This window comes from Rathayibacter agropyri (assembly GCF_013249015.1).
Taxonomy (GTDB): domain Bacteria; phylum Actinomycetota; class Actinomycetes; order Actinomycetales; family Microbacteriaceae; genus Rathayibacter; species Rathayibacter agropyri.
Map to the genome: position 1 here is coordinate 169,411 of NZ_JABRPL010000001.1, position 57,671 is coordinate 227,081.

Sequence of the window (57,671 nt, forward strand, 5' to 3'; positions counted from 1 at the left end):
CGCGCAGGAGTCGACTGGTGAAGCCGCGGCGCTCGTATTCGGCGACGAGACTTCCGGCCGCACCAGGTGTGTCATGGACAAAGCGGAAGGAAAAGCCAGGCTTATCAAGGGTGTCCCATGACAGGGCGCGAGGTGCTTGAATTGTTCCGAAAGGGTTGAACGGAGTCGCCGGGTCCGCGATCAGATTGCTCCAGATCGTCGCAGGGAGTTCTAGCTTCTGGGTCGTATCGACGATGACGTCTAACACCCAAGCGTCAACGGTTCGGTAAAGGTCGTTCAGCCCGAGAGCGATCTGCTCGAGGCAGAGTCTGTACTGATCGTTGTCGAGAGAGACCCGGGCGGATCGAGCGCGCGGTCCGGGGATTACGTGCTGTGTGGCGGCGAGGACGAGCTCAAGGTCCCGGGCGATCTGTTGCTGTTGTTCTGCATTCAGGCGCATAATTTCTCTCTGGTGAGTTGACGGGTTTGCGTGGTGGCTAGCTACTGTCGCATCGACGTCGCGCTTTTGATCGGCGGTCGTGTCGTAGTGAGTGCCGGTCCTTATTGGGGTAGATAAGCCGGAGGTCGACGATCCTTCTCGCTGTTGGTGCCCATTGCATTGAGGCTTATGCAAAATCCCCTCGCACGCCCAGCGAACAAGCCTCTGACCAGGGCTTTTGTGAAGCCCTACCCGGATTTTGCATAAACCTCATTCTCGCTGTTGGTGCCCATTGCACCGTTTTCGGAGAACCGATACGCCGTCGTAATCTGGGGTAGCCCTTTCCGCGCGATTCTCAGACGAATTCTAGACGGGTCCAACTCGACGACGAGTATCACTTCGGAAGGATCGGTCCGAGATCGTTCGCAAATACTCCTATGGGCTGCCCGGCGCGGGACGGTTCGCGTCCACCCATTCACAGCAAACGAGTATTCGAGTCGGTTGACGTCGATGGCGATCTTGCCTTGACGGTCATATACATTCGCATGCGCGGACTGGTCTCCTTTGACAAGGCGCTTACACCTCGTGGTCCGGAATCGGTAACTGAATGAGGTCTATTTGCTGCTCTGCCCATTGACGTATTACCTCGCCATACTGTTCGACGGGAGAGAAAAGGGTAACGATGAACGGTTTGGCGTCTCTGTCCCATTCTTGTGCTTCATTTATCGGAGTTGACCATATCCGGCCCGCGCGGCGTAAGCTGTCGGCCAAGAATTCGAAGACGTCGGGTGGCGATTCGCTGAGTAGCAGGTGCGCGTCCGTGAGCGTCATGCAGACTCCTTTTCCGACTTCCTGATCGCCGAGATCACTGATGCACTCGTCAAAGGCATTTCGATTGTACCCAAAGTAGTACGGAAACTGCATTCCAGCGGCGAATTCATCGTAAAGGGCGTTTTCGGACAGCATCTTATTTCCTCGAAGTCTTTTTGAAAAGTAGCCTTCTTTCTTATGGTGGTCGGTCAACTTTTGACCGAAGTCTGCGCCGGCGTTGATGAAATAGGTCTGGAACTGGGGGTCAGGTCCTAAAGACCATGGTGTTGGACAATTCATTGGGGCCCTCTCATGATGAAGAATTTATGGTAATGATCTCTGGTGTAGTAAGCGCTGCCGTCATCACCCGTTACTAAGCGGGGACTTGGTCGTTTTTGTCCTGGTATCTTTGGCTCTAATTCATATTCCTTATATGCTATTGGTCTGCCGTCGGCTGTCGATGTTGGAAGACGCTCGCGCCCTGGTTCCGGACGGTTGTGCCACGGTTGACCACCCTTAATGTTAGGGAATTTCTCACCAGTTGTGTCGAGCCGCTCCAAGAGTTGCACTGGTTTCTCGGGTATCGGACCCTGGAGAAATTCAGACCGAGCGGGCGCAGGGCGCGGATCGAGTTCGCCGAGTGCCTCTCGGGCGTGTGACACATCTGACTCAAGGGCTCCTGCGGCGCGAGCTCCGGCTCCGGCGAGGCCGTGTCCGAGGAGTGGTCCGCCGGCTCCCATGGCGGCGCCGGAGAGTGCGCCGCCGCCGGTGGCTTGGAGGAAGCCGTCGAGGGTGTGGGGTCCGGGTCCGGTGGCGTAGGCGTACGCGTCGCCGGAAGCGCCGGACGCGGCGCCGGAGGCGGCTTCGGTGGCGACTGCGGCTTTGAGGCCGTTGATCCCGGCGGCGCCGAGGCGGGCTGCCATGAGGCCGCTGCCGAGGCCGCCGGTGACCGCCATGAGCGCGGTTTGTCCCCAGTTGACGGAGCCTGTGGTGGCTTTTTGGACGATGACGTCGATTCCGGCGCCGACGAGGGCGGCACCGAGGGGGCCGCCGACTCCGGTGAACATCAGGGCGCCGCCGGCGAGAGCCATGGCGCCGCCGGCGATGTACTCCCAGTTGTCCGCCAGGAAGTCCCCGGCGGCGGCGAAGGCCCCGTTGTGGCCGTCGCGGTAGGCCTGGAGTTGCGCGTCGCTGACGGGGCTGAGACCTGCGGGGTCGAGCGCGTGTACCGGATCGTTGCCCGCGAAGGAGTAGGGGTTCCCGGACCAGGCCGCATCTTAGGTTTGCGGAGGGGAGCGGCCGAGGGGAAGCCGTGGGGAGCGGCGTCCTGGGCTTGGTGGTTCGGCAATTCCAGGCCGGCGGGCGGTGGTCACAAGCTGTCTCTGAAGAGCGGATCAATGATCCACAGGTCTGCAACGACATCGCCTTGGAATCCAAGTGCAGCGCCGTCGCAGAATCGAACAGCGGTTTTTGATGGTTTGACTCCCTTGCGCGCTAAACGAAGCAGATTCTTATTTGCATCGTATTCGGGAAAAAATTTCCCGGCTCCTGCCGCGAATTCTTCCATTGGGTATGCAGCACCGGTCATGGGTATAATGTCCGAGTATAAACTCCGATCGAGTAGATCCGGCATCAAAAGAGATCGTGGTCGCCAACCCCCCATTGATAGGTATCCCTCCGGGTATTGCAGCCTCCCGTCTTCACTGTCTATTTCTATCACAAGAGTGGAAAGCACCAGCATCGATCCGGAATCGAGATCGGTCTGTCGATTCTCAAAAGCGAATGAATGATCCTCCCCGATGTAGACGATCGAGCCACTTATTGGCTTGCTCTCTGGTCCAATGGCGATCATTTTTTTGACCCGCTTGTGTATAGGTAGTGGACGATTAACTTGTTCTTCTTGTCTACTACCAATTCCCAGTTGCCCGAGCTTCCATTGAAGCCCCCGGGTGCAACAAATTTGGTCATCCTAGGGTTTATGTCCGGCACTTTAGTACCGCCTTCCACAATTTGTTGCATTACGAGGCGTTGTTCATTGTATGGCCGATCAAAGTCGCCGTTGTTTTTCAACTTTGTTGAATATTTGAGTATGGATTTGCTCAGCGTGTATTCGAAGAGATCGGGCTTGGGAGTAAGGCGGGATATTGCGCGGGAGAGTCCCCCACCGAGTGCTCCGCCTGCGGCGCCGAGTGCTCCGCCGGCGAAGGCTCCGTCGGCGGTGGCTGCGACGAATTCGCCTGCGGTGTGGGGTCCTGGGCTGGTGGCGTAGGCGTAGGCGCTTCCGGCCCCGCCGCCGGAGGCGCCTGCTGCCGCGTTGACGGCGAGGGTTGCTTGTGCTCCCTTGATGCCGAGGGCGCCGAGGCGTGCGGCTGCGAGTCCGCCGCCGACTCCGCCTGCTACGGCGGTGAGGGCGGTTTGTGTCCAGTCGACGGAGCCTGTGGTGGCTTTTTGGATGATGGCGTCGGCTCCGGCGCCGATGAGGCCGAGGCCGATGGGTCCGCCGATTCCGGTGTACATCAGGAAGCCGCCGGCGATGATCAGCCCGGCGCCAGCAAAGTACTCCGCGTTTTGTGCGAACCAGTCCCCGGCGGCGGCGAAGGCTCCGTTGTGGCCGTCGCGGTAGGCCTGGAGTTGCGCGTCGCTGACCGGGCTCAAACCCGCAGGGTCGAGCGCGTGCACGGGGTCGTTGCCCGCGAAGGAGTAGGGGTTCCCGGACCAGGCCGCGCCCCACACGGGCGCCACAGGGTCGGTGGAGAGGAACCCCCGCGTCGAGGGGTCGTAGGCGCGTCGCCCCATCCATTCCAGTCCGGCGAAGGTGAGGGCGCCGCCGGGGGTGAGTCCGACGCCGTCCGCGACGGTGGTCGCGGCCGACGGGTTCCACGGGTCTCGTGTGCTGGTCGAGCGTTCGCTGCGCCAGCCCGGGTCGGTCCACTGGTCGCCGATGCCGGTGACTCCACCGGGCGTGCGCAGGACGGGGGAGTCGCCAATAGCGAGGAGGTCGGGGGCTCCGCTCGCGTCGTCCCACCACACGTCGGCGCCCTGCACGGAGGCAAGTTCGCCGAGCACGTCCACCCATAGCGACGTCGTGCTCGGCGCGGAACCCGGGTGCGACTGAGAGACCGACGCCAGGTTGCCAGTCGCAGACCAGGCGTACGTCCGCTCCGAACCATCGGAGGACACTTCGCGGATGCGGCGACCGAGCCCGTCGTGCACATACTCGACCCGCGAGCCGTCGCTGGATGCCGTCGCGACCAGTTGACCGCCAGCGTCGTAGTGCCTCGTGCGGGTGATCCCGCCTTCGCGCTCGTGCACGAGTCGTCCGGCCGCGTCGAAGGTCCACTCGATGGGGTCGCCGGAGTCCGGGATCGCGGCCACGAGTTGGTGCGCTTCGTCGTAGCGGTAGGCGACGGACCCGTCCGGACCGCTCACCCCCACGAGACGTCCCTCCGTGTCGCGCTGGAGTCTGGTGGCGGTGGTGCGCCCGCCGCCGCTTCGCCGGTGCTCGACGAGTGCGCCGTCGCGGAAGAGCCACTCCTGGGCCTGCCCGCCCGCGGAGGACCGGACGAGGCGGCCCGAGCTGTCGTGGGTGAACGTGGCGCGACCGAGGCGCGGATGCGTGATGGCGGTGACGAGTCCGCGGACGTCACGCTCGTACTCGGTGCGCTGTCCGTTGGGGTGGACGACGGCGGTACGGGAACCGTCGGCGTCGTACTCCCACGAGACGCCGCTGCCGCCGCGGCGACGCTCAATGAGCTGACCGCGGCGATTCCAGCGCAGCTCGTGCTCGACCGGTCCGCCCGGCGCGGTGTGGTCGGTGACGCGGAGAGCACGGCCGCGAATATCGCGGTCGGTCTCGGAGACGACGCGACCGTCGATCAGGAAGCTCTTCTCGCGGCCGTCGGAGTCGTACTGCCGTTCCCAGCGTGATCCGTCCCGATCCCGCTGCCAGATTTGGCGGCCTGCGGCGTCGTAGCCGCCGGTCGTTGTGCGCCCGAGCGGATCGGTGGTCTCGACGGCACGGTCGGAGGCGTCGAAGCGCCGGCGGGTGACGCCTCCCATCGGGTCGATGATGACCGTATTGCGACCGCGCTCGTCGTACTCGAAGCGGGTGACGCCTCCGACCCCGTCGACGGCCTCGACCAACTGGCCCGCGGCGTCGTAGCGGAACCGGCGCCGGCCTGTCCACGGGTCGCTCGAACGGACGACCCGCCCGAGAGCGTCGTAGGCGAATCGGGCTGTGCCCAGGCCGGGGATCGAGCGCACCAGCACGCGGCCGACGGCGTCGTACTCGATGCGCTCGACCTCGCCGGTGGGGAGGATGGTCCGCACGCGGCGCGAGTCGCGGTCGTACTCGATCGCGGTCCGTGCACCGAGTGGATCGATGACGGCGGCCGGTCGACCGCAGCGGTCGTACTCGAAGGTGGTCACGGCTCCGGTGGGGGCGACGCGCTCGATGATCCGTCCGGCAGCGTCGCGGCGCAGGACCGTGACCGAACCCTCGCCATCGACCAGCTCGACGGGTCGACCGCAGAGGTCGTAGGAGGCGAGAGCCACGGTCTCGCCCTGCTCCTCGACGCGGATCAGGCGGCCCAGGGAATCGAAGCGGGTCAACTCCTGCGCGCCGCCATCGTCGATCCGGAGGGACTGCGGTTCGTGGTGGAGGCCGCGTCGGACGCCGGTGGGATCGATGGTGGCCGTGAGGGCGCCCGTCGCGCTGTGCTCGCGGCGCCACACGCCTCCGCTGGGGTCGACCGTCTCGGTCAGCCGGGAGAGTGCGTCGTGACCGAACCGCCAGGACGAACCGTCCGGCAGGATCGTCTCGCTGACGAGGCCGACGTCGTCGAGGACGCGGGTCACGGCACGGCCGAGTGGGTCGACTGTTCGGACCGGGGCACCGTGCTCGCCGTGTTCGATGGTGGTGCGCCCGCCGAGCGGATCGACGACGGCGACCCTGCGCCCGACGGCGTCGTACTCGTAGCGCCAGGTCGCCCCAAGGGCATCGCGCGTCGAGACGAGTCGCCCGGCCGCGTCGTAGCGGAACTGGGAGACCGCTCCCGACGGGGTGATCGCGGCGATGACCCGGCCTGCCTCGTCGCGCTCCAGCCGGGCGCTGGCTCCGTCGGCGTCGGTCGTGGCGATGAGGTCGCCGTACTGGTCGTAGGAGAAGCGCAGGCGGACGCCGACCGGATCGACGATCTCGGTGAGCAGGCCGTCGAACCAGGTGAGGATCGTGTGCCCGCCCTCGGGGTCGACGACGAGGCTCGGGTTCCGGTCGGACTCTCGTGCGTACTCGTAGGTGGTCACCGCGCCGGACTCGGCGACCACTGCGGTGACGCGGTCGTGCTGGTCCCAGCCCACGGTCACGTCGGCGCGGGAGGGGGTGACCGTGCGGATGCGGCGCCCGCGGTCGTCATACGCGTGCGCTGTCGTCGCTCCGTCGCGCTCGATGGCGGAGAGGATGTTGCCGTGCCTGTCGAGGGTCATCGACTGGCGGCGGCCCGTGGGGTCGAGCACCCCGACCAGCCGGCCGCGGGTGTCCGAGATCCAGCTGTTGCTGCGGGAGCCGTCCTCGTCGGAGGCGACGGTGATCCGGCCGGGGAGATACGCGAAGCGGGTTGTGCGACCGAAGTGAGAGGTCTGCGCGATGACGCGGCGCCGCGAGTCGTAGCGGTTCTGAACCTCGGCGACGCCCGCCACATCGCTGACGGTCGTGAGGAGCCCCGCATCGCTCCAGCCGTAGCGGCGGGTTCCCGCGAGGCCGGTCGCCGCGATCAGGGCATCGCCCTCGTACTCGAAGACGACGCGCCGTCCGTCCGAGGCTTCCAGGGCGATGATCCGCTCGCCCTCCCAGATCACGTCGATACGGCGGCCCCGCTCGTGCTGGAGGGCGCTGAGGCGGCCCTCGGCGTCGCGCTCCCCGCCCACCCGTGTGCCTGGGCCGTTACTCGACGCACGCCAGAGCCCGGTCGCCGAGAACTCCCAGCGGCCGCCGGCGTTGTCGGAGACGAGGAGGGCGTCGCTGATCCGCTCAAGCCAGAGGTTCTCGCCGTCGGCTCGGTCCCAGCCGTCCCCCAGCCGCGGGAACACGGTCTCGCGACCATCGGCGAGCACCAGCGTCGCGCCGTCGTCCTCCAGGCGAAGACGCACCTCGGCGTCGGAGGACCAGCCGCGCCCGAAGGCGCCGACCCGTTCATCCAGCGAGTTGTACGTGCGGGCGAAGCGCAGCGAAGCATTTCCGCCGCTGAAACCCAGGTCGACCTCGGTCTCGAGGAAGTTGCCGGTGGCGGTGTTGACGGGATCGTCGGCATAGCCGGTGGTCGGGGGAGCACCGAACGCCTGCGGAGGAGCGATGACGATGTCCTGGCGGACCAGGGAGACGCCGGCCGAGTTCAGGGCAGTGGCGAGCGCCGCGTCGGGGAGAGTCGTCACCGACCCCGCACCTCCGGCCGCAGCGAAGGCGTCGGCAATTGTGCCGGCCCAGGCAACGTCCTGGTCATTGGCGGACAACCACTGCTGGAAGCCAGCGACCACAGTGTCGGCCGAAAGTCCGCCCCACTGGCAGGACGCGGCGAACTCTTCCAGCCAACCCCGCACCGACGCGAGCTTCCCGCGCAACTCCTCGTTTGCCGTCCCCGACGACGCGGCGAAAGAGCGCAGGTCTTCCGGGCGGGCCGAAGTCGTACCACCGCCCGTGCCGCCGCTGCCGGGGAACGGATTCTGCCGAGCGCCACTCGTCGACGGCTCCACACTGAGAGACAACGGCGTGGCAGGCGGACCCACGGGCGGCTCCTCCTCGCCGAAGAGGCCATCGTGCATCTGCTCGAGGACGTTGCGCGCATCCTGCTTGCGCTTCCACTCCCGAGCGATCAAGCGCCGCTTCTGCTCGGCGAGCGCCTCGCGCGCCAACTGCTGCACGGCGTCCGCGACCTCGCGGAGGCGGACCACGAGCTCGTCCGAGTCGGACTTCGCGACCCGTGCGTTCTCGGCGAACACCTGGGCGAACAGCCCGCGGAACTCGGCGCTTGCCGCCGAGACGAGGGCAGCGCGCGAGGCTGCCTGCGCCTCGATCGCGGCGGCGGCCGAGATGGCCGAGCCGGTCAGTTGCTCGGCGGTCGCATGACTGAAGCGGACGTTGTCCTCGATCGCACCCAGATCTGCCACAGTGACTCCTCCTGCACCCGGCGCTGAGACCGGTGCTCGAAGCACGAGCGGGAGCCGGCGCCCTGCTCCCGCTGTGCCCAGGGGCAGAGGCGGGTCGGATCGGCCGAGGAGCGCACCGAGGAAGGCTCGCCAACGCTAACCAGGCGAGCGTGCAGGAGGCGGAGATTGGCGCTTCGCTGGCGCGGATCGTCGGGGGCCGCGTGGTCGGGGGAGGCAGCGGCCAGAACCCTCTGCCGCAGCGGGCTCTTCGACTACACTCGACGGGTCAGCCGGACCGGCCGATATCGCCGCGCCCGCGTACCGGGCTGGCGGGCGCAGACTTCCACCGAAACGGATTTTCCTTCGCATGGCCTCTACCACCGACATCAAGAACGGCACCGTCCTCAACATCGACGGCCAGCTCTGGAACGTCATCGACTTCCAGCACGTCAAGCCGGGCAAGGGTGGCGCCTTCGTCCGCACCAAGATGAAGAATGTGCTGACCGGCAAGGTCGTCGATAAGACGTTCAACGCGGGCGCGAAGATCGACACGGCGAACGTCGACCGCCGCGAGTTCCAGTACCTCTACCGCGACGGCGCGGACTTCGTGTTCATGGACACCTCCGACTACGACCAGATCACCGTCCCCGAGGCGGTCGTCGGCGACGCGGCGAACTTCATGCTCGAAAACCAGAATGTGACGCTTGCGCTGCACGACGGCGACCCGCTGTACATCGACCTCCCCGCCTCCGTCGTGCTCGAGATCACCTACACCGAGCCCGGTCTGCAGGGCGATCGCTCGACCGGTGGCACCAAGCCGGCGACCGTCGAGACCGGCTACCAGATCCAGGTCCCGCTCTTCCTCGAGCAGGGCACGAAGGTCAAGGTCGACACCCGCACGGGTGACTACCTCGGCCGCGTCAGCTGAGCCGGGCTGTCCGTGAGTGCTCGCACGAAGGCGCGCAAGCGTGCCCTCGACATCCTCTACAACGCCGACGTCCGGCAGATCCCCTTCTCGGAGTCCCTGCGGGCTGAAGCGGAGCGCGCGGTGAACGAGCCGGCGCGCGAAGCCTCCTGGCTGTACGCCCGCGAGATCGTCGATGGCGTCATCGACCACGCCGATGAGATCGACGGGCTGATCGCGCAGCTCTCGAAGGGGTGGACCCTCGCGCGCATGCCGCTCGTTGACCGGGCGATCCTGCGGATCGGTGTCTGGGAGATTCTGCACAACGACGAGGTCCCAGACGGCGTCGCCATTTCGGAAGCGGTGGAGGCGGCGACGGCGCTGTCGACCGACGACTCCGCAGGCTTCATCAACGGCCTGCTCGCCTCCGTCGCAGAGACCCGCGCTACGGCCTGACCTGCGGCCGGGTCGCGCCGGGCGGCTCCGGTGCGGCCCTATACTCGGGACGGCTTTTCCTTTAACAGCCGTCCAGTGAGGCGGGGAAGGAGGTCGGTGTGACGGCACGTCTTGTGCTGAACGGCGCTGACATCACGCGTGCGCTCACGCGCATCGCTCACGAGATCCTCGAATCGAACCGGGGCGCCGCGTCGCTGGTCATCCTCGGGATCCCTACCCGCGGTGTTGCCCTCGCGCAGCGCATCGCCGAGGCAATCGCGCGGATCGAGCCCGACGCGGATCGGGTCTTCGCTGGGTCCCTCGACGTGACGATGTACCGCGACGACCTCGCCCGGAATCCCGTCCGCACCCCCGCGCGCACCGCCGTCCCGGCGAGCATCGACGGCCGCACCGTGGTCCTCGTCGATGATGTCCTCTTCTCGGGTCGGACCATCCGCGCCGCCCTCGACGCACTGAGTGACATTGGCCGTCCGCGGGCCGTCCGGTTGGCGGCGCTGGTCGACCGCGGTCACCGCGAGCTGCCGATCCGCGCCGACTTCGTGGGCAAGAACCTGCCGAGCAGCCTGAGCGAGCGGATCAACGTGCGCCTGGTCGAGACGGACGGCGAGGACCTGGTCGCGATCGAGTCAGGCGACGAGGAGGCCACCCGGTGAAGCACCTACTCTCGACCCGCGACCTCGATCGCGCAAGCGCGATCGCCCTCCTCGACATCGCAGAGGACATGGCCGACGTGCAGAACCGCGAGGTCAAAAAGCTGCCGACTCTGCGCGGGAAGACGGTCGTCAACCTCTTCTTCGAGGACTCCACGCGCACCCGCATCTCGTTCGAGGCCGCGGCAAAGCGGCTGTCGGCCGACGTGATCAATTTCAGCGCGAAGGGCTCGAGCGTCTCGAAGGGCGAGAGCCTGAAGGATACGGCGCAGACGCTCGCGGCGATGGGCGCAGACGGGGTCGTCATTCGCCACAGCGCCTCCGGAGCCCCCGCGGTGCTGGCGGCGAGCGGCTGGATCGAGGCGTCAATCCTGAACGCGGGCGACGGCACGCACGAGCACCCCACGCAGGCGCTCCTGGATGCGTTCACCATTCGCCGCCGCCTGCACGGCGCCGCAGCCTCGCGCGGGAAGAGCCTGGATGGAGTCGCGGTCACGATCGTCGGTGACATCCTGCACTCGCGGGTGGCGCGCTCGAACGTGTGGCTGCTGACGGCCCTCGGCGCCGAGGTGACTCTGGTCGCGCCGCCGACCCTGGTGCCGGTGGACACCCGCGCCTGGCCGGCGACCATCCGCTTCGACCTCGACGAGGCTATCGACGCGGGCCTGCCCGACGTCGTGATGCTGTTGCGCATTCAGTTGGAGCGGATGTCGAGCGGCTTTTTCCCCACGGGGCGCGAGTACGCGCGCATCTGGGGGCTTGACGACGAGCGGCTGGCCCGCCTGGGTCCGGATACCATCGTCATGCACCCGGGGCCCATGAACAGGGGCGTCGAGATCTCGTCGGCCGCCGCCGATTCGAGCCGCTCGACGGTGCTGGAACAGGTCAGCAACGGAGTGTCCGTCCGGATGGCCGCGCTCTACCTGCTGCTGTCCGGCGAACGGGAGGTTTACCGATGAGCACTGCGCCGACACCGAGCACTGCGCCCACACAGAGCACTGCGTCGACACAGCGGTACCTGATCTCGGGGGCGACGCTCGCCGACGAGTCGACCGCTGACCTGCTGATCGACCGGGGCGTGATCGTGGAGATCGGTGCGGACCTCGATTCGAGCGGCGCCAGCGTGATCGACGCCGACGGCCTGCTCGCGCTCCCCGGCCTGGTCGACCTGCACACCCATCTGCGCGAGCCTGGCTTCGAGCAGAGCGAGACGATTCTCACCGGCACTCGTGCGGCCGCGGCCGGCGGGTTCACCGCCGTGTTCGCGATGGCCAACACCTCGCCGGTGCAGGACACGGCCGGTGTGGTGGAGCAGGTGCAGAGCCTGGGCGAGGACGCCGGCTACGCGACCGTTCGCCCGATCGGCGCGGTCACCGTGGGCCTGGCGGGGGAGTCGCTCGCCGAGCTCGGCGCGATGGCCCGCAGCCGCGCGGCGGTGCGGGTCTTTTCAGACGACGGGAAGTGCGTCTCGGACGCCCTGCTGATGCGTCGCGCGCTCGAGTACGTGAAGGCGTTCGACGGAGTCGTCGCCCAGCACGCGCAGGAGCCGCGGCTGAGTGTCGGCGCGCAGATGAACGAGGGCGCCGTCTCGAGCGCCCTCGGACTCCAGGGGTGGCCGGCCGTTGCGGAGGAGGCGATCATCGCCCGCGACGTGCTGCTCGCCGAGCACGTGGGCTCGCGTCTGCACATCTGCCACGTCTCCACCGCCGGCTCGGTCGACGTCCTCCGCTGGGCGAAGGGGCGCGGGATCGACGTGACCGCCGAGGTCACTCCGCACCACCTGCTGCTCACCGAGCAGGCGGTCGCAGGCCAGGAGGGGCCGAGCTACGACGCCCGGTTCAAGGTCAACCCGCCGCTGCGCCGCGACGAGGACGTGCTCGCCCTGCGGGAAGCGCTCGCGGACGGGACGATCGACATCGTCGCGACCGATCATGCCCCGCACCCGGTCGAGGCGAAAGAGTGCGAGTGGGACGCCGCCGCGTTCGGCATGGTCGGCCTCGAGAGCGCGCTGAGAGTCGTGCACGCCGCCGTCATCGAGGACGGCCGGATGAGCTGGGCCGACGTCGCGCGCGTCCTCTCCTCGGCTCCCGCTCGCATCGGCCGGCTCGACGGCTACGACCGCGGTGTGGCCGTCGGCGCCGCAGCGAACGTCGTGCTCTACGACCCGGAGGCGCGCCGACAGTTCTCGGCCGGTGACCTGCGCGGGCGCAGCGTCAACTCCCCGTATCTCGGGCGCGAGTTGCCCGGCCGCGTCGTCGCGACGCTGCACCGGGGCTACCCGACCGTGCTCGACGGCGAGCTTGTCGACGCCGCTGTCGTCGCCGCGTCCGCGAAGGCCTCCCGTGGATAGGGCCACGATCACGATCGTCATCGCCGCGGTCGTCGTCCTTGTCTTCGTCGGCATGCTGCTGTCGTGGCGCGCCCGGCGCCGCCGCTCCGCCGCTCTCGCGCCGGAGCCGGTGCCCGCCTCCGCTCTCGGCGCCGAGCTCGAGACCGTGGAACTGCCCTACGTCGCCACGACCCGATTCGAGCAGCCGCTCGAGCGGGTTGTGCTCCCTGGCCTCGGCTTTCGCGGCCGGGCGACGCTGCGCCTGCACGAGCGCGGAGTCGTGATCGCCCCCGTCGGCGAGCGCGAGACCGTGATCCCCGCGGCGCTCCTGCGCGGAGCCGGGCAGGGCAGCTACGTCATCGACCGCGTGGTCGAGGAGGGCGGTCTGCTCGTGATCTCGTGGTCGCCGCGTGGCGACGAGATTGTCGACAGCTATCTCCGCGTGGCCGAGCCGGCCCTCCGCGCGCACATGGTCGCCGAGCTGCAACGCCTCGCCGACTCCGATTCCTCCCCCTCCCGCCCCGGGCCCGCCGATGGCGGCCCCGACACGACCCAGAAGGGCTCCTAGTCCGTGCCAACGACACGCCTCAGCACCGAACCCACCGCTGTCCTCGTCCTCGAGGACGGGCGCCGATTCAGGGGTCAGACCTACGGCGCCCGAGGCCGCACCCTGGGTGAGATCGTCTTCGCGACCGGCATGACCGGCTACCAGGAGACGCTGACCGACCCGAGTTACGCCGGCCAGATCGTCGTGCAGACGGCGCCGCACATCGGCAACACGGGCACCAACGACGAGGACAGGGAGTCGCGCCGCATCTGGGTCGCCGGCTACGTCGTGCGTGATCCCTCCCGGGTCGTGTCGAACTTCCGCGCCGAGCGCTCGCTCGATGACGACCTCGAGTCCGACGGCATCGTCGGGATCTCGGGTGTCGACACTCGGGCGATCACCCGACACATCCGCTCGGCGGGGTCGATGCGCGCCGGCGTGTTCTCGGGCGAGGACCTGGCTCTCCCCGAGCAGGAGCAGCTCGCCCTGGTTCTCGGCGGTCGGCAGATGCAGGGGCTGAACCTGTCCTCCGCGGTGTCGACCGACGAGCAGTACACGGTCCCCGCGCGGGGCGAGCGCGTCGGCTCGGTCGCGGTGATCGACCTCGGTGTGAAGACCTCGACGGTGAACTACCTGTCGGAGCGCGGCTTCGACGTGCACGTCCTGCCCGAGTCGGTCACGGCGGAGCAGGTGCTCGCGCTCGACCCGTCCGCGCTGTTCTTCTCGAACGGCCCCGGCGACCCCGAAGCCTCGGACCGCCACGTCGAACTCTTGCGGACCACGCTGCGCGCCGACCTGCCCTTCTTCGGTATCTGCTTCGGCAACCAGCTTCTGGGGCGCGCGCTCGGCTTCGGCACCTACAAGCTGCCGTTCGGCCACCGTGGGATCAACCAGCCCGTGCTCGACAAGCTCACCGGCCGCGTCGAGATCACCTCGCAGAATCACGGCTTCGCTGTCGATGCGCCGATCGAGGGCGAACTCGACTCGCCCGAGGGTTTTGGCCGCGTCGAGGTCAGCCACTACTCCCTCAACGACTCGGTCGTGGAGGGGCTGCGCTGCCTCGACATCCCCGCCTTCTCGGTGCAGTACCACCCGGAGGCGGCGGCCGGCCCGCACGACTCCAACTACCTCTTCGACCGCTTCCGGGCGATGGTCGTGCAGCGCACGGCCGAGCAGGGCGGCGCGACCCCCACGACGACCACCACCACGGGAGACCAGAACTGATGCCGCGCAGGGAAGACATCCAGAGCGTCCTGGTCATCGGCTCCGGCCCGATTGTTATCGGGCAGGCCGTTGAGTTCGACTACTCCGGCACCCAGGCGTGCCGCGTGCTGCGTGCCGAGGGGGTGCGCGTGATCCTCGTCAATTCGAACCCGGCGACGATTATGACCGACCCCGACTTCGCCGACGCCACGTATGTGGAGCCCATCACTCCGAAGGCGATCGAAGCGATTATCGCCAAGGAGAGACCGGACGCGATTCTGCCGACCCTGGGCGGCCAGACCGCGCTGAACGCGGCCATCCAGTTACACGACCTCGGGATCCTCGAGAAGTACGACGTCGAGCTGATCGGCGCGAGTTTCGAGGCGATCAACCGCGGCGAGGACCGTCAGATCTTCAAGCAGCTTGTCCTCGATGCCGGTGCCGACGTCGCCAGGTCACACATCGCGCACACAGTGGAGGAAGCGATCGAGTACGCCGAGGACCTCGGCTATCCACTCGTCATTCGCCCGTCCTTCACGATGGGCGGCCTGGGCTCGGGCTTTGCATACACCCGGGAGGAACTCGTGCGGATGGTCGGCGACGGCCTGCACCAGAGCCCGACCACCGAGGTCCTCCTCGAGGAGTCGATCCTCGGCTGGAAGGAGTACGAACTCGAACTGATGCGCGACACGGCCGACAATACGGTTGTCGTCTGCTCGATCGAGAATGTCGACCCGGTCGGCGTGCATACCGGCGACTCGATCACGGTTGCCCCGGCGCTCACCCTCACCGACCGCGAGTATCAGAAGCTGCGCGACATCGGCATCCGCATCATCCGCGACGTGGGTGTCGACACCGGCGGCTGCAACATCCAGTTCGCGATCGACCCCGCCGACGGCCGGATCATCGTGATCGAGATGAACCCGCGCGTCTCCCGCTCCTCCGCCCTCGCGTCGAAGGCGACCGGCTTCCCGATCGCCAAGATCGCTGCCAAGCTCGCGATCGGCTACCGCCTCGACGAGATCCCGAACGACATCACCAAGGTGACCCCGGCGAGCTTCGAGCCGACGCTCGACTACGTGGTCGTCAAGGTGCCGCGGTTCGCGTTCGAGAAGTTCCCGGCCGCCGATAAGACGCTCACGACGACCATGAAGTCGGTCGGCGAGGCAATGGCGATCGGCCGCAACTACGCGCAGGCGCTACAGAAGGCGCTTCGCTCGCTGGAGAAGCGCGGCTCGTCGTTCCACTGGGGCACCGAGGCGCGCTCGGTCGAGGAGCTGTTGGAGATCGCGCGAACGCCCACCGACGGCCGCATCGTCACCGTGCAGCAGGCGCTGCGCCTGGGCGCGAGCGTCGAGCAGGCGTTCGAGGCGACGAAGATCGACCCGTGGTTCCTCGACCAGATCGTGCTGATCAACGAGATCGCCGAGCTGGTGCGCGAGCGCGACGGGCTGGACGCGGGGCTGCTCCGGCTGGCCAAGGACCACGGCTTCTCGGACGCGCAAATCGCCGAACTCCGCGGTCTGGACGAGGCGGAGGTGCGCAGCGTGCGCCACGCGCTCGATGTCCGCCCGGTCTATAAGACGGTCGACACCTGCGCGGGGGAGTTCCCCGCGCTCACGCCGTACCACTACTCCTCCTATGACGAGGAGACGGAGGTCGTCGCCGCCGACCGCCGCAAGGTCGTCATCCTCGGCTCCGGCCCCAACCGCATCGGACAGGGCGTCGAGTTCGACTACTCCTGCGTGCACGCCTCGTTCGCGCTCTCGGCCGCGGGCTTTGAGACGATCATGATCAACTGCAACCCCGAGACCGTCTCCACCGACTACGACACGTCCGACCGCCTCTACTTCGAACCGTTGACGCTCGAGGACGTGCTCGAGGTCATCCACGCGGAGTCGCAGTCGGGCGAGCTCGTCGGCGTGGTCGTCCAGCTGGGCGGCCAGACCGCGCTGGGCCTCGCGTCCGGGCTCGAGGCGGCCGGCGTGCCCATCCTCGGTACCACTCCCGCGAACATCGATCTCGCGGAGGAGCGTGGCGCCTTCTCGCGCATCCTCGACGAGGCGGGCCTGCTCGCTCCGCGCAACGGCACCGCCACCGACCTCGACGGCGCCCGTGCCGTGGCGGTCGAGATCGGTTACCCCGTGCTGGTCCGCCCGTCGTTCGTGCTCGGCGGCCGTGGCATGGAGATCGTCTATGGCACTCCGCAGCTCGAGGACTACTTTGAGCGGATGGCCGGCGAGGGCATCATCGACCACACGCACCCGCTCCTGGTCGACCGTTTCCTTGACGACGCGATCGAGATCGACGTCGATGCGCTCTACGACGGTGAGCAGCTCTATATCGGCGGAGTGATGGAGCACATCGAGGAGGCCGGCATCCACTCCGGCGACTCGGCCTGCACCCTGCCGCCGGTGACGCTCGGCCGCCGCCAAATCGACCAGGTTCGGGAGGCGACCCTCGCCATCGCGCAGGGCGTCGGCGTCCGTGGCCTGCTCAACGTGCAGTTCGCGATCGGCCAGGGTGTGCTCTACGTGCTGGAGGCGAACCCGCGCGCGTCCCGCACGGTGCCCTTCGTCTCGAAGGCGCTCGGTATCCCGCTCGCGAAGGCCGCCTCCCGCTTGATGGTCGGCGAGACGATCGCGGCGTTGAAGGCCGAGGGGCTCCTCCCGGAGCGCGATGGTTCCGACGTGCCGATGGACTCGCCCATCGCTGTCAAGGAGGCGGTCCTGCCGTTCAAGCGCTTCCGCACCAAGGAGGGCCAGATCGTCGACTCGCTGCTCGGACCCGAGATGCGCTCCACCGGCGAGGTGATGGGGATCGACCGTGACTTCCCGCGCGCCTTCGCGAAGAGTCAAGAGGCGGCGTACGGCGGGATGCCTGCGAGCGGCACCGTGTTCATCTCGGTCGCCGACCGCGACAAGCGCGCGATCGTGCTGCCGGCGCTGCGCCTGCGCCAGCTTGGCTTCGAGATCCTTGCGACCGAGGGCACCGCGGAGGTGCTCAACCGCAACGGCATCCAGGCCCGCGTGGTGCGCAAGTACAGCGAGACGGCCGACGACGACGCGCCCTCGATTGTCGAGTTGGTCAGCCGTGACGAGGTGGACGTCGTGATCAACACGCCGAGCGGAGGAGCGACCCGCGCCGACGGCTACGAGATCCGCGCCGCCGCGGTCGCCGCCGATAAGCCGCTGTTCACGACGATCGCGCAGCTCGCGGCGGCCGTGGCGTCGCTCGACGCGGCGAACGAGCCGTTCGACGTCACCAGCCTCCAGGACTACGCGCTGCGCCGCGCGGAGCGGACGGAGTGAGCACCGACGCGGCGGGCACCGCCTCCTTCGGCTCACGCCTTGAGGCGGCGTTCGCCGCGTACGGCCAGCTCTGCGTCGGGATCGACCCGCACGCGTTCCTGCTCGACGCGTGGGGGCTCGCCGATGATGCGGCCGGGCTCGAGAGCTTCGGTCGAAGCGTCGTCGAGGCCGCCGCGGGACGGGTCGGCATCGTGAAGCCGCAGGTCGCGTTCTTCGAACGTCACGGCTCCGCGGGCTACGCCGCGCTCGAGCGGGTGCTCGCCGATGCGCGTGCAGCCGGGTTACTTGTGATCGCCGACGCGAAACGCGGCGACATCGGAACCAGCGTGACCGCCTACGCCGAGGCGTGGCTGGCCCCGGGCTCGCCGCTCGAGGCCGACGCCATGACCGCCGCCGCCTACCACGGTCTCGGCTCGCTTCAGGGCATGCTCGCTCTGGCAGAGGAGGCGGGTAAAGGCGTCTTCGTGCTTGCGGCCACCTCGAATCCCGAGGCGCGCCCCGTGCAGCGCGCGGTGGTTCAGGACGGTGAGCGAGCAGGGACGACGGTGGCGCACGCCGTCCTCTCGGACGTGGCATTCTGGAACGAGGGACACGCGCGCTCGCCGATCGGCTCGGTCGGCGTGGTGCTCGGTGCAACACTCGCCCTGGGCGACTACGGCATCAGCACCGGTGAGCCGCTCCGGCCCGCACTCCCGGTGCTCGCGCCGGGCTTCGGCCACCAGGGCGCGGCCGTTGCGGATGCACGTCGGTTATTCGGGGCGATGAGCGCCACCACCGTCATCAGCGAGTCGCGCAGTGTCCTCGGCGCCGGTCCCACGGGGATTGCCGCCGAGATCGACCGCCGCGCCACCGACATCCAGGAGAGCCGTGTCCGCTGAAGCCGTCAGCCCCGTTCCCGGATCCGATGCGGCGCACGAGCTGTGCACGCAGGTCGTGCCCGCTGTCCGCCGCGCGTCGCCACCCGAGGTCGACCGGCGCGCCGCCTCCGAGGCCGCCGTCGCCGCCCGCCGCGCGCGCGCCGTGGTGAAGAAGGCGGTCGCCTCCGGTCACCGGCCGGCGACGTCGGTGCTTGCCGCGGCGCAGGCCGAGCCGCTCGGGATCGAGGGACGGATGCGCGTCAGCGAGCTGCTGCGGGCGGTGCCGTCCCTGGGCGTGGTCAAGACGCCCCGGGTGATGGACCAGTTGCACATCGCGGACGCGAAGCGGCTCGGCGGCCTCGGTCGGCGCCAGGTCGAGGGCCTGCGCTCCTTCCTCGAGGAGCGCGAGTCGCGCCAGCGCCGCTCGGGCCGGAATCGCCTGCTGGTGCTCGCCGGTCCGACCGCGGTCGGCAAAGGCACGGTCTCGACTTACATCCGCGAGAACTATCCCGGGGTGCTGCTCTCCGTCTCGGCGACCACCCGGGCGCCGCGGCCCGGCGAGGTGGATGGTGTGAGCTACTACTTCGTCGATGACGCCGAGTTCGACCGGATGATCGAGGCGGGGGAGTTCCTCGAGTACGCCGTCGTGCACAACGCGCACCGCTACGGCACCCCGCGAGGCCCGATCGACGCCGCGCTGGAGCAGGGCCGCCAGGTCATGCTCGAGATTGACATTCAGGGTGCGCGCCAGGTGCGCGAGCGGATGCCGGACGCGCGGCTCGTCTTCCTTCTGCCCCCCAGCTGGGACGAGTTGGTGCGCCGTCTCGTCGGCCGCGGCACCGAGAGCGCCGAGGAACAGGAGCGCCGCTTGGCAACAGCGAGGGTCGAGATGGCCGCGCAGGACGAGTTCGATGTCGCCGTCGTCAACACGACCGTGCCCGAAGCCGCCCGCGAGGTCGTAGAATTGATGTCGCCTCGTGCCGACGGCGTACCCGATCACCCGGGTCGCTGAGCCCGGGCCACCGACCATCTCCGGGCCGACTTCCCGGACACCTCAGGGCACTGCCCTCCGGCGTCCTCGTGCCATTCCGGAGCCGCAGATCGGCGCTCATGCGCCCCGCAAGGAGACCCTCATGGCCAATAACCTCGGCATCATCGACCCGCCCATCGACGAGCTGCTCTCGAAGGTCGACTCCAAGTACGCGCTGGTGATCTTCGCCTCCAAGCGTGCGCGCCAGATCAACGACTACTACGCCGACCTGCACGAGGGCAGCCTGTTCGACAACGTCGGCCCGCTGGTCGACTCCACCATTGACGACAAGCCCCTCTCGGTCGCGCTGCACGAGATCAACGAGGACAAGCTCGTCGCCCAGCCCCTCGCCGAGTAACTTGGCTCGGGTGCGCTCCTCGCGCAAGGCCGCTCGGCGGCTCAACGTCGTCGTCGGCATCACCGGCGGCATCGCCGCATACAAGGCGGTCGGAGTCGTGCGCGCGCTGGTCCTCGCTGAGCACGACGTGCACGTCGTCGCCACGGAGGCGGCGCTGCGCTTCGTGGGCATGCCCACGCTCGAAGCGATCTCGCGGAACCCGGTGCACACGGAGCTCTACGAAGGGGTTGCCGAGGTGCGGCACGTCGCGATCGGTCAGGCCGCCGATCTCATCGTGATCGCTCCGGCCACGGCGCACACCCTCGCCAAGCTGGCAGCGGGGCTCGCCGACGACCTGCTCGGTAACACGGTGCTCGCCAGCACCGCGCCGATCGTCGTCGCTCCGGCAATGCACAGTGAGATGTGGGCGAACGCCGCGACCGTCGCCAACCTGGCGACCCTCCGCTCGCGCGGGGTGCACGTGATCGGCCCGGCGGTCGGCCGCCTCACCGGCGCCGACTCGGGGCCAGGACGCATGGAGGAGCCGGAGACGATCGTCGCCGAGGCCCTCGCCATCCAGGCCCGCGCGGCAGGTGCGCGCCGCGATCTCGAGGGCCTACGGGTCCTCGTGACCGCCGGTGGCACCCGCGAGCCGCTTGACCCGGTGCGCTTCGTCGGCAATCGCTCCAGCGGGCGTCAAGGTGTCGCGCTGGCATTGGCCGCCGCTGCACGCGGGGCGCGGGTCACCCTCCTCGCGGCCAACCTCGACATCGAGGCGCCGCAGGGCGTGTCGGTGCAGCAGGTGGGCACCGCGCTCGAGCTGCGGGAGGCGGCCCTCGCGGCGGCTCCCGACGCCGACATCGTCATCATGGCCGCGGCCGTCGCCGACTACCGGCCCGCCGCCATCGCCGACGCGAAGATCACCAAGGAGCAGCAGGGCGACCGGCTGACCCTCGAACTGGTGAAGAATCCAGACATCCTCGCCGAGATCGCCGCAGTCAAGCGGGAGGGACAGCTCGTCGTCGGCTTCGCCGCCGAGACCGAACCCGACCGTGAGGCGATGCTGGCGCTCGGCCGCGCCAAGATCGCGCGGAAGGGCTGCGACCTGCTCGTGGTGAACAGGGTCGGTTGGGCCGAGGGTTTCCAGAGCGACAGCAATACCGTCGTGGTGCTCGATCGGGCCGGCGATATAGTGAGCGAGGCTTCCGGCAGCAAGGCGTCGGTGGCTGATCGCGTCCTCGACGTGGTCGCGCGCTAGGCCTCTCCTGACTGCTCGCGGAGGCATCACGCGCCCGCCCGTCCCGCCGTCACCGGCACGAACGACCCCGGCCAGCACGACGCCGGGACGAGAAGAGAAGCATGATCTCCGGTCCCCTCCGCCTGTTCACCTCCGAGTCGGTCACCGAGGGCCACCCGGACAAGATCTGCGACCAGATCTCGGACCGCATCCTCGACGCTCTGTTGCGCGAGGACCCGCACAGCCGGGTCGCGGTCGAGACGCTGGTCACCACCGGCCTGGTGCATGTCGCCGGTGAGGTATCGACCACCGGCTACGTCGAGATTCCCACGATCGTCCGCGACACCATCGTCGAGATTGGCTACGACTCGTCCGACAAGGGCTTCGACGGCCGCTCGTGCGGCGTCTCGGTTTCGATCGGTCAGCAGTCGCCCGAGATCGCTGCGGGCGTCGACACGGCGCTCGAGGTTCGCTCGTCCAAGGCGGGTGAGGACGCCTTCGACCGCCAGGGCGCAGGCGACCAGGGCCTCATGTTTGGCTACGCGACCGATGAGACCCCCGAGTACATGCCGCTGCCCAGCTGGCTCTCGCACCGCCTGGCCGAGCGGCTTGCAGCCGTGCGCAAGTCGGGCGAGCTTGACTACCTCCGTCCCGACGGCAAGACCCAGGTCACCGTCGGCTACGACGGCACGACCCCCTCGACCATCGACACCGTCGTGCTCTCGACCCAGCACGCCGAGCACGTCAGTACCGAGACCATTCACGCGGAGATCGAGGCCCGCGTCATCCGCCCCGTCCTCGAGACCGTCGACCTCGACTCCTCCGCGGTGCGCCTGCTGATCAATCCGACGGGCCGCTTCGAGATCGGCGGCCCCCAGGGCGATGCTGGGCTCACCGGCCGCAAGATCATCGTCGACACGTACGGTGGCGCCTCCCGTCACGGCGGCGGAGCCTTCTCAGGCAAGGATCCGTCGAAGGTGGACCGCTCGGCGGCCTACGCGATGCGCTGGGTCGCGAAGAACGCGGTCGCCGCGGGTCTCGCCTCCCGGATGGAGGTTCAGGTCGCCTACGCGATCGGCAAGGCCGCGCCCGTCGGCCTCTACGTCGAGACCTTCGGCACCGGCACTGTCTCGGACGAGACGATCACCGCGGCGATCCGGTCGGTCTTTGATCTGCGCCCGGCCGCGATCATCCACGCGCTCGATCTGCTCCGCCCGATCTACGCGCAGACCGCGGCCTACGGCCACTTCGGTCGTGAGCTTCCCGACTTCACCTGGGAGCGTCTCGACCGCGTCGATGACCTGCGCTCCGCCGCGGGCCTCTCGTAACGGGCTCCGAAGCGGCGGCCATGGCGACAGCACCGGGCAACGCCGTCGCGCGTGTGCTCCTGGACTCGCCGCTCCCGCAACTCGACCGGCTCCTGGACTACGCGGTGCCCGAGCGGATGCGCGCCGAGGTGCGCCCCGGCGTCCGCGTGCGCGTGCCGCTGCGCACCGGGGGGCGGATCGCCGACGCTTTCGTCGTCGAGACGGGAGAGGGGTCGGAGCATGTCGGCGCGCTGAGCGAGATCGAGGAGTTGGTCTCACCGCTCGTCGTGCTGACACCGGAGGTCTGGGCGCTCGCGCGGCGGGTTGCCGACCGCGCGTCGGGCGGAGCGAGCGATGTGCTGCGCGTGGCCATCCCGCGGCGGCACGTGCGTGTCGAGAAGGCGCGCCTCGCGGCGGGTCCGGCGCCCGCGACTCCCGCGATCGAGGCGAGCGGAGTGACGGGGTACGCCGCCGACGCCTGTGCGGGCCTCGCGGACGGCGCGCGCCTCGCCGTTGGAGCCGTCCCCACACCGGTGCAGCTCGTCTCAGGAACCTGGGTGGGCGGCTGGGCCGTCACCCTGGCCGAGCTGGCGCGCGACACGCTCGCGGCCGGTCGCGATGTGATCCTCGCGGTCCCCGACTACCGCGACCAGGAGCAGCTCGAACTCGCCCTCGCCGCCCTCGTCCCCGAGGAGGCGGTGGTGCGGCTCGACGCGCGGCAGAAGGGCGCCGAGCGCTACGCCGCATTCCTGCGCTGCCTTGATCCCGGGCCCCGGATCGTCGTCGGCAACCGCTCTGTGCTCTACGCGCCCTCTGCCGCCCTCGGTCTGATCGCACTCTGGGACGACGGGGACCCGCTCTTCGCCGAGCCGCTCGCGCCGTACGCGCACGCCCGCGACGTGGCCCTGGTGCGCCAGGAGCAGAGCGGAGCGGGGCTGGTCCTGCTCGGCAACACGCGCACGGTCGAGGTCGAACGGCTGGTCGAGATCGGTTTCGTTTCCGAAGTCGAGCCGCGGCCCGCTCGGCGCCCGCACGTGGTGCCGACGGCGCAGCAGTGGGCAGCGGACGAGCACGACGCCGGCGCGCGCATCCCCTCGTCCGCCTGGCGCGAAGCACGGAAGGGGCTCGACTCCGGTCCCGTGCTGGTGCAGGTCGCGCGTCCCGGCTACGCGCCGGTCGTCGCGTGTGCCCGCTGCCGCACGGTCGCGCGATGCAACCGCTGTCAGGGTCCGCTCGCCGTGCACGCCGAGGGCGGACATCCGAGCTGCGGCTGGTGCGGGCTGATCGCGGCCGACTGGACCTGCTCGGTCTGCGAGGCCACGAGCCTGCGCCTGGTGTCGCTCGGTGCCGGTCGCACCGCGGAGGAGCTGGGCCGGGCGTTCCCGGGCGCGAAGGTGATCGTCGCCGACGGCCAGCGCCCCGTCCTGACTCTCCCGGACGAGCCCGCGCTCGTGGTCGCCACGCGCGGCGCCGAGCCGCGAGCCGACGGCGGCTACCACGCGATCCTCCTGCTCGACGGCGAGCGGATGCTGGCGCGCGAGAGCCTGCGGGTCGCCGATGATGCGCTGCGCACCTGGTCGAACGCCGCCGCCCTCGCCCGCCCAGGCGCTCCCGTGCTGCTGGTCGGAGTCGGCGGTCGGCTCGCCACCGCGCTGGCGACCTGGCGGCAGGCGGAGTACCTCCGTGCGGAGCTGCACGAGCGGCGGTCCCTGCGCTTCCCGCCCGCCGTGCGGCTCGCGACGGTGACGGGCGACGCGCACGCCGTGGAGGAGGCGCTCGAGGCGCTCGAGGAGAGCGACCGCCACGAGGTGCTCGGCCCGGTCGGGCTCGAGGACGGCTCGGTCCGGGCCATCGTGCGCTTCGACTACGCTCGCGGTGCGGAGGTGGCCGCCCGCCTCCGGTCTGCCGTCATCCGCAATGCGACGCGGCGCCGCCGACCGCCCACCACGCCTGGCCGCTTCCGGCCAGCCCCGAAGCTGCGGGTCCGCCTCGACGATCCCGACATCCTCTGACGCTCCTGGAGAACCCCGTGCGCCTCGTCTTCGCCGGCACCCCTGCCGCCGCCGTCCCGACCCTCCGAGCCCTCGCCGCCTCCGCGCACGAGGTCGTCGCCGTGGTTACGCGGGCCGACGCCCCGGCCGGCCGCAAGCGCGTGCTGACCCCGTCGCCCGTGGCCGTTGCCGCTCAGGAGCTGGGGCTCCCGATCCTCCGCGCGAACCGCCTCGACGAGGAGACGACCGATCGGATCGCGGAACTCGCGCCGGACCTCGGTGTGATCGTCGCCTACGGCGGCCTCGTCCGCGCTCGGCTGCTGGCGGTGCCGCGGCTCGGCTGGATCAACCTGCACTTCTCGCTCCTGCCGCGCTGGCGCGGGGCCGCGCCGGTGCAGCGCGCTCTGATGGCGGGCGAGACGCGGATCGGCGCGAGCGTGTTTCAGCTCGTCGCCGAACTCGACGCCGGCGACGTCTACGCCGAGCTGGCGGAGGAGGCAGGGGAGCGGACGGCGGGCGAGCTGCTCGAGGTGCTCGCCCGCGGGGGAGCCGACCTCACCCTCGGCGTGGTCGACGCTCTGGCGGAGGGCAGCGCGGTCGCGACTGCGCAGACCGGCGAGGTCACGCTCGCTCCGAAGCTGGACGACACCGACGGCCGGATCGACTGGAACCTGCCCACCGCGCAGGTCCTCGCCCTGGTCCGCGGCGTGACGCCCGAACCCGGCGCCTCGACCGCCGTCGGAGACGCGCGTCTCAAGGTGCTCGCTCTGCGCGCCGCCGAGGGCGGGCTCGAACCAGGGGCCGTCCGGCTCGACTCCCGGCGCGCTCTGGTCGGCACGGGTGACGGCGTAGTGGAGCTTGTGACCGTCCAGCCCGCAGGGAAGCTGCCGATGCCCGGGGTCGACTGGGCGCGGGGCCTGCGCGAGAGCACGGTGCTCTCGTGAGTGAACGCCGCGACGCCGCTCCTGCCCGGCAGGTCGCCTACGACGTGTTGCTCGCGGTGAGCGGATCGGACGCGTACGCGAACCTGGTGCTGCCCGCCCGCATCCGCGCGGCCGACCTCTCGCCGGCGGACGCCGGGCTCGCGACCGAACTCTGCTACGGCACGCTGCGCATGGCTGGCTACTACGACCGCGTGATCGCCCTCGCCGCGGGGCGCCCGGTCGACAGCATCGATGCTCCGGTGCTCGACGCGCTGCGCCTGGGCGTGCACCAACTCCTGGCAACCCGGGTCGCTCCGCACGCGGCCGTGAACGAGAGCGTCGCGCTGGTCGCGGCGGTCTCCTGGCGAGGGGCCGTCGCGTTCGCGAATGCAGTGCTGCGCACGGTCTCGCGCTCCAGCGCTGAGGAGTGGCGCGAGCGGGTCTCGGCTGCCGCGACCTCGGGTGACGAGCGGATCGCCGCGCTCAGCTCCCATCCTGTCTGGATCGTGCGCGCCCTGCGCCGAGCCCTCGCCGCGGAGGGAGCGGCCGATGAACTCGAGGCACTCCTCGCCTCGGACAACGCCGCGCCGCGGGTGAACCTCGTGGCGCTGCCTGGGCTCGCCTCGGCCGGCGAGGTCCCCCACGCCGAGCCCGACCGCTTCTCTCCCGTCGGCCTGACCGGATCGGGCGGCGATCCTGAGACGATCCCCGCCGTCCACGAGGGTCGGGTGCGCGTGCAGGACGAGGGCTCGCAGCTCGCCGCTCTCGCGCTGTCGCGGGCCCGCCCGGTGCAGCCAGGTGAGCGCTGGCTCGACCTGTGCGCCGGTCCGGGCGGCAAGGCGGCGCTGCTCGCGGCGGAGGCGCGCACTCAGGGCGCGACGCTGCTCGCCAACGAGGTCGTGCCGGGTCGCGCAGGACTGGTGCGACAGGCCCTGGCGGCCGTCGATCCCACCGTCGAGGTTCGAACCGGCGACGGGCGCACCCTCGGCACTGAGCAGCCGGGCGCCTTCGACCGCATCCTGCTCGATGCGCCCTGCACCGGCCTCGGGGCACTGCGGCGCCGTCCGGAGGCGCGGTGGCGCAAGTCCGCGTCCGACGTCGAACCGCTGGCGACGCTCCAGGGCGAGCTACTCGACTCCGCCGTGCGGGCGCTGGCGCCTGGCGGACTTCTCGCCTATGTCACGTGCTCGCCGCACCTGGGGGAGACGCGACGGGTGCTGGCGCTCGCCCAGGAGCGGCACGCGCTCGAGTTCGTCGACACCCCCGCGGTGCTGCGGGGCGTGACATCCGTCCCGCTCCCGCTCCCCGACGGCACGCCCCATGTGCAGCTCTGGCCGCACCGCCACGGCACCGACGCGATGTTCATCCAGCTCCTCCGCCTCCGCGCTGTCCCGCTCCGCTGAGGGGGAGAAGGGGGAGGGGGCGCCTAGGGTGGAGGCATGCGCGCGCGAATCAGTCCCAGTATTCTGGCCGCCGACTTCGTGAACTTCGAGGCCGAGTTGCAGCGCATTGCGGGGGCGGATCTGGTGCACGTCGACGTGATGGACAACCACTTCGTGCCGAACCTGACCTTCGGGCTGGCGATGGTGCAGCGCCTCCAGGACGTCTCGCCCCGCCCGCTCGACCTGCATCTGATGATCGAGGACCCGGATCGCTGGGCCCCCGACTATGCCGAGACCGGCGCCTACTCGGTCACCTTCCATGCCGAGGCCGCGCACGACGCCGTGGCCCTGGCCCGGCGCCTCCGCACGATCGGTGCACGCGCTGGCCTGGCGCTCAAGCCGGGGACGATGGTGGATCAGTATCTCGATCTGCTGCCCGAGTTCGATCAGGTCCTCGTGATGACGGTCGAGCCGGGCTTCGGCGGTCAGTCGTTCCTGGCGGAGACGATGCCCAAGCTGCGCACGCTCCGCCATGTCGTCAACCGCACTGGGCTCGACGTCTGGCTCCAGGTCGACGGAGGCATCGCCCCGGGCACGATCGAGATCGCGGCGGAGGCGGGGGCCGACACCTTTGTCGCCGGCTCCGCGGTCTTCGGCGCCGACGACCCGGAGGCGGCGATCGCGGCCCTGCGCGACACGGCAACCGCGCACCTGCACTGAGGCCTCCGATCGTCCGCACGTGCGATCTGCAGGGGATCGGCGCTGCCCGCCCCGATCCATAAGCCACACCACCTGTTCACGGATGAATCACCTGCACACCGCACACCTGCCTCCTGAGCGGTGCACGCTCAGGGGGCCGTATACACTTCCAGCGTGAAAACTTTCGACGACCTCTTCGCTGAGCTGGGCGAGAAGGCCGCCAGCCGTCCCGAAGGATCGGGCACCGTCCGCGAGCTCGACGCCGGCGTGCACGCCATCGGCAAGAAGATCGTCGAGGAGGCCGCCGAGGTGTGGATGGCCGCCGAGTACGAGGGCGACGAGCGCACCGCCGAGGAGATCTCGCAGCTGCTCTACCACCTTCAGGTGCTGATGCTCGCCAAGGGCCTGACGACGGCCGACGTCTACCGACATCTGTGAGCCTCGCCCCGCTCGCCGGGGTGCGTCGCCGATCCGCGCCGTCGCGCCCGCACGCTCCCCGCGGAGCCGTGCCGCCCCTCGAACCGCCGTTGAGTCCTGAAGGACATCCTGTGACCACGATCCCCGCCAGTGCGCTTCTGCGCGTCGCCGTCCCCAATAAGGGCTCCCTGTCGGAGACCGCCGGCCAGATGCTTGCGGAGGCGGGCTACTCCGGCCGCCGCGACCCGAAGGAGCTGCACGTCGTCGATGAGCGCAACGGCGTCGAGTTCTTCTATCTGCGTCCGCGCGACATCGCGACCTATGTCGGCTCCGGCGCCCTCGATGTCGGAGTGACGGGCCGCGACCTGCTCATCGACTCCGGCTCCGAGGCGCGCGAGATCGCCAGCCTCGGCTTCGCGAACTCGACGTTCCGCTTCGCCGGACCGGTCGGCCGGTACACGGAGCTCACGCACATAGACGGTCTCCGGGTCGCCACCAGCTACCCCGGTCTGGTTGGCAGTTTCCTCCGCGAGCACGGCGTCGAGGTGACGCTGATCCGTCTCGACGGCGCGGTCGAGTCTGCGATCCAGCTCGGCGTCGCGGACGTGATCGCCGACGTCGTCGAGACGGGCACCACGCTCCGCAAGGCGGGGCTGGAGATCTTCGGCCCGGTCATCCTCGACTCCACCGCCGTGCTTGTCTCAGCCGCAGGTGAGCCCGAGGGCATCCCGGTGCTGCTGCGTCGCCTCCAGGGCGTGCTCGTCGCGCGCCAGTACGTGCTGCTCGACTATGACTGTCCGGTCGCCCTGCTCGAACGCGCCACCGCGCTCGCTCCCGGCTTCGAGTCGCCGACCGTCTCGCCGCTGCACGATCCGGAGTGGGTCGCCGTGCGCGTCATGGTTCCGCGCGCCGACATGAACCAGGTGATGGACCGCCTCTACGACCTCGGCGCCCGCGCGATCCTGGTCACTTCGATCCACGCCGCACGTCTGTAAGAGAGGAGGAGCGATGAGTCTCGCCGTCCGCGTCATTCCCTGCCTCGACGTCGCCGCCGGCCGCGTCGTCAAGGGCATCAACTTCCAGAACCTGCGCGATGCCGGCGACCCCGTCGAGCTCGCCCGCCTGTACTTCGAGCAGGGTGCCGACGAACTGACCTTCCTCGACGTCACGGCCACCGTCGATGACCGCTCCACCACCTATGAGGTGGTGCGGGCGACCGCCGAGCAGGTCTTCATCCCGCTCACGGTCGGCGGAGGCGTCCGCAGCACCGAGGACGTCTCCCGCCTGCTCGCGCACGGCGCCGACAAGGTGGGCGTCAACTCCGCCGCGATCGCCCGCCCCGAGCTCCTTGGCGAGATCGCCGACGTCTTCGGCGCGCAGGTGCTCGTGCTCTCTCTCGATGTCAAGCGAAGCGACGCCACGGCTTCCGGTTTCGTCGTTACCACCCACGGCGGTCGTCGCGAAACCACCCTCGATGCCCTGGCGTGGGCGGCCGAGGCGGTCGAGCGCGGCGCGGGGGAGCTACTGGTCAACTCCATCGACGCAGACGGCACCAAGCAGGGCTTTGACCTGAAGCTGATCGCCGCGATGCGCGAGGTGAGCAGCGTTCCGGTGATCGCCTCCGGAGGCGCCGGCGCCGCCCGGCACTTCGCCCCAGCGGTCGAGGCGGGCGCCGACGCCGTGCTCGCCGCGTCCGTCTTCCACAACCGCGAGCTGAGCATCGGCGACGTCAAGCACGCGCTCGGCGCCTCCGGAATCGAGATCCGATGACCCCCGAGGACCTTAACGCCGTCCTCGACCGGGCGGCCTTCGACGCGAGCGGCCTGTTGCCCGCGATCATCCAGCAGCACGACACCCGAGAGGTGCTGATGGTGGGGTGGATGGACCGCGAGGCCCTCCGACGCACTCTCACCGAGGGCCGGGTCACCTTCTGGTCCCGCTCCCGGCAGGAGTACTGGCGGAAGGGTGACACCTCCGGCCACGCGCAGTTCGTGCGCGGAGCCGCGCTCGACTGCGACGCCGACACCGTGCTCGTGCAGGTGGAGCAGGTCGGAGCCGCCTGCCACACGGGTGAGCACTCCTGCTTCGACGTCGATCCGCTGACTCCGTTCACGGCTCTCGGCATCGACGGATGAGCGGGCGTCGGCTGAAGTACTCGGCGATCCTCGGGATCGTCCTCCTGGCCGCGCTCGAACTCACCGCGTCGACCCAGCCGTGGTTCGCGCTTGTCCTCGCGGCGGCGGCGGAGGGCGACGGCCAGCGGATCGACGTGGTCGGGACGGTCGCCGCTCCCGCGCTGTCGGCTCTCGCTCTTGCTGGCTTGGCTCTCGCGGCCGCGCTGGCCATCGCCGGGCCCGCCTTTCGCATCGTGCTCGGGCTGTTGCAGGCGGTCCTCGGTGGCTCTGTGGTCCTTGCCGCAGCGACGGCGCTGGCCGATCCGGTGCGGGCGGGAGCCTCGCTCGTCACCGACGCGACGGCGATCGCGGGCGAGCAGTCCGTCGCGGCGCTGGTCGCCTCCTCGAGTTCGACCGCCTGGCCGGTCGTCGCGCTGGTCTGCGGCGCGATCACGGCCCTGCTCGGCGTCGGGGTGCTGGTCACGGTGCGCCGCTGGCCGGGCGCCGCGAGGAAGGGTGCGTCCCGCTTCGAGCCCGCTGACGGCTACGGCCACGGCGCCTCGACGGTGACGACCGAGGACGGTGACATCGACCCCGTCGTCTCCTGGGACGAACTCTCCCGCGGCGACGATCCGACCTCCGCGCGCTGAGGCCGAGTCGGCGTTCGCAACCGAGGTCGAGAGCGCCGAGGCGTCCCGGTAGGCCCCGTCCCGCCCTGTGACAACGGGTGCGAATGTGACCCCTCACGCAGCGCCACGGGACCGGGCTCCCAGGGAGCCGCAGGCTAGACTGCTCTGGTTCCGATGCACCCCAGGAGGAGACCCATGAGCAGCGAGCACGACGACGACAACCACGGCCACTCTCCCGCAGCGTGGACGGCTGTCGTCATTATGCTGGTCGGCTTCACGATCGGCACGATCGCGTTCTGGTTCGACGTGCCCGTGGTCGTGTGGCTGTCCGCCGGCCTTGTCGTGGTGGGCTTGCTCGTCGGAATGGGTCTCGCCAAGGCGGGCTACGGCGTCGATGGCGCGAAGGCCAACCCGAAGGCGCGGGTCTGACATGCTCGCCGATCTGACTGCTGGTGCCCTCGCCGACGCGGCTCGACGCCGCGAAAGTGCCCCGTTCGAGGTCGTGGAGGCCCGTGCCCTCGCCCAGAAGCCCGCGCTCGACGCGTTGGCTGCCCTGGCCCCCGCCGACCGCGTGAAGATCATCGCCGAGGTCAAGCGCGCGAGCCCGTCGCGCGGAGCCCTCGCCGACATCCCCCACCCCGCTGAGCTGGCCGCCCAGTATGAGCGCGGGGGAGCGAGCGCGATCAGCGTCCTCACCGAGGAGCGCCGCTTCAAGGGGTCGCTCGCCGACCTTGAGGCGGTCAGGGAGCGTGTCTCGATTCCGGTCCTGCGGAAAGACTTCATCGCCGAGCCCTATCAGGTGCTCGAAGCGCGCGCCGCCGGGGCCGATCTCGTCCTGCTCATCGTCGCCGCGCTCGAGCAGCCCCTCCTCACCGAGTTGCACTCGCTCGTGCTCGAACTGGGGATGACTCCGCTTGTGGAAACCCACTCGGCCGAGGAACTCGAGCGGGCTATCGACCTCGGCGCGCGACTCATCGGAGTCAACGCGCGTAATCTTCAGACTTTCGAACTCGATCGCGACCTCTTCGGCCGTCTCTCCGACCGCATCCCGGCCGATGCGGTGAAGGTGGCCGAGTCGGCGGTCAAGACGGCCGACGACGTCGCGCACTACCGCCGCTCGGGCGCCGACGTCGTCCTCGTCGGCGAGGCCCTCGTGACCGGTGGCGATCCCGTCTCCACTCTCGCCAGTTTCCTGGCCTCCTGATCCCCGTAAGGCGGTACCCCATGGCACTCCGGGATGAACTCGGTCCCTACTTCGGCGAGTTCGGCGGGCGCTACGTCCCCGAGTCCCTCGTCGAGGCGCTGGATGAGTTGAGCGCCGAGTACGAACGAACGAAGGTCGACCCCGAGTTCGCGGCCGAGCTGATGGAGCTGCACCGCAGTTACACCGGCCGACCCTCGATCATCACCGAGGTGCCCCGGTTCGCCGAGCACGCCGGCGGCGCGCGGATCATCCTCAAGCGCGAGGACCTCAACCACACCGGCTCGCACAAGATCAACAACGTGCTCGGCCAGGCGCTGCTGACGAAGCGCATCGGCAAGACGCGTGTCATCGCCGAGACGGGAGCGGGTCAGCATGGCGTGGCGACCGCGACGGCCGCCGCCCTCTTCGGCCTCGACTGCGTCGTCTACATGGGCGAGGTTGACACCGAGCGTCAGGCGCTCAATGTCGCTCGGATGCGTCTGCTGGGCGCCGAGGTCATCCCCGTCACCACCGGTTCGCGCACTCTCAAGGACGCGATCAACGACGCGATGCGCGACTGGGTCACGAACGTCGGCACCACCAACTACATCTTCGGCACGGTCGCGGGCCCGCACCCGTTCCCGGCGCTCGTGCGCGACTTCCAGAAGATCATCGGCGAGGAGGCGCGCGAGCAGGTGCTCGAACTGACCGGCGCGCTGCCCACCGCCGTCACCGCCTGCGTCGGTGGCGGCTCGAATGCGATGGGCATCTTCCATGCGTTCCTCGACGACGCCAAGGTGCGCCTCGTCGGCTTCGAGGCCGGAGGCGACGGGATCGACACTCCGCGCCATGCGGCGACCATCAGCAAGGGTCGCCCCGGTGTCCTGCACGGCGCGCGCAGCCTCCTCCTTCAGGACGAGGACGGCCAGACCATCGAGTCCCATTCGATCTCGGCCGGCCTCGATTACCCGGGCATCGGCCCCGAGCACGCCTGGCTCGCCAGCATCGGGCGCGCCGACTACCGCGCCGTCACTGACTCCGCCGCGATGGACGCGCTTATGCTGCTCAGCCGCACGGAGGGCATCATCCCGGCCATCGAGTCCGCGCACGCCCTCGCCGGCACCCTCGAACTCGGCCGCGAGCTGGGAGCCCAGGCGACGATCCTCGTCAACCTCTCCGGTCGCGGCGATAAAGACATGACCACGGCCGCGCACTACTTCGGCCTGATGGATCAGGGGGCGGTGCAGTCGTGAGTGGCCGTGGGCCGAGCGTCGCTGAGACCGTTCGGCGCCGGAACGAGGAGGCGGCGGGCGCCCTGATCGGGTACCTGCCCGTCGGCTTCCCCGACCTGCCCACCAGCATCGATGCCGCGGTCGCCATGGCAGAGAACGGCGTCGATGCGATCGAGTTGGGCCTGCCCTACTCCGACCCGGTGATGGACGGGCCGGTGATCCAGGAGGCGACCCAGGCCGCCCTCGCTGGCGGCTTCCGCCTGCGCCACGGCTTCGAGGCGGTCCGCGAGATTCGGGCGCGCGTCGACGCGCCGGTCCTGGTGATGACCTACTACAACCCCGTGCTGCAGTACGGGGTCGAACGCTTCGCGACTGACCTGGCCGAGGCGGGCGGCTCCGGCCTCATCACCCCCGACCTCATCCCGGACGAGGGCGCGGAGTGGCTCGCCGTCTCGGAGCGGCTGGGACTTGACCGCGTGTTCCTCGCGGCACCCTCCTCGACCGACGAGCGTCTGCGCCAGGCGGTCGAGCAGAGCCGCGGATTCGTCTACGCGGTCTCCACGATGGGCATCACGGGCGCGCGCACCGACGTCGACTCGGCCGCGCGCACACTCGTCGACCGGCTCCGCGCAGCCGGCTCCGAGAGCGCCTGCGTCGGCCTCGGCATCTCGACGGGCGACCAGGTCGCCGAGATCCTCGCTTACGCTGACGGCGCGATCGTCGGTTCCGCTCTGGTGCGCGCTCTCGCCTCCGGAGGCGTCGACGCCGTCGCTGAGACGTCGCGCGGCCTCGCCGAGGGCACCCGCTCCGAGCGCTGATCGCCTCCCGCTACAATCGGGATGCCCGCCGGGGCACGGTCCAGCCGTGCCCGGGGACCCCCTCTTTCGAAAGGTCGAGTACCGGTGTCCGTACCGCTGAGCATCCCGAGCCCTCCCGACGCGTGGAGTCAGTACGACCTCACGATCGGCAACTGGACGCTCGCGATCCACACCTACGCACTGTGCATCCTCGCGGGGATCATCGTGGCGACGATCATGACCAACCAGCGCCTGAAGCGCCGCGGCGCTGAGCCGTGGGTCGTGCTCGACATCATCATCTGGGCGGTGCCGCTCGGCATCGTCGGCGCCCGCGCGTACCACGTGCTGACGCATCCCGGCGACTACTTCTCCGCGGGGGCCGACCCGTGGGAGGTCATCCGCATCTGGAACGGCGGCAACGCCATCTTCGGCGGTCTGATCGGCGGCGCTGTCGGCGCGTTCATCGGCTGCCGCTGGACCGGCGTCCGCTTCTGGACCTTCGCCGATGCCCTCGCGCCCGGCATGCTCGCCGCGCAGGCGCTCGGCCGCCTCGGCAACTGGTTCAACCACGAGCTGTTCGGTCTGCCGACGACGCTGCCCTGGGGCCTCGAGATCGAGCCGACGAACCCCGCCTTCCCCGTCGGCCTGCCGGTGGGCACGCTGTTCCACCCGACGTTCCTCTACGAAATTCTCTGGAACGTCGTCGGCATCGCCGTCATCCTGCTGCTGGAGCGCCGACTCAAGCTGCAGTGGGGCACCGTCTTCGCCGCCTACCTCATCTGGTACGGCATCGGCCGCGTCTGGTTCGAGTCGATCCGGATCGACCCGAGCGAGTTCTTCCTGGGCATCCGCACCAACGTCTGGGCTGCTCTGCTGGCGGTGGTGATTGGCCTCGTGATCGTCGTGATTCAGAAGCGCGAGCACCCCGGTGCAGAACCGTCGGCGTACCGGCCGGGTCGCGAGTGGACGCCCGCTCCCGCTGAGATAGAATTCGAGGACGTCGAGTCCGACTCTGACGACGCCACTACCCCTTCTTCCGGCACCGACGCCGAGAAGTCGACGGTCTCCCGCACCTGACGGAGGTCGCGGAGCCTCCGCGACCTCCACCCGGGTGCCCGATACCCGCACGACCGCTCACCTGCGGCGCAGCCACGAGCGCTGCCGCGGGCGGGCTGTCGCGCAGGCACCGCCGATGGCGCGCGACGCTCGCGCCGAGGCAGTCCCGCGGCCCTCCCGATCGGGGAGCCGCCCCTCCTCCACCACCGCGGGCCAGCGACGTCCCGATCAGCCATCACCCCCGTGAGGACGGTTCCCATGGCCTCCGCCCAGCCATCGCCCCAGGTCCCCGTCGTGCCCTTCCTCGGCGCACCGACGGCCCAGGGGATGTACGACCCGTCCGCCGAGAAGGACGCGTGCGGTCTTGCGATGGTCGCCACCATGCGCGGCACCGCCGGCCACGACATTATCGATGCCGCCCTGAACGCACTGCGCAACCTCGAGCACCGCGGAGCCGTCGGCTCCGACGCAGGGACGGGCGATGGCGCGGGCATCATCACCCAGATCCCGAATGAGTTCCTGCGCGCGGTCGCTCCGTTCGAGTTGCCGCCGCTCGGCCAGTACGCGGTCGGCAACGCCTTTCTGCCCGTCGACGTCTTCGAGCGCGAGCGCGTCAAGGCGACGATCGCCGAGATCGCCCGGGAAGAGAACCTCTCGGTGCTCGGCTGGCGCTCCGTCCCGGTGCAGCCCGACGAGATCGGCACGCTCGCCCGCGCGGCGATGCCCGCGATCGAGCAGCTGTTTCTCACGAGCGACCTGACCGACGAGAGCGGCGTCCCCCTCGCCTCCGTCCGCCTGGACCGCCTGACCTTCCGCCTGCGCAAGCGCGTCGAGCGCGAGCTCGAGGTGTACTTCATGTCGCTGTCGAGTCGCACTCTCGTCTACAAGGGCATGGTGACGACGCTCCAGCTCGAGCCCTTTTACCCCGATCTCTCGGACGAGCGCTTCGCCTCGAAGCTGGCGTTGGTGCACTCGCGCTACTCCACCAACACGTTCCCGTCGTGGCCGCTGGCGCAGCCGTTCAGGATGATCGCGCATAACGGCGAGATCAACACGGTGCAGGGCAACCGCAACTGGATGCGCGCCCGCCAGTCGCAGTTGAAGAGCCGCGAGCTGGGCGACCTCTCGCCGCTGTTCCCGATCGTCTCGCCTGGCCGGAGCGACTCCGCCTCATTCGACGAGACCGTCGAGCTGTTGAACCTCGCCGGCCGCTCGCTCCCGCACGCCGTGATGATGATGGTGCCCGAGGCCTGGGAGAACCAGGACGGCGCCCTCGACCCCCAGCGCCGGGCCTTCTACGAGTACCACTCGATGCTCATGGAGCCGTGGGACGGTCCGGCCGCGATCGTCTTCACCGATGGTGAACTCGTCGGCGCGACCCTCGACCGCAACGGCCTCCGCCCCGGCCGCTACGTCGTCACCGACGACGGACTCGTCGTGCTGGCGAGCGAGATCGGCGTGCTCGACATCGACCCGGCGACGGTGGTCCGCAAGGGTCGCCTCCAGCCCGGTCGGATGTTCCTGGTCGACACCGAGCAGGGCCGCATCGTCGAGGACGAAGAGATCAAGGGGCAGCTCGCCGCCTCAGGCCCCTTCTCGGAGTGGCTCGAGAAGGGCCGGATCAATCTCAAGGACCTGCCAGAGCGCGAGCACATTGTGCACACGCCCGCGTCTGTCAACCGCCGCCAGCGCACCTTCGGCTACACCGAGGAGGAGGTCCGCCTCCTGCTGCTGCCGATGGCGCGCGCCGGTGCGGAGCCGCTCGGCGCGATGGGTTCAGACACCCCGGTCGCGGTGCTCTCGAAGCGCCCGCGCCTGCTGTTCGACTACTTCACCCAGGCGTTCGCGCAGGTGACCAACCCGCCGCTCGACTCGATTCGCGAGGAGGTCGTCACGTCGCTCCGCCTCGGGCTCGGGCCGTCGCGCAACCTGCTGGGCGCTGGCGCTGAGCACGCGCGCCAGGTGGTCCTCGACTTCCCGGTGATCGACAACGACGAGTTGGCCAAGATCCAGCACATCGCGCCGCGTCCGCTCAGCCACATCACGACGACCATCCGCGGCCTCTACCGGGTCGACGCGGGTCCGCGCGCCATGCAAGACCGGATTGACGCGATGTGCGACGAGGCCGATGAGGCGATCGCCGCGGGCGCGCAGTTCCTGGTGCTCTCGGACCGCGACTCCACCAAGGACCTCGCCCCGATCCCGTCGCTGCTGATGGTGGCCGCTGTGCACCACCACCTCATCCGCACCGAGAACCGGATGCGCGTGGGCCTCGTGGTCGAGGCCGGCGACGTCCGCGAGGTGCATCACGTCGCCACGCTCATCGGCTACGGCGCCTCCGCGGTGAACCCGTACCTCGCGATGGAGACCTGCGAGCAGCTGGTGCGCAGCGGCATGATCTCGGACCTCTCTCCCGAGAAGGCCGTGAAGAACGTGATCAAGGCGCTCGGCAAGGGCGTGCTCAAGATCATGTCCAAGATGGGCATCTCGACCGTGTCGAGCTACGCCGGTGCGCAGACGTTCGAGGCCGTCGGGCTCAGCCAGGCTTTCGTCGACCAGTACTTCACGGGCACCGTCTCGAAGCTCGGCGGCATCGGGATCGACGTGGTCGCGGAGGAGAACGCTGCCCGTCACCGCGCGGCCTACCCCGAGGACGGCGCGGTCGTCGCCCACGAGCGCCTGGCGGTCGGCGGCGAGTACCAGTGGCGCCGCGACGGTGCCCCGCACCTGTTCAACCCGGACACCGTGTTCCGCCTGCAGCACTCGACCCGCAACCGCCGCTATGACGTGTTCCGCGAGTACACGAAGATGGTCGATGACCAGGCCGGCTCGCTGATGACCCTCCGCGGCATGTTCCGGCTCGACACAGCAGGGCGCACCCCCATCCCGATCGACGAGGTCGAGCCGGTGGAGGCGATCGTCAAGCGCTTCTCGACGGGAGCGATGAGCTACGGCTCCATCTCGCCCGAGGCACACGAGACGCTCGCCATCGCGATGAACCGCCTGGGCGCGAAGTCGAACACGGGTGAGGGCGGCGAGGACACCGAGCGCCTGCTCGACCCTGAGCGCCGCTCCGCGATCAAGCAGGTCGCCTCGGGCCGCTTCGGTGTCACGAGCATGTACCTGACCCACGCCGACGACATCCAAATCAAGCTCGCCCAGGGTGCCAAGCCTGGCGAGGGCGGGCAGTTGCCGCCGACCAAGGTCTACCCGTGGATCGCCCGCACCCGGCATGCGACCGCCGGCGTCGGCCTGATCTCGCCGCCCCCGCACCACGACATCTACTCGATCGAGGACCTCAAGCAGCTGATCTTCGACCTCAAGCGGGCGAACCCGTCAGCGCGCATCCACGCGAAGCTGGTGAGCCAGTCGGGCATCGGAGCGGTCGCCGCCGGCACCGCGAAGGCCCTCGCCGACGTCATCCTCGTCTCGGGGCATGACGGCGGTACCGGCGCGAGCCCGGTCAACTCGCTCAAGCACGCGGGCACTCCCTGGGAACTCGGCCTGGCCGAGACCCAGCAGACGCTGATGCTCAACGGCATGCGCGACCGCGTGGTGGTGCAGGTCGACGGCCAGATGAAGACCGGCCGCGACGTCGTCATCGGCGCTCTGCTCGGAGCCGAGGAGTTCGGCTTCGCGACGGCTCCGCTGATCGTCGAGGGCTGCATCATGATGCGCGTGTGCCACCTCGACACCTGCCCGGTGGGCGTCGCGACGCAAAATCCGGAGTTGCGCAAGCGCTTCACCGGGAAGCCGGAGTTCGTCGTCAACTTCTTCGAGTTCATCGCCCAGGAGGTGCGCGAGTACCTCGCGCAGCTCGGCTTCCGGAGCATCGACGAGATCGTCGGGCACCGTGAGCTGCTGGATGTCGACCATGCGATCGAGCACTGGAAGGCGAGCGGCCTCGATCTCACGCCGATCCTCGTGGGCCCCGTGTTCACGGCGGAGGAGCCGCGCCGGCACGGCCGCGCGCAGGAGCACGAGCTCGAGCAGCACTTCGACAACGATCTGATCCGTCTCGCGGCGAACGTGCTCGATCATCGCGGCACCGTCGCCATCGAGCGCGAGATTAAGAACACGGAGCGCGCGGTCGGCACGATGCTCGGCCACGAGGTCACCGTCCGCTACGGCGAGAACGGTCTGCCTGCCGACTCCATCGTCGTTTCGCTGCGCGGTTCCGCTGGTCAGTCGCTCGGAGCGTTCCTCCCGGCGGGCATCACGCTGCGTCTCGAGGGCGACTCGAACGACTACGTCGGCAAGGGGCTCTCGGGCGGCCAAATTGTCGTCCGCCCCGACCGTCGCAGCACCTTCGACGCCTCCGCCAATGTGATCGCGGGCAACGTCATCGGGTACGGGGCAACCCAGGGCACGATGTTCATCCGCGGGATGGTCGGCGAGCGCTTCCTGGTTCGCAACTCCGGTGCGACAGCGGTGGTCGAGGGAGTGGGCGACCACGCGCTCGAGTACATGACGGGCGGCCTCGCGGTCATCCTCGGCGAGACCGGGCGGAACCTCGGCGCCGGCATGTCGGGCGGCACCGCCTACATCCACGGCCTGCGGCGTGAGCTCGTCAACCGCGACGCCCTCGCCTCGGGCGAACTGACCCTCTCCGAGCTCGGCAGCGCCGATGCGGAGATCCTGCGCGACCTGCTAGAGCGCCACGTCGCCGAAACCGAGTCGACCCTGGCGCAGGGGATGCTCGACGACTTCGACGGGACCGTCTCGCGTTTCGTCAAGGTACTGCCCCGCGACTTCGCCGCGGTGCTCGCGACGCGCGCATCCGCTGCCGAGGAGGGGCTCGATCCTGACGGCGACGTCGTGTGGGGACGAATTCTGGAGGTAACCGGTGGCTGATCCCAAGGGGTTTCTGAAGGTGCAGGACCGGGAGTTGCCCAAGCGGCGCCCCGTGTCCGTGCGCCTGATGGACTGGAAAGAGGTGTATGAGCAGGGCGACTCCGCCGTACTGCGCCGCCAGGCGGGCCGCTGTATGGACTGTGGCATCCCGTTCTGCCACAAGGGCTGCCCGCTCGGGAACCTGATCCCGGAGTGGAACGACCTGATGTGGCGCGGCGAGGGCCGACAGGCGATCGAGCGCTTGCACGCGACCAATAACTTCCCGGAGTTCACGGGTCGGCTGTGCCCGGCGCCGTGCGAGTCGTCCTGCGTGCTCGGCATCAACCAGCCGGCCGTCACCATCAAGCAGATCGAGGTCTCGATCATCGATCAGGCGTTCGGCAATGACTGGGTGCAGCCGCACCCGCCCGAGCGTCTGACCGGCAAGACCGTCGCGATCGTCGGCTCCGGTCCTGCGGGCCTCGCCACCGCGCAGCAGCTCACCCGGGCCGGGCACACCGTTGCGGTCTACGAGCGCGACGACCGCATCGGCGGGCTCCTGCGCTACGGCATCCCGGACTTCAAGATGGAGAAGAAGCACCTTGAGCTGCGACTGAACCAGATGAAGGCCGAGGGCACCCGCTTCCGCGCCGGCGTCGACATCGGCTCCGACATCACCTGGAACGACCTGCGCGCCCGCTACGACGCGGTCGTGATTGCCACGGGCGCACTCGTGCCGCGCGACCTGCCCATCCCGGGCCGTGACCTCGACGGAGTGCACTTCGCCATGGAGTACCTGGTGCAGTCAAACCACGCCATCGCGGGCGACCGGGTCTTCGAGCAGATCTCCGCCGAGGGGAAACACGTCGTGATCCTCGGCGGAGGCGACACGGGAGCCGACTGCATCGGGACGGCGCACCGGCAGAAGGCCGCCTCGGTGACGAACCTGGCGATCGGTCAGCAGCCGCCGTCGGAGCGCCCGGACAGCCAGCCGTGGCCGATGGACCCAACGGTGTTCGAGGTCTCGAGCGCGCACGAGGAGGGCGGCGAGCGGATGTTCCTCGCCTCGACGGTGGAGTTCCTCGCGAACGAGGGCGGCGAGGTCCGCGCCGTGCGCGTGGCCGAGACCGAGTACCTCGACGGACGCCGCGTCCCCAGGGCCGGCACCGAGCGCGAGATCCCGGCCGATCTGGTCCTGCTCGCCCTGGGCTTCACCGGCCCGGAGTCGGACCATCTCGGTCGCCAGCTCGAGGTGCCTTTCACCGAGCGCGGCAACGTGGCGCGCGGGGACGCCTTCGAGACGAGCGCCCCCGGAGTCTTCGTCGCCGGCGACGCCGGTCGGGGACAGTCCCTGATCGTCTGGGCGATTGCGGAGGGCCGCTCGGTCGCGGCCGAAGTCGACCGCTATCTCGAGGGCACCACGCAACTGCCCGCGCCTGTGCGTCCGAACGACCGCGGCTTCACGCTCTAGTCCCGTGGACGCGATAGTCTCGCCCCGCCAGAAAACCAGCTCACCCTCCCTGCTAACCACGCGCCTCCGGGCACAGAACAACGGAGCACCCCCTCAATGAGACGAGCGAAAATCGTCGCCACCCTCGGCCCCGCCACGTCGTCGTACGAGACCATTCGTGCGATCATCGACGCCGGCGTGGATGTGGCTCGCATGAACCTTAGCCACGGCAGCTACGACGTCCACGAGGGCGTCTACCGCATCGTTCGTCAGGCGGCGGACGACGCCGGTCGCGCGGTCGCGGTCCTGGTCGACCTACAGGGTCCGAAGATCCGCCTGGGCAAGTTCGAGGGCGGCCCGTACGCTCTCGCCGAGGGTGACGTCTTCACGATCACCACGGAAGACGTCCTCGGCACCAAGGAACTCTCCGGCACCACCTTCAAGGGCCTGCCGGACGACGTGAACCCGGGCGACATGCTCCTGATCGACGACGGCAAGGTCGCGGTCCGCGTCACCGCCGTCGACGGCCCGCGCGTCGTCACCGAGGTCGTGGTCCCCGGCAACGTCTCGAACAACAAGGGCATCAACCTGCCCGGTGTCGCCGTCAACGTCCCTGCGCTCTCGCAGAAGGACGAGGACGACCTGCGCTGGGCGATCCGCCTCGGTGCCGACATCATCGCGCTCTCCTTCGTGCGCAGCGCGAGCGACATCGTCCGCGTGCACGAGATCATGGCGGAGGAGGGCCGCAAGGCTCCCGTGATCGCCAAGATCGAGAAGCCGCAGGCGGTCGACAACCTGCAGGAGATCATCGACGTCTTCGACGGCATCATGGTCGCCCGCGGTGACCTGGGCGTCGAGCTTCCCCTCGAGGCCGTGCCGATCGTGCAGAAGCGCGCCGTGGAACTCGCACGGCGCTGGGCGAAGCCGGTCATCGTCGCCACGCAGATGCTCGAGTCGATGATCGAGAGCCCGCGCCCCACCCGCGCCGAGGCCTCCGATGTCGCGAACGCGATTCTCGACGGCGCGGACGCGGTCATGCTCTCGGGCGAGACCAGCGTCGGCGCGTGGCCCGTCGTCACCGTGCAGACCATGGCGCGCATCGTCGAATCCACGGAGGAACACGGCCTGGAGCGGATTCCGCCGCTCGGATCGAAGCCCCGCACCCAGGGCGGATCGGTCACCCTGGCGGCCGCTGAGGTTGCGGAGTTCGTCGAGGCGAAGTTCCTCTGCGTGTTCACGGAGTCGGGCGACTCGGTGCGCCGGATGACCCGCCTGCGCCACGGCATCCCGATCATCGGGTTCACGCCGGAGCCCGCCGTCCGGCGCCGGATGGCGCTCAACTGGGGTGTGCAGTCATTCGTCACGCCGCGCGTGAACCACACGGATGCGATGTTTGCGCAGGTGGACGCGGTGCTGCTGCGCGAGGGCCTCGCCCAGCCCGGCGAGATCGTCGTCGTTGTCTCCGGGTCGCCTCCCGGACGCGCCGGCACCACCAACGACATGCGGGTGCACGTCGTCGGCTCGTCCAGTTCGACCGACCGCGTCGAGAACTGGGACCACTGAGTCCACAGCAGGTCGTTTCCGCCGCGCCTGTTCGAGGTGACGGTCGTGTCGAGTCGTCGCGAGCGGTTGCTTCAGCACGACGAAGGCAGCCCTTCGTGACGAGTCGATCCGGCTGTGGTGCGAGGGTGCTAGACGAGTGTGATGCTGAAGGACTGCCTCCGCTGCTCGCCGGGGGCGAGGACGAGCTGGCGTGGCTTGTCGATGATGTCGCCGTCCCAGCCCTCCGGGGTTGGGATGCTCTTCCAGGGTTCGAGACAGACGAAGGGCGCGCCGACCGGCTTCCAGATGCCGACCACATCGAAGTCGCCGGTATCGACCTCGATGGAGTGGGCCGCTCCGTCCGCTTCGAGGCGGAGTGAGCGGCGGCGCGGCTCGTCGAAGATCATTACTCCCTCGTCGAAGTGCGCATCGGTGACCGTCAGCACTCCGTTCGTCAGTGGTGCGGGGTGGCGTTGGGCGACCAGCAGGTTCTCGGGGGCGCGGCGGTACCCCTCCGGTTCGGGCTGGGCGAAGCGGATGCGGTGCTCGCCGTGGCCGCCCGGGAGCGGCAGGGCGAACGCGGGGTGGTTGCCGACCGAGACTCCGAGCGTGGTCGTTCCGCGATTCTCGACGGTCTGGGTGATCCGTAGCGTCGATCCGGTGACCGCGTAGGCGACGAGCAGTGTCCAGTCGAAGGGGAAGACCGCCCGGGTCGCGTCGTCGCTGCGGAGCCGGAAGACGGCCTCGTCGCCCGAGACACCGGCGAGGTCGAAGACGCGGTCGCGCGCAAAGCCGTGCTGTCCCATTTGGTAATCGACCCCCTGGTGATGCAGGGTGTCGCCGGGCAGGCGTCCGATGATCGGGAAGAGCACCGGTGCGTGCCTGCGCCACTCGGGACCCGCCTGCCACAGGTACTCGCGGCCCTCACCATCGCGGAGCGACGTCATCTCGGCTCCGGCGGTGGTCAGCGCGAGACGGAGGCTGTCGCTGCCGAGGGTGAGAACGGTGGGCTCGGAGGAGTCGCTGCTGCTCATCCTCCGATTCTGCCCGCCGCGGCCGTGGGGGCGGGTGCCCGGGGAAGTGTGTCGGAGGTGCGTGACAGCATGGGGCGATGCCCTCCGAGTCGCCTTCCCCGTCCTTCTGGCGCGCCCGCGTCGGTGAGCTCAGCGGCTCGGTCGATGACGGCACAGCCCCCGTGCTCAGGCCGACCGTGCTCACGCCGATCGGTCTGCAGTTCGAGCTGCGGAGGCTCGTGCGTCGGGCTGACGATCCGTGGCGTGCACCGGCGAGCGAGCGGGTCACGGCCAGGGGGTACGACCCGCAGGAGCGACGGGAGCACCGCCTTGCGACGCGCCCCGTGGTCCAGGGCAGGGGAGGAGCCTGGAACCGCACGACCCTCACCTGGAAGTCGCTGAACTTCCAGACCCATCGGCTCTCCCTCGACCCGGGGCACCAGCGCTGGTTCGCCGAGTTCGCCGCCCTGCACCGCGCGACCCGCACGGTACATCTGGGGCAGGATCCCGACTGGATCCACCTTGACGACTACGAGAGCCCGCTGCTCTGGCGGCTCCTCGAGCAGGCGCAGGAGTCGGGCATCCGCTTGCTCGCGCCCGAGAAGGGCAGCGTCCGACTCGGTGGTCTTGTGCACGTGGGGGTGAGCGTGTCCGACGACTCCGGCACCCTGCACCTGCGGCCCGTTCTCCGCATCGACGGGGAGGAGTTTCCGCTCGAGTCGGCGCGGCCCGTCGCGCGACACGGCGTCTACGCGGTCGAGAGCGGCGACCCGTCGTCACTCCTCCTCGCCCCGGCACCCCTGCCCTTCGGCGACGAGGAGCTGCGGCTGCTCGATCATCCGGACGCGACCGCGGTACCCGCGCAGGATGTGCCCGAGTTCATCCGCGAGCATCTGCCCGCCCTGCGGAGCCGTGTCGCGCTGCGGGAGGAGGCCGTCGACCTGGTGCTCGAGGAACCCGAGCCGCCTCGCCTCGTCTGCACGGTGTCCTTCGAGCCCCGGCGGGTGGTGCGGGTCGGCTGGCACTGGCGGCGAACGCCGGATCGCGCGAGCGAGCTCGATGGCACGGCCGACCCCGCGCGTGAGCGGGCGGTCCTGCGCCGGGTGCGCTCGGTCCTGGCCGAGGCGGGGTCGACGCTCGTGCCGGAGCCGGGAGCGACCACCGTGCTGCGGGGCGCCGACGCGGCGGTGTTTGTGGTCGAGCAGCTCCCCGCACTCGAGATGGTGGGCGGTGTGCGCGTCGAGCGGGAGGGAGCCGCTCCCGACTACCGCCTCCTGAACGGGCCGCTCACGCTCACGATCACCGCCGTCGACACCGAGAACGCTGACTGGTTTGACCTCGGCGTCGTGGTGACGATCGGTGACGCGACCGTGCCGTTCCTCCCGCTCTTTCGCGCTCTCGCAGCGGGCGGCGACCGCATCCGACTGGTCGACCACTCCTACCTCTCGCTCGCGCACCCCGGTCTCGACCGGCTCCGCGAGCTGCTGGCTTGCGCCGACGAGCTCGACGAGTGGGAAACGGGTCCGCGCCTCGGCCGGCACCAGAGCGCCCTGTGGGACGAGCTGGAGGAGTTGGCCGACGAGAGCATCGCGTCCGACGCCTGGCGCGATGTGCTCGCCGCCGCCCTGGCCGCCGGCTCCCCGGAGGACGTGGCGCCGCCCGCGGGGCTGATCGCGCGGCTCCGCCCCTATCAGCGTGAGGGCTACGCCTGGCTGGTGCACCGCCTGGGCGCCGGGCTCGGCGGGATCCTCGCTGACGACATGGGGCTCGGCAAGACTCTGCAGGCGCTCGCGATGATGCTTCACGCGGTCGAGGAGGCGCGCCGCACCGACACGCGCAGGGCGCCGTTCCTCGTGGTCGCCCCCACCTCGGTCGTGTCCGGCTGGCGCGCGGAGGCCGAGCGTTTCGCTCCGGGCCTCAGCGTTCACGTCGTCGGCAGCGCGCGGGAGGAGTCGATCGCCGCGATCCCCGCCCACGCCGACGTCGTGCTCACCAGCTACGCGGTGCTGCGGCTCGGCGGCGAGCAGTGGGCGGCGCGGGAGTGGTCGGCGCTGATCCTCGACGAAGCGCAGTTCGTGAAGAATCCCGCGTCGCAGACCCATCGTGCGGCCCGAGGCATCGGCGCCCCCGTCACGATCGCCCTCACCGGCACGCCGCTCGAAAACTCGCTGGACGAGCTGTGGGCCGTGCTCGCGCTGGTCGCCCCCGGGTTGCTGCCTCCGCTCCGGAGGTTCCGGGAGGAGTACACCCGGCCGATCCTGCACGCCCAGGTGCCGATCGGCATCGTCTCGCCTCGATCGTCGCTTCGGCCGGGCCGGTCGGACGGGCGGACGCTTCCCCACGCGGAGGGCGCGCGACGCCGCCTCGAGCGCCTGCGCCGCCGGATCCGCCCCTTCCTGCTTCGCCGCACGAAGGAGGCGGTCGCCCCGGAGCTGCCCGAGAAGCAGGAGCAGACGATCGAGGTCGTGCTCACCCCGGCCCACCGCGTGCTCTATGACGGCTACCTCCAGCGCGAGCGGCGCAAGCTCCTCGGGCTTGTCGATGATCTCGACCGCCAGCGGTTCACCGTGTTCCGCTCGCTCACCCTCCTGCGCCTGCTCGCGCTCGACGCCTCGCTGGTCGATCCTGCCTACCGGCACGTGCCCTCCGCCAAGCTCGACGTGCTCGTCGAGCAGCTGGACGACGTCCTTGCCGAGGGGCGTCGGGCGCTCGTGTTCAGTACCTTCACCTCCTACCTGGAGCGGGCCGGGGAGCGGCTGCGGCGCCGCGGCATCCCCTTCGTCCAGCTCGACGGCTCCACCCGTGACCGAGCCGGAGTGATCGAGGAGTTTCGCTCGGGGGCGGCGCCGGTCTTCCTGATCAGCCTCAAGGCGGGCGGCACCGGCCTCACCCTCACCGAAGCCGACCACGTCTTCGTCCTCGACCCCTGGTGGAATCCCGCCGCCGAGGCGCAGGCCGTCGATCGAGCGCACCGGATCGGTCAGGAGCGCCGGGTCAACGTCTACCGGCTGGTCGCGAAGGACACGATCGAGGAGAAAATTGTGCGCCTCCAGGAGCGCAAGGGGCGGCTCAGTACCGCGGTGCTCGATGAGGGCGAGCTCTTCGCGCGGGCGCTGACAGCGGATGACGTGCGCGAGCTGCTCGCGGAATGACCGCGACCCCCAGGCCGCTCTCGACCGCATCGCGCGGCTGGATCGCGCGCCGGCCGGTGCCTCCTGAGCTGATTTTCCGAACACCTGTCCGGGAAGTGGTATGGTAGTGATAATGTCTTCCGTTCGCCTCGCCCCCGTGCACCCGGCGGACCATTCCTCTTCTTCGGGTGTTGCACATCCCGGGTCCGCAGATCCGCGCAGTCGGCGCACGCGCGGCCGGGTGTTCGACGCGGTCGAGCGCCTCGTCATGCAGAGCGGAGGAGAGCGGGCCGAGGGTATCGCCGTGAGCGACATCGTCCGCGAGGCGGGTATCAGCCGCAGCTCCTTCTACGCGCACTTCGACGACGCGGCCGCGGTCGCATCCGCGCTGCTCCGCGAAGACCTCCTGGTCGCCGACGTCACCGCGGGCGATGCTGGCGACCGCACCGGCGCGCAGGCGCTGCGCCGTGGCTACTCCCGCCTTGTCGAGCGCCTGGTCGACCGCCACGCGTTCCACGCTCGCCTGCGCGCTCGCGCCTCCGCCCGGGTCGCCTCCGACGACGCCGTTCTCGACACGGCCCTCGCCCTGCACCGCGCTGTGCTCGCCCGGGCCGACGTCCCGAGCACCGTCGATGCCGAGTTCACCGTCACGTTCGCCGCCGGCGGCGTGCTGGCCGTCGTGGGCGCCTGGCTCGCCGGCTCTCTCGACGGCACCGACGAGGAGCTGGTCGAGCACCTCGTCTCCCTTTTGCCGACGTGGCTCGTCGCGGCTCCGCTGTGCCACCCTGCCTCCCCACCCCCACTACGCCCCACGATGAAAGGCACGACATGATGACATTCGAGGTCGGCGAGACCCTGGTCTACCCGCACCACGGAGCGGTGACGATTACCGGGCTCGAAAAGCGCTCGGTCAAGGGCATCGAGAAGACGTTCATGACCATGAACGTGCACACCAGCGAACTGACGATCACCCTCCCCGTCGAGAACGCCGAACTCGTCGGTGTCCGCGAGATCATCGACGACGCTGGGGTCCAGGCCGTCTATGACGTCCTGCGCAGCGATGTTGCGGAGGAGGCCAGCAACTGGTCGCGCCGCTTCAAGGCCAACCAGGAAAAGATGGCGAGCGGCAGCGTCTACCGCGTCAGCGAGGTCGTCCGCGACCTGTGGCGTCGCGAGCAGGCGGGTGGCGTCTCGGCCGGCGAGAAGCGGATGCTCCTCAAGGCCCGTCAAATCCTGGTGTCCGAACTCTCGCTCGCCCTCAAGGGCACGGACGAGGAGGCCTCGGCCACCCTCGACGAGGTCCTCGCTTCGGCGATCTAACCTCCTGTCGCGGCGGGCCGGCTCACTCGGGTCGGCACGCCGCGAGGATCCGCGCGGCCACCTCGTCCTGCGCGGCCGAGCCGTCGATCCGAGCGAGCAAGCCTTGCTCGTCGTAGACGTCGGCCAGCGGAGCCGTCTCGCGCTCGTAGACCTCGATGCGATTCCGCACCACCTCGGGGTCGTCGTCGGCGCGGCCCTGCTCGGCTGAGCGTGCGTGCAGTCGGGCGAGGACGATGTCCGGGTCTGCCGTCAGCAGCACGACGCGCGAGAGCGGAGTGCCGCGCTCGTCGAGCATCGTCGAGAGGGCGCCCACCTGGGCGAGAGTGCGCGGATAGCCGTCGAGGATGAAGCCGTCGCGGGCGTCCGCTTCGTCGATGCGCTCGGCGACCAGGGCGTTCGTCACCTCGTCCGGCACGTACTCCCCGGTCTCGACGAGCGCGCGCAGGCGCCGACCCAGTTCGCTGCCGTCGGCGACGTGCGCGCGGAACAGTTCCCCCGTGGAGATCGCTGGCACGCCCAGCTCGCGGGCCAGAATGGCCGCCTGGGTGCCCTTGCCCACGCCGGGCGGGCCCATCATAATGACGCGCATCGCTCGTCCTCCTCGGTGTCGTCAGGTGATCGTAGCGGTGCAGCGCGGCGAAAGCGGTGCTGACGACGCCCGTAGGCTGGCGGGACGAGCCGAGGAGGAACGATGCCCGGAGCACTCGGTGCCGCGCAGGCCGCAGCGGATCTCGCGGCACTCCTGCACGAGGTGTCCGCCGAACTCGACGCTCGCCACGTCGCCGATCAGGCACTCGCCGAGTTGCGCACCCCCCGCGCGATCCTCGGCTTTCGTCGAAAGCCCGTCATGGCTCCGGTCACTCGCGCCTGGCGCCTCGGCGTCGTGCTGCTTGGTCACGGGGGCGAACTCTTTGCCACTGGCTCCGTGACGCGCGCGGTCGCTCCGCTGCACGCCAACAATCAGTCGGAGTCGCAGGAGGAGCGTCGGGAAATTCGCCGCGCCGCCTTCGACGGTCCGTTCCGCGAGGGCGAGATCGTCAACTACGGCTGGCGTCGCCTCCGAACGGACGTTGCCGCCCTCGAAGCCGGTGAGGAGCCGCTGGCACTGCGCGATGCCCAGGTGATGGTGCGCTGGGCGCCCCGCCTCGGCGAGCAGGGCCTGATGCCGCTGCGCCGCTATCTCGCTGAACGCCTCGACCTGTTGGACGCGGACTAACGCAGCGTCACTCCTCCTCGACGACCGGGTGGAACCACGGCGGGTACATCGCGACCCGGGGCGAGGCATCGACGCCCTCGAAGAGCGCCTTGACCCGTTTCCGGGCGGCGACGGAGGCGACGCCGACGGTCGCGACCTCGTCGAGGGGGAAACGCTCGGGCACGAGAGCCTCGGCGCTGCGCAGCGCCGGCTCATCGACCAGGAGGCGCGCGAAGGTGCGCACGAGGGCGTCGCCCTCGCTGAAGCGGGTGAGCACGTGCGAGGCGTCGCCATCAGTCAGCACGGAGGCGGAGGCGAGAGAGCCGACGAGGATGACGAACTGCGAGGCCGTCGTCTCCTGAGCGCTCGGCGACCAGTGCGGGGCGACGCGTTCTCCGCGCAGGTCGGCCCAGAGCGCGGCGTCGGGGGAGAGGAAGAAAGGGACGAAGCCCGCGACGCTCCTGCCGTCCTTCACTTGCACGGCTCGGCGGTGCTCGCGGGTGGTGTCGGCGCTCACGTCGACCGCCGGACGCTCGGTGAGCACCTGGTCGGCGAGGATCGCACCGGCGGCAACGATCGCCTCGAGGTTGTCGAGGTGGGTGACGTGGTAAATCCGCTGGGCCGCGATGTCGACCTTCGGCAGGGGCTTTTCCTTGGCCGTGCCGCGAGCCGCAGCACGAGCAGTCGCTGCGCGGGAGGTGCCGGGCACCCGGGCGGGGGCGCGCGTGGCGCGACCGACGGGCTCGGGGAGCTTGGCGGGGGAGCAGACGTCGCAGAGCGCGATGTCGAGGCCGTGGATGCATTCGGTGGGCACTCTGGAATCCTTCTGTGCGCGGTCTCGGGATTCCGGCACAGGGACGACGTTACGCGACCGGGGCGAGGCCGCGGCTCCCGGGCGGCGATCAACGGATGCTCAATCGCCCTGCAGAGCATCGCCTGGGAGGGGCCGGTCACCCATAACCTGGCGCGTAGCGTGATCGGGATGAAGCGTGTGCCGCCCGCCGAGGGCCAGGAATCCGTCTGGGACTACCCGCGACCGCCGAGGGTCGAGACCACCGGCGAGCACGTCGTCGTCCGGCTGGGCGGTGCCGTCGTCGCTGAGACGCGCGAGGCGCTTCGTGTGCTCGAGACGAGCCACCCTCCCGTCTACTACCTGCCCGCTGCATCGTTCGCGCCGGGCGCTCTCGAGCTTGCGCCAGGCCGCAGCTACTGCGAGTTCAAGGGCACCGCCGCCTACCTCACCGTGAAGGGTGGCGCGGGAGCGGTGGCCGAGGGCGCGGGCTGGACCTACCCGGAGCCGGCGCCCGGCTTCGAAGCGCTCCGTGACATGGTCGCGCTCTACCCCGGGCGGATGGGTTCGTGCACCGTCGACGGCGAGATGGTGCAGCCGCAGCCGGGCGTCTTTTACGGTGGCTGGATCACCTCCCGCGTGGTCGGCCCCTTTAAAGGGGCGCGTGGAACGCTGGGCTGGTGAGTGGACTGTGGCGGCTCTCTGTGCCCCTGGCAGCGCGTGGGACGTCACAGCGGGTAACACCGCGTTGTCGTAGCTCCCGCCGTGGAACCCTGGCAGCATCGCCGGTGGTCGGCGGTGAGGAGGCGGGACTCATGGCGGACGTGGCGAGCATTGCGAAGGAGTGGGGCTTCGCCACCCGGCAGTTGCACGCGGCAGGAGTCGAGGATGCTCTGCACGCGCGGCGCACGCCGATCTACCTCACCGCCGGATTCGGCTTCGACTCGTTCGAGGAGGGGCGCGAGCGCTTCGCCGGCGCGGACGGATACACCTACACCCGCGTGGGCAATCCGACGACGGACGCCGTAGAGCGACGCCTCGCTGCGCTCGAGGGCGGCGTGGAAGCGCTCGTCGTCGGGAGCGGGCAGGCCGCGATCACCGTCGCACTGCTGGCACTCGCCTCGGCGGGCGACCACGTCGTCGCCGCGGCCAGCCTCTACGAGGGCACCCGCAACCTCCTGCTCGAGAATTTCGCTCGCCTGGGCATCACGACGACCTTCGTCGCGGACGCCGGTGATTCCTCCGCCTGGGCGGACGCGATCACCGAACGCACGCGGGCCGTGCTCATCGAGCCGATCCCGAACCCGCGCAACGACCTGGTCGACATCGGTCTCGTCGCCGACGTCGCGCACCGCGCCGGTGTCCCTTTGGTCGTCGATAACACGTTCGCTACTCCGTATCTGCTCCGACCGATCGAGCACGGCGCCGACGTGGTCGTGCACTCGGCGAGCAAGTTCCTCGCCGGGCACGGCGCCGTCATCGCCGGAGTCGTCGTTGACGCCGGTCGTTTCGACTGGACGGCCCGCCCCGCGGCCTTCCCGCACCTCGCCGCACACGGTCCTGACCCCGCCCGTGCCTTCCTCCGCTACGCCCGCGACGTGGTCGCTTCCCGGATGGGTCCAACCGTCTCGCCGCTCACCTCGTTCCTGCTCGAGCAGGGTCTCGAGACCCTGTCGCTCCGTGTTCGGCACCAGTCGCGGAACGCCCTGCGCATCGCCCGCTGGCTGGAGCGGCGACCCGAGGTCGCACGCGTGGACTACAGCGGCCTCGCCTCCAGTCCGTCGCACGCGCTGGCGCGGCGGCTCCTGCCGCTCGGGCAAGGCTCGGTCTTCTCCTTCACGCTCCGCGGGGGTGAGGAGTCGGCGCGCCGCTTCTCGGACTCGCTCTCCGTGTTCACGCGGATGACCCATCTCGGCGACGTCCGCTCACTGGTGCTGCACCCGGCGAGCACCACGCACACTGGACGCCCCGCGGAACAGCTGGCCGCCGCCGGGATCGGGCCGGGGCTGCTCCGGCTGTCCATCGGCATCGAGGACGTGCAGGATCTGCTGGCCGATCTGGCCCGCGGCCTCGATGCCGTAACCCTGGCGCGAGTTCTGGCGGAGGCGTCGTGAGCGTCCCGCAGCACTTCGCCTGGTTCCTCTCTCGCGGTTTTGGCCCGCAAGCGTGGGGGCAGCCCGCCTGGGAGTGGGACCATTCCTGGACGACCTCCGACCTCTACCGCCGGGGTGCCCAGGAACTCGAGCAGGCCGGGTTCGACCTCGTCCTCATCGAGGACGCGCTTTCGCTCGGCTCCGCGAGCACCCTCGACCTTCGGGTGCGCCGTGCGTACGGCGGACCCAAGCACGACCCGCTCTTGCTCGCGCCCTCGCTCTTCGACGCCACCCGGCACCTCGGAGTCGCTCCGACCGTGAATCCGATGGCGTACAGCCCCTACCAGGCCGCCCGGCAGTTCGCCACGCTCCAGCATCTCGGTGAGGGCCGGCTCGGGCTGAACGTCGTGACTGATGTGGGCAGCAGTCGCCACTTCGGCATCGACCCGCTCCCGCATGACGGCGCCTACGACCGCGCTCACGAGTGGCTGGACTCCATCCGCGAGCTCTGGCGTAGCTGGGACCACGGCGCCCTCGTGCAGGACGAGGCGACAGGCCGTTTCGCCGACGGTGACCGCCTGCGCGCCGTTCAGCACCGCGGGCGCCACTACTCCTTCGACGGACCGCTCAACGCTCTGCCCTTCGACTCCGGAGAGCCGGTGATCGTGTCGCCGGGAGGGTCGCCCCGCGGCATCGACTTCGCTGGCGCGCAGTCCGGCGTGCAGCTGGCCCTCGCCCCGCTCGACACCGCCGCCGTTCGCGCCTACCGTGAGCGGGCGCGCGCCGCGGTCGCTGCCCACGGACGAGACCCCGACGACCTCACCGTGCTGTTCGTGGTGAAGCCGGTCGTGGTCGCGAGCCGGGAAGAGGCGGAACGTCTCGTCGCCGCCTCCGCGCACCCCGATGAGGAGGCGCTGCTGACCATCGCCGTCGGCCAGTCGAGCGACCTCGAGACCGATCTCACCGCGCTCGACCTCGACCGGCCGGTGCACCCCTCGGCCTTCGGCGAGCACGTGTCGCGCGGCAGCGTCGCCGGCCTCTACGGGAAGGCTGGCCCGGATGCTCCGCTGCGCGAACTCCTCACCGCCAAGGCCCGGCTCGGCCTGATCGCCGACCGGAGCGGCTTCGTCGGCACCGCGGAGGAGGTAGCGGACTTCGTTCAGGAGCTGGGCGAGGACGCGGACAACGATGGTCTCGCCTTCTCGGGCGACTTTCACCCGACCACGCTGCACCGGATGCTCGACGAACTCGTGCCGATCCTGCGTCGTCGCGGGATCCTCCGCCGCGGCTACCCGGGCGGCGGGCTGCGGGGGAGTCTCGCGGAGTTTTAGCTGGAATTGGTTCTGGCTGCTTCGCTAAGGTCGGGGCGGGCGTAGGCCCATTCGGTGGCGAGGGCGCGGTTGAGCAGTCGCTGATGAGATCAATGAGCGCGCAGCACTTGAGTGAGCGCGGCCTGTAGAGGTGTGAAGGAAGCTACTCTGCGTACACAGGATATTCCTGACACACAGGATAGTCAGGCGCGAGATACCTGGAAAGTACTGGGTTTGGAAAGTACTGGGTTTGTTTCTTGGTCTTCTGCTTCTCGCCCTTGGTCTGGTGGTAAATGGCTGAGCTGTAAGCTTCTGGGATGCGAGTGAAGAGTGTCGGACGCTCGGTGCGGGACCGGTCGTGGCGCAATTTAGCCTCCCCGCGAAGGTAGTCTGCCGGGACGGCTCTTCCCTCGTACCGCCCGGAACTACTGCCCTCATTGTGGTCAGCCTGAGCGCCAGCGTCGGTTTTATCGCCTTTGCTCTTGCGGCTCGAATTCGGTCTATGAGCCTGGCAGCTCGTGTCCTTCTCTCCGTGGGAGTCGCTTTCGTCTCCGCTGTACTTCTGCTTGTTGAGGTGTAACCCACGTCGTCGGGGAGGTCGTCGCTCAGGCCACCCGCCCATTCTCCCCCGGGGAACTACACCGAGACGAGTAGCGCGCGTGCCCCGTCGATCCCCGTCCCGTCGAGTTGCCAATCTGGGCGCACCAACGTCTCCGGAGTAACGCGGAAGCGTCTCTCCTCGACGCCTTTACCGTCCGGCCCGACGACGCGGTGGACGCCGTTCGGACGATAGCCGAGCGCCTCCGACACGCGAATCGACGCGGTATTCCACGACAGAGCAGCGCTTTCCGCGACCTCTGCCCCCAGGTGGTCGAAGGCGAAGAGTAGCGCCGCTGCCCGCATCTCGCGGCCGAGTCCGCGCCCCTGCGCGGAGTGCGTGAGCCACGAGCCGGAGGCGAGCGTGCGCGTCGCCGCGAAAGACTCGGCGACGATGTCCTGGCAGCCGATGACCACGCCGTCCTCGATCACCGCGAAGGCGACGCGCCAGGAGCTTGGCAACGTGTGCGCGCGCAGCGACCAGTGGTACCGGGCGAGCTCGGCGGGCAGCCGCTCTGCCGGTGCCTGCGCCCACGGCGAGGGAAACGGCGAGCGGTCGGGCTCGTGGATCCCGGCGACGGCCGCGGCACCGAGTCCTCCGAGATCGGCGTCGCGCACCGGATGCAGCACGAGCCGCGGCGTGCGCAACTCCAGCGAGAACAGGGGCCAGGGGTCGATGCTCATTCGAGCACGGTACAGCGGCGCGCTGGTGCTGGCCGATGCCACTCTGCGTGCCGCGGCGGGGCAGTCAGCGCATGACGTCCGTCATCCGCTCTCGCTGACAGCGCTGCGTGTGAGCCGGTGATAGGGGGCAGTGCTGCTCGCGACCGGCGGCTTCTACCGTTGTGAACATCCGGACGACGGGCGGCGGAATGGCTGCTCGGCCCGAGGAATCCCTCCCCATTCCGGACACCACCCCCTCCGTCGACTGCACGTCGACCAACCTCAGAAAGGTCCAGTCATGCCCAAGAACATCGCACTGAACGACATCGAAATCGAGACCCTGGTGAGCACCGAGGATCTCGAGGCTGAGACGGGCGGTGGAACCTTCGGAACCTTCGGCAGCGCGGGCTGCCCCGGTAGCTTCGGCACCTTCGGCTGCGGTAGCTGATCGGCGGGCGCTCGGGGGCCATGGGAGTTCGCATGCTCCCCGCCCCCGAGTTTGTCCAACCACCACGCACGTCGCCACGACAGCAACTCCCCGTGCGACGGAGTTGCCGCGGTTTCGGATCGCCATACCACGAGCGCAAGGAGAAGGGGCACGTGATGACTCCCGGTCGAGAGGCCCGACTGCTCGCCCATCTGGGTCTTGGCGGCCCGCGCGGTCGCCGCCTCCGCCAACTTTTCGCAGAGGCAGCCAGCGATCACCTTGTGCTGCGCCGCGGTCGGCTCGTCGCTGTGTATGGCGCGGACGAGATCCGCGCGATCACCGCCTCCGACGCGGTCCAGATGCCGACTCCGCGGTTCCCGCAGGCCGTGCGCGACGCCGTGCCCTCCTTCGTCGATCTCTTCGCCGAGACCCTTCCCTTTCGCGAGCCGGAGGCACACGCCCGGCTGCGCGGCATCCTCCTCAGCCATTTCACTCCGCGGAACGTGACGTCCCTCGACGCGCAGATCGCGGCTCTCGCGGCCGAACTCGTCGACGCGGCAGCGACGGGTGACACGGTCGATCTCGTCTCAGCCGTCGCCGATCCGCTCTCGACTCGAGTCATTGCGACCCTGATCGGCGCCCCCCGTCCGCTCTGGGAGGCACTCGATCGCGCGGGTCACGCGATGCTCGCGCGCGTCACCACCACCTACCTCGGAGAGGGAGCGGCCTCCACCCCGCCCATCGATGAGAGAGGCTTTACCCAGGTGTGCGCGCTGCTGCGGGAGATCCTGAGCGCGCCGACCCTGCCCGCGCACTCGGTCGGCGCCTCTCTGCAAGTGGCCGTCGCTGCTGGGGATGTGACGGCGCGCGAGGCACTCGGTCTCCTCATGCTGCTCTACATGACCGGCGTCGACACGGTGGCGGCCGCGGTCGCCACGGCCGCCCTGAACCTGCTCGAGCACCCCGATCGGGCAGCCGAGATCGCGCGCGACCCCCGTTGTGCGGGCCCGTTCGTTGACGAGGTACTCCGCTTGGACCCGCCGCTGCCCTACTCCATCCGCGCGGTGCGCTCGAAGGCGGAGGTCGCCGGCATTCGGCTTTCCCCGGGCGACCGCGTCGTGCTCTGCCAGGCGTCGGCCGGACTCGACCCGCGGCGTTTCCCCGATCCGCTTGCCTTCCTCCCCGGCGAGCGCCCGCCCTCGCTCTCCTTCGGTCACGGCCTGCACCGCTGTCTCGGGGCGGCTCTCGCTCGGCAGCAGGTGGCGGCGGTCGTCCTGCGACTGGCGACTCTCGGCGTGAGCGCGGAGTTCGACGACCTCGCCTGGACGCCTCTCCCGAGCATCCACACGCCCATCACGCTGCCGGTGCGGATTAGTGTCGCCGCGGGAGGAGCCGCATGAGGGCGCCGTTCGTCCCTCAGTCGCAGGAGGCCGATTGCGGTCCGGCTTGTCTCTCCTCCGTGCTCGCCGCGCACGGGCGCCTCGTTCCGCTCGGTGAGCTGGTCGCTGCCTCCGGCACGGGTCGCGGCGGCACCAGCGCGGCCGGACTTCTCCGCGCCGCCGCCGGACAGGGGCTCGAGGCACGCGCCCACCGCTTGATCGGTGACAGCGGAGTCCTCGTGGCCCGCCTGACCCTGCCGATGATCGCCCTGCGAGCCGACCATCACTTCGTTGTCGTCGATCGCGTGACGACGCACTCGGTCTCGGTCGTCGATCCGGCCTCGGGACGCTCGCTGCTGCCGCGCGGCCAGTTCATCGACTCGTGCACGGGCCTTTTCCTCTGCTTCACCCCCGGTTCCGCATTTCGCCAGGGCGGTCGCGCTCCCGCTGGCGCGTTCGGGCGACTGTGGCGGATGCTCGCTCCGGGCCAGCGCGTCATCGTCGCTCTCGCGATTCTCGCGAGCGCCGTCGCTGCCGCAACCGTGCTCGGCATGGCGGTCCTCCTGCGCGCAGGCGGGGCGCTGGAGTGGCCGCGGGATGCGCTCGTCGGTTGCCTCTTCGCCGCCGCCGCGGCCTCCGCGCTGGCCGGCTGGTGGGGAGCCGCAACCGTGACGGCGATCAGTGACCGCACGGTTCGGCCTGCCGCTCGTGAACTCGTCTCGCGGCTCATCCGCGTGACACCGGAGTTCGCCCGTGCTCGGTTCCTGGGCGAGGTGGCCACGCGTCCGCAGCGTCTTGACTCGGCCGTGGAGTCCTCCGCCGCCCTCGCCGTGCGCGCGGTCACTGCGGTGCTCACGGCCGTCATCTCCGTCGCGGCTCTCACGGTCATCGCGCCGCGCGCAGGGCTCGTCGCCTTTCTTGTGGCGGTCGCGGTGAGTCTCCTAGGCCGCTGGCGAGGGGAGGGCGCGG

48 protein-coding genes (2 of these 48 only partly in view) are annotated in these 57,671 nt (G+C 69.7%); 40 read left to right on the top strand and 8 right to left on the bottom strand.

Going from position 1 to position 57,671, the window contains the following annotated elements; all coding sequences use genetic code 11:
- From HRF29_RS00865 to HRF29_RS00885, 4 genes are all read right to left on the bottom strand, one after another.
- Nucleotides 1-439: the 5' portion of a barstar family protein gene (locus HRF29_RS00865; protein ID WP_173243272.1), read on the bottom strand. Its footprint begins 419 nt before the window's first position; the window shows 439 of its 858 coding nt (coding positions 1-439); it begins with the start codon at nt 437-439; the stop codon falls past the left edge of the window.
- Nucleotides 440-994: 555 nt separating this feature from the next.
- Complete coding sequence (locus tag HRF29_RS00870) at nt 995-1,528, bottom strand: barstar family protein (protein ID WP_173243275.1); 534 nt, start codon at nt 1,526-1,528, stop codon at nt 995-997.
- Nucleotides 1,529-2,597: 1,069 nt separating this feature from the next.
- On the bottom strand, nt 2,598-3,080 hold the full coding sequence (locus HRF29_RS00880; RefSeq protein ID WP_173243281.1) for a hypothetical protein: 483 nt from the start codon (nt 3,078-3,080) through the stop codon (nt 2,598-2,600).
- The gene (locus HRF29_RS00885) at nt 3,077-8,389 is read right to left on the bottom strand and encodes a DUF6531 domain-containing protein (protein WP_173243284.1); all 5,313 of its coding nucleotides are present in this window, start codon (nt 8,387-8,389) and stop codon (nt 3,077-3,079) included. Before HRF29_RS00885 ends, HRF29_RS00880 begins: the two co-directional genes overlap by 4 nt.
- Before the next feature lie 346 nt (nt 8,390-8,735).
- Between HRF29_RS00885 and efp the strand changes: the two genes are divergently transcribed.
- The 30 genes from efp to pyk all read left to right on the top strand — a co-directional run bounded on the left by efp (nt 8,736) and on the right by pyk (nt 42,805).
- Nucleotides 8,736-9,296, top strand: coding sequence for an elongation factor P (gene efp, locus HRF29_RS00890; protein WP_173243287.1), 561 nt, complete (start codon nt 8,736-8,738; stop codon nt 9,294-9,296).
- Between the two features lie 12 nt (nt 9,297-9,308).
- Nucleotides 9,309-9,728, top strand: coding sequence for a transcription antitermination factor NusB (gene nusB, locus HRF29_RS00895; RefSeq protein ID WP_173243290.1), 420 nt, complete (start codon nt 9,309-9,311; stop codon nt 9,726-9,728).
- A 98-nt stretch (nt 9,729-9,826) separates the two neighbouring features.
- Nucleotides 9,827-10,381 (top strand): bifunctional pyr operon transcriptional regulator/uracil phosphoribosyltransferase PyrR, encoded by a 555-nt coding sequence (gene pyrR, locus HRF29_RS00900; RefSeq protein ID WP_173243293.1) that lies wholly within the window; start codon nt 9,827-9,829, stop codon nt 10,379-10,381.
- Entirely contained in the window at nt 10,378-11,337 is a 960-nt protein-coding gene (locus tag HRF29_RS00905; RefSeq protein ID WP_173243296.1) for an aspartate carbamoyltransferase catalytic subunit, read from the top strand. The genes pyrR and HRF29_RS00905 overlap by 4 nt, the downstream gene beginning before the upstream one ends.
- Nucleotides 11,334-12,728 (top strand): dihydroorotase, encoded by a 1,395-nt coding sequence (locus HRF29_RS00910; RefSeq protein WP_173243299.1) that lies wholly within the window; start codon nt 11,334-11,336, stop codon nt 12,726-12,728. Before HRF29_RS00905 ends, HRF29_RS00910 begins: the two co-directional genes overlap by 4 nt.
- A complete protein-coding gene (locus tag HRF29_RS00915) occupies nt 12,721-13,275 on the top strand; it encodes a PH-like domain-containing protein (RefSeq protein WP_173243302.1) in 555 nt (184 codons plus the stop codon). The genes HRF29_RS00910 and HRF29_RS00915 overlap by 8 nt, the downstream gene beginning before the upstream one ends.
- A 3-nt stretch (nt 13,276-13,278) precedes the next feature.
- Nucleotides 13,279-14,478, top strand: coding sequence for a glutamine-hydrolyzing carbamoyl-phosphate synthase small subunit (gene carA / locus HRF29_RS00920; protein ID WP_173243305.1), 1,200 nt, complete (start codon nt 13,279-13,281; stop codon nt 14,476-14,478).
- Nucleotides 14,478-17,768 (top strand): carbamoyl-phosphate synthase large subunit, encoded by a 3,291-nt coding sequence (carB, locus tag HRF29_RS00925; RefSeq protein WP_173243308.1) that lies wholly within the window; start codon nt 14,478-14,480, stop codon nt 17,766-17,768. The genes carA and carB overlap by 1 nt, the downstream gene beginning before the upstream one ends.
- Complete coding sequence (pyrF, locus tag HRF29_RS00930) at nt 17,765-18,646, top strand: orotidine-5'-phosphate decarboxylase (protein WP_173243311.1); 882 nt, start codon at nt 17,765-17,767, stop codon at nt 18,644-18,646. Before carB ends, pyrF begins: the two co-directional genes overlap by 4 nt.
- Before the next feature lie 55 nt (nt 18,647-18,701).
- On the top strand, nt 18,702-19,637 hold the full coding sequence (gene gmk, locus HRF29_RS00935; RefSeq protein ID WP_173245785.1) for a guanylate kinase: 936 nt from the start codon (nt 18,702-18,704) through the stop codon (nt 19,635-19,637).
- A gap of 121 nt (nt 19,638-19,758) precedes the next feature.
- Nucleotides 19,759-20,013: a DNA-directed RNA polymerase subunit omega gene (gene rpoZ, locus HRF29_RS00940; protein WP_055791825.1), complete on the top strand. Its 255-nt coding sequence runs from the start codon at nt 19,759-19,761 to the stop codon at nt 20,011-20,013.
- A 10-nt stretch (nt 20,014-20,023) separates the two neighbouring features.
- Nucleotides 20,024-21,250 carry a bifunctional phosphopantothenoylcysteine decarboxylase/phosphopantothenate--cysteine ligase CoaBC gene (coaBC, locus tag HRF29_RS00945; protein ID WP_173243314.1) on the top strand — a complete coding sequence of 409 codons (1,227 nt, stop codon included), beginning with the start codon at nt 20,024-20,026 and terminating at the stop codon, nt 21,248-21,250.
- A gap of 101 nt (nt 21,251-21,351) precedes the next feature.
- Complete coding sequence (gene metK, locus HRF29_RS00950) at nt 21,352-22,557, top strand: methionine adenosyltransferase (RefSeq protein WP_173243317.1); 1,206 nt, start codon at nt 21,352-21,354, stop codon at nt 22,555-22,557.
- 20 nt (nt 22,558-22,577) lie between these two features.
- Nucleotides 22,578-24,548 carry a primosomal protein N' family DNA-binding protein gene (locus HRF29_RS00955; RefSeq protein WP_173243320.1) on the top strand — a complete coding sequence of 657 codons (1,971 nt, stop codon included), beginning with the start codon at nt 22,578-22,580 and terminating at the stop codon, nt 24,546-24,548.
- Between the two features lie 17 nt (nt 24,549-24,565).
- On the top strand, nt 24,566-25,471 hold the full coding sequence (gene fmt / locus HRF29_RS00960; RefSeq protein ID WP_173243324.1) for a methionyl-tRNA formyltransferase: 906 nt from the start codon (nt 24,566-24,568) through the stop codon (nt 25,469-25,471).
- A complete protein-coding gene (locus tag HRF29_RS00965) occupies nt 25,468-26,853 on the top strand; it encodes an RsmB/NOP family class I SAM-dependent RNA methyltransferase (RefSeq protein WP_343043597.1) in 1,386 nt (461 codons plus the stop codon). Before fmt ends, HRF29_RS00965 begins: the two co-directional genes overlap by 4 nt.
- Before the next feature lie 36 nt (nt 26,854-26,889).
- Nucleotides 26,890-27,552: a ribulose-phosphate 3-epimerase gene (rpe, locus tag HRF29_RS00970; protein WP_173243327.1), complete on the top strand. Its 663-nt coding sequence runs from the start codon at nt 26,890-26,892 to the stop codon at nt 27,550-27,552.
- A gap of 153 nt (nt 27,553-27,705) precedes the next feature.
- Entirely contained in the window at nt 27,706-27,969 is a 264-nt protein-coding gene (locus tag HRF29_RS00975) for a phosphoribosyl-ATP diphosphatase (RefSeq protein WP_173243330.1), read from the top strand.
- 119 nt (nt 27,970-28,088) lie between these two features.
- Entirely contained in the window at nt 28,089-28,943 is an 855-nt protein-coding gene (hisG, locus tag HRF29_RS00980; protein ID WP_173245791.1) for an ATP phosphoribosyltransferase, read from the top strand.
- A gap of 13 nt (nt 28,944-28,956) precedes the next feature.
- Complete coding sequence (gene hisF / locus HRF29_RS00985) at nt 28,957-29,718, top strand: imidazole glycerol phosphate synthase subunit HisF (protein ID WP_173243333.1); 762 nt, start codon at nt 28,957-28,959, stop codon at nt 29,716-29,718.
- Nucleotides 29,715-30,083, top strand: a complete 369-nt coding sequence (hisI, locus tag HRF29_RS00990; RefSeq protein WP_173243336.1) for a phosphoribosyl-AMP cyclohydrolase — start codon at nt 29,715-29,717, stop codon at nt 30,081-30,083. The genes hisF and hisI overlap by 4 nt, the downstream gene beginning before the upstream one ends.
- Nucleotides 30,080-30,712, top strand: coding sequence for a Trp biosynthesis-associated membrane protein (locus tag HRF29_RS00995; protein ID WP_173243339.1), 633 nt, complete (start codon nt 30,080-30,082; stop codon nt 30,710-30,712). Before hisI ends, HRF29_RS00995 begins: the two co-directional genes overlap by 4 nt.
- A 174-nt stretch (nt 30,713-30,886) precedes the next feature.
- Nucleotides 30,887-31,120, top strand: a complete 234-nt coding sequence (locus HRF29_RS01000) for a DUF6704 family protein (RefSeq protein ID WP_173243342.1) — start codon at nt 30,887-30,889, stop codon at nt 31,118-31,120.
- A gap of 1 nt (nt 31,121) precedes the next feature.
- The gene (gene trpC, locus HRF29_RS01005; RefSeq protein ID WP_173243345.1) at nt 31,122-31,895 is read left to right on the top strand and encodes an indole-3-glycerol phosphate synthase TrpC; all 774 of its coding nucleotides are present in this window, start codon (nt 31,122-31,124) and stop codon (nt 31,893-31,895) included.
- Nucleotides 31,896-31,915: 20 nt separating this feature from the next.
- Nucleotides 31,916-33,127 (top strand): tryptophan synthase subunit beta, encoded by a 1,212-nt coding sequence (trpB, locus tag HRF29_RS01010; RefSeq protein ID WP_173243348.1) that lies wholly within the window; start codon nt 31,916-31,918, stop codon nt 33,125-33,127.
- Entirely contained in the window at nt 33,124-33,924 is an 801-nt protein-coding gene (trpA, locus tag HRF29_RS01015) for a tryptophan synthase subunit alpha (RefSeq protein ID WP_173243351.1), read from the top strand. Before trpB ends, trpA begins: the two co-directional genes overlap by 4 nt.
- A gap of 84 nt (nt 33,925-34,008) precedes the next feature.
- Complete coding sequence (gene lgt / locus HRF29_RS01020) at nt 34,009-34,980, top strand: prolipoprotein diacylglyceryl transferase (protein WP_343043598.1); 972 nt, start codon at nt 34,009-34,011, stop codon at nt 34,978-34,980.
- Between the two features lie 237 nt (nt 34,981-35,217).
- Nucleotides 35,218-39,813, top strand: a complete 4,596-nt coding sequence (gene gltB / locus HRF29_RS01025; protein WP_173243357.1) for a glutamate synthase large subunit — start codon at nt 35,218-35,220, stop codon at nt 39,811-39,813.
- A complete protein-coding gene (locus HRF29_RS01030; RefSeq protein WP_173243360.1) occupies nt 39,806-41,263 on the top strand; it encodes a glutamate synthase small subunit in 1,458 nt (485 codons plus the stop codon). Before gltB ends, HRF29_RS01030 begins: the two co-directional genes overlap by 8 nt.
- A gap of 96 nt (nt 41,264-41,359) precedes the next feature.
- Complete coding sequence (gene pyk, locus HRF29_RS01035; RefSeq protein ID WP_173243363.1) at nt 41,360-42,805, top strand: pyruvate kinase; 1,446 nt, start codon at nt 41,360-41,362, stop codon at nt 42,803-42,805.
- Between the two features lie 128 nt (nt 42,806-42,933).
- On the opposite strand, the gene HRF29_RS01040 is transcribed toward pyk, so the two are convergent.
- A complete protein-coding gene (locus tag HRF29_RS01040) occupies nt 42,934-43,818 on the bottom strand; it encodes an aldose 1-epimerase family protein (protein WP_173243366.1) in 885 nt (294 codons plus the stop codon).
- 77 nt (nt 43,819-43,895) lie between these two features.
- Here HRF29_RS01040 and HRF29_RS01045 point away from each other — a divergent pair, with 77 nt between their 5' ends.
- From HRF29_RS01045 to HRF29_RS01055, 3 genes are all read left to right on the top strand, one after another.
- On the top strand, nt 43,896-46,949 hold the full coding sequence (locus HRF29_RS01045; protein ID WP_173243368.1) for a DEAD/DEAH box helicase: 3,054 nt from the start codon (nt 43,896-43,898) through the stop codon (nt 46,947-46,949).
- Nucleotides 46,950-47,061: 112 nt separating this feature from the next.
- Entirely contained in the window at nt 47,062-47,760 is a 699-nt protein-coding gene (locus HRF29_RS01050) for a TetR/AcrR family transcriptional regulator (protein WP_173243371.1), read from the top strand.
- Nucleotides 47,760-48,248 carry a CarD family transcriptional regulator gene (locus tag HRF29_RS01055; RefSeq protein WP_173245794.1) on the top strand — a complete coding sequence of 163 codons (489 nt, stop codon included), beginning with the start codon at nt 47,760-47,762 and terminating at the stop codon, nt 48,246-48,248. Before HRF29_RS01050 ends, HRF29_RS01055 begins: the two co-directional genes overlap by 1 nt.
- Nucleotides 48,249-48,270: 22 nt before the next feature.
- On the opposite strand, the gene HRF29_RS01060 is transcribed toward HRF29_RS01055, so the two are convergent.
- Nucleotides 48,271-48,837 carry an adenylate kinase gene (locus tag HRF29_RS01060; protein ID WP_173243374.1) on the bottom strand — a complete coding sequence of 189 codons (567 nt, stop codon included), beginning with the start codon at nt 48,835-48,837 and terminating at the stop codon, nt 48,271-48,273.
- Nucleotides 48,838-48,939: 102 nt separating this feature from the next.
- Here HRF29_RS01060 and HRF29_RS01065 point away from each other — a divergent pair, with 102 nt between their 5' ends.
- Complete coding sequence (locus HRF29_RS01065; protein ID WP_173243377.1) at nt 48,940-49,464, top strand: hypothetical protein; 525 nt, start codon at nt 48,940-48,942, stop codon at nt 49,462-49,464.
- A 7-nt stretch (nt 49,465-49,471) separates the two neighbouring features.
- Here HRF29_RS01065 and HRF29_RS01070 read toward each other — a convergent pair whose 3' ends face one another.
- Nucleotides 49,472-50,257, bottom strand: a complete 786-nt coding sequence (locus HRF29_RS01070) for a DarT ssDNA thymidine ADP-ribosyltransferase family protein (RefSeq protein ID WP_173243380.1) — start codon at nt 50,255-50,257, stop codon at nt 49,472-49,474.
- Between the two features lie 168 nt (nt 50,258-50,425).
- Between HRF29_RS01070 and HRF29_RS01075 the strand changes: the two genes are divergently transcribed.
- From HRF29_RS01075 to HRF29_RS01085, 3 genes are all read left to right on the top strand, one after another.
- Complete coding sequence (locus tag HRF29_RS01075; protein WP_173243383.1) at nt 50,426-50,917, top strand: DUF427 domain-containing protein; 492 nt, start codon at nt 50,426-50,428, stop codon at nt 50,915-50,917.
- A 131-nt stretch (nt 50,918-51,048) separates the two neighbouring features.
- A complete protein-coding gene (locus HRF29_RS01080) occupies nt 51,049-52,347 on the top strand; it encodes an O-acetylhomoserine aminocarboxypropyltransferase/cysteine synthase family protein (protein WP_173243386.1) in 1,299 nt (432 codons plus the stop codon).
- Nucleotides 52,344-53,657 (top strand): LLM class flavin-dependent oxidoreductase, encoded by a 1,314-nt coding sequence (locus tag HRF29_RS01085; protein ID WP_173243389.1) that lies wholly within the window; start codon nt 52,344-52,346, stop codon nt 53,655-53,657. The genes HRF29_RS01080 and HRF29_RS01085 overlap by 4 nt, the downstream gene beginning before the upstream one ends.
- A 615-nt stretch (nt 53,658-54,272) precedes the next feature.
- Here HRF29_RS01085 and HRF29_RS01090 read toward each other — a convergent pair.
- Entirely contained in the window at nt 54,273-54,917 is a 645-nt protein-coding gene (locus HRF29_RS01090) for a GNAT family N-acetyltransferase (protein WP_173243393.1), read from the bottom strand.
- 277 nt (nt 54,918-55,194) lie between these two features.
- Here HRF29_RS01090 and HRF29_RS01095 point away from each other — a divergent pair, with 277 nt between their 5' ends.
- From HRF29_RS01095 to HRF29_RS01105, 3 genes are all read left to right on the top strand, one after another.
- Nucleotides 55,195-55,344: a hypothetical protein gene (locus HRF29_RS01095; protein ID WP_173243396.1), complete on the top strand. Its 150-nt coding sequence runs from the start codon at nt 55,195-55,197 to the stop codon at nt 55,342-55,344.
- A 155-nt stretch (nt 55,345-55,499) separates the two neighbouring features.
- A complete protein-coding gene (locus HRF29_RS01100; protein ID WP_173243399.1) occupies nt 55,500-56,723 on the top strand; it encodes a cytochrome P450 in 1,224 nt (407 codons plus the stop codon).
- Nucleotides 56,720-57,671: the 5' end (the start) of a cysteine peptidase family C39 domain-containing protein gene (locus tag HRF29_RS01105; protein ID WP_173243402.1), read on the top strand. The gene runs 1,052 nt beyond the window's last position; the window shows 952 of its 2,004 coding nt (coding positions 1-952); its start codon is at nt 56,720-56,722; the stop codon falls past the right edge of the window. Before HRF29_RS01100 ends, HRF29_RS01105 begins: the two co-directional genes overlap by 4 nt.

Coding starts and splice junctions, on each gene's coding strand:
- HRF29_RS00870 (WP_173243275.1), bottom strand. CDS start 1,528: ATGAATTGTCCAACACCATGGTCTTTAGGACCTGACCCCCAGTTCCAG.
- HRF29_RS00880 (WP_173243281.1), bottom strand. CDS start 3,080: ATGATCGCCATTGGACCAGAGAGCAAGCCAATAAGTGGCTCGATCGTC.
- efp (WP_173243287.1), top strand. CDS start 8,736: ATGGCCTCTACCACCGACATCAAGAACGGCACCGTCCTCAACATCGAC.
- HRF29_RS00910 (WP_173243299.1), top strand. CDS start 11,334: ATGAGCACTGCGCCGACACCGAGCACTGCGCCCACACAGAGCACTGCG.
- carB (WP_173243308.1), top strand. CDS start 14,478: ATGCCGCGCAGGGAAGACATCCAGAGCGTCCTGGTCATCGGCTCCGGC.
- rpoZ (WP_055791825.1), top strand. CDS start 19,759: ATGGCCAATAACCTCGGCATCATCGACCCGCCCATCGACGAGCTGCTC.
- metK (WP_173243317.1), top strand. CDS start 21,352: ATGATCTCCGGTCCCCTCCGCCTGTTCACCTCCGAGTCGGTCACCGAG.
- HRF29_RS00955 (WP_173243320.1), top strand. CDS start 22,578: ATGGCGACAGCACCGGGCAACGCCGTCGCGCGTGTGCTCCTGGACTCG.
- rpe (WP_173243327.1), top strand. CDS start 26,890: ATGCGCGCGCGAATCAGTCCCAGTATTCTGGCCGCCGACTTCGTGAAC.
- hisF (WP_173243333.1), top strand. CDS start 28,957: ATGAGTCTCGCCGTCCGCGTCATTCCCTGCCTCGACGTCGCCGCCGGC.
- hisI (WP_173243336.1), top strand. CDS start 29,715: ATGACCCCCGAGGACCTTAACGCCGTCCTCGACCGGGCGGCCTTCGAC.
- HRF29_RS00995 (WP_173243339.1), top strand. CDS start 30,080: ATGAGCGGGCGTCGGCTGAAGTACTCGGCGATCCTCGGGATCGTCCTC.
- HRF29_RS01000 (WP_173243342.1), top strand. CDS start 30,887: ATGAGCAGCGAGCACGACGACGACAACCACGGCCACTCTCCCGCAGCG.
- trpC (WP_173243345.1), top strand. CDS start 31,122: ATGCTCGCCGATCTGACTGCTGGTGCCCTCGCCGACGCGGCTCGACGC.
- trpB (WP_173243348.1), top strand. CDS start 31,916: ATGGCACTCCGGGATGAACTCGGTCCCTACTTCGGCGAGTTCGGCGGG.
- gltB (WP_173243357.1), top strand. CDS start 35,218: ATGGCCTCCGCCCAGCCATCGCCCCAGGTCCCCGTCGTGCCCTTCCTC.
- pyk (WP_173243363.1), top strand. CDS start 41,360: ATGAGACGAGCGAAAATCGTCGCCACCCTCGGCCCCGCCACGTCGTCG.
- HRF29_RS01040 (WP_173243366.1), bottom strand. CDS start 43,818: ATGAGCAGCAGCGACTCCTCCGAGCCCACCGTTCTCACCCTCGGCAGC.
- HRF29_RS01045 (WP_173243368.1), top strand. CDS start 43,896: ATGCCCTCCGAGTCGCCTTCCCCGTCCTTCTGGCGCGCCCGCGTCGGT.
- HRF29_RS01050 (WP_173243371.1), top strand. CDS start 47,062: ATGTCTTCCGTTCGCCTCGCCCCCGTGCACCCGGCGGACCATTCCTCT.
- HRF29_RS01055 (WP_173245794.1), top strand. CDS start 47,760: ATGACATTCGAGGTCGGCGAGACCCTGGTCTACCCGCACCACGGAGCG.
- HRF29_RS01060 (WP_173243374.1), bottom strand. CDS start 48,837: ATGCGCGTCATTATGATGGGCCCGCCCGGCGTGGGCAAGGGCACCCAG.
- HRF29_RS01065 (WP_173243377.1), top strand. CDS start 48,940: ATGCCCGGAGCACTCGGTGCCGCGCAGGCCGCAGCGGATCTCGCGGCA.
- HRF29_RS01075 (WP_173243383.1), top strand. CDS start 50,426: ATGAAGCGTGTGCCGCCCGCCGAGGGCCAGGAATCCGTCTGGGACTAC.
- HRF29_RS01080 (WP_173243386.1), top strand. CDS start 51,049: ATGGCGGACGTGGCGAGCATTGCGAAGGAGTGGGGCTTCGCCACCCGG.
- HRF29_RS01090 (WP_173243393.1), bottom strand. CDS start 54,917: ATGAGCATCGACCCCTGGCCCCTGTTCTCGCTGGAGTTGCGCACGCCG.
- HRF29_RS01095 (WP_173243396.1), top strand. CDS start 55,195: ATGCCCAAGAACATCGCACTGAACGACATCGAAATCGAGACCCTGGTG.
- HRF29_RS01100 (WP_173243399.1), top strand. CDS start 55,500: ATGACTCCCGGTCGAGAGGCCCGACTGCTCGCCCATCTGGGTCTTGGC.